48 protein-coding genes and 2 pseudogenes (2 of these 50 cut by a window edge) are annotated in these 57671 nt (G+C 71.0%); 16 read left to right on the top strand and 34 right to left on the bottom strand.

What is annotated here, in order from left to right:
• Both ADK66_RS03920 and ADK66_RS03915 read right to left on the bottom strand, forming a co-directional pair.
• Positions 1-1147 carry the 5' portion of an aldehyde dehydrogenase gene (locus tag ADK66_RS03920; protein ID WP_053652494.1) on the bottom strand. Its footprint begins 209 nt before the window's first position, so only the first 1147 of its 1356 coding nucleotides appear in the window; the start codon lies at positions 1145-1147; its stop codon lies off the left edge, out of view.
• A 114-nt stretch (positions 1148-1261) separates the two neighbouring features.
• A complete protein-coding gene (locus ADK66_RS03915; protein WP_053652493.1) occupies positions 1262-2626 on the bottom strand; it encodes a glutamine synthetase family protein in 1365 nt (454 codons plus the stop codon).
• A 149-nt stretch (positions 2627-2775) separates the two neighbouring features.
• Here ADK66_RS03915 and ADK66_RS03910 point away from each other — a divergent pair, with 149 nt between their 5' ends.
• On the top strand, positions 2776-3399 hold the full coding sequence (locus ADK66_RS03910) for a hypothetical protein (protein ID WP_053652492.1): 624 nt from the start codon (positions 2776-2778) through the stop codon (positions 3397-3399).
• A gap of 5 nt (positions 3400-3404) precedes the next feature.
• Here ADK66_RS03910 and ADK66_RS03905 read toward each other — a convergent pair whose 3' ends face one another.
• The 5 genes from ADK66_RS03905 to pcaF form a co-directional block, all read right to left on the bottom strand.
• Positions 3405-4976 (bottom strand): amino acid permease, encoded by a 1572-nt coding sequence (locus tag ADK66_RS03905; RefSeq protein ID WP_053652491.1) that lies wholly within the window; start codon positions 4974-4976, stop codon positions 3405-3407.
• Between the two features lie 95 nt (positions 4977-5071).
• On the bottom strand, positions 5072-5572 hold the full coding sequence (locus ADK66_RS03900) for a DUF456 domain-containing protein (RefSeq protein ID WP_053652490.1): 501 nt from the start codon (positions 5570-5572) through the stop codon (positions 5072-5074).
• Positions 5569-7743: a bifunctional diguanylate cyclase/phosphodiesterase gene (locus ADK66_RS03895; protein WP_053652489.1), complete on the bottom strand. Its 2175-nt coding sequence runs from the start codon at positions 7741-7743 to the stop codon at positions 5569-5571. Before ADK66_RS03895 ends, ADK66_RS03900 begins: the two co-directional genes overlap by 4 nt.
• A gap of 4 nt (positions 7744-7747) precedes the next feature.
• On the bottom strand, positions 7748-8560 hold the full coding sequence (locus ADK66_RS03890; RefSeq protein WP_053652488.1) for an SAM-dependent methyltransferase: 813 nt from the start codon (positions 8558-8560) through the stop codon (positions 7748-7750).
• A 151-nt stretch (positions 8561-8711) separates the two neighbouring features.
• Complete coding sequence (gene pcaF, locus ADK66_RS03885; protein ID WP_053652487.1) at positions 8712-9917, bottom strand: 3-oxoadipyl-CoA thiolase; 1206 nt, start codon at positions 9915-9917, stop codon at positions 8712-8714.
• Positions 9918-10023: 106 nt separating this feature from the next.
• Here pcaF and ADK66_RS03880 point away from each other — a divergent pair, with 106 nt between their 5' ends.
• The 4 genes from ADK66_RS03880 to ADK66_RS03865 all read left to right on the top strand — a co-directional run bounded on the left by ADK66_RS03880 (position 10024) and on the right by ADK66_RS03865 (position 14295).
• The gene (locus ADK66_RS03880) at positions 10024-10989 is read left to right on the top strand and encodes a glutathione S-transferase family protein (protein ID WP_053652486.1); all 966 of its coding nucleotides are present in this window, start codon (positions 10024-10026) and stop codon (positions 10987-10989) included.
• Positions 10982-11665, top strand: a complete 684-nt coding sequence (locus ADK66_RS03875) for a DUF998 domain-containing protein (RefSeq protein WP_053652485.1) — start codon at positions 10982-10984, stop codon at positions 11663-11665. The genes ADK66_RS03880 and ADK66_RS03875 overlap by 8 nt, the downstream gene beginning before the upstream one ends.
• Before the next feature lie 197 nt (positions 11666-11862).
• Positions 11863-13161 (top strand): dicarboxylate/amino acid:cation symporter, encoded by a 1299-nt coding sequence (locus tag ADK66_RS03870; RefSeq protein ID WP_197281406.1) that lies wholly within the window; start codon positions 11863-11865, stop codon positions 13159-13161.
• A 66-nt stretch (positions 13162-13227) separates the two neighbouring features.
• The gene (locus tag ADK66_RS03865) at positions 13228-14295 is read left to right on the top strand and encodes an NADH:flavin oxidoreductase/NADH oxidase (RefSeq protein ID WP_053652483.1); all 1068 of its coding nucleotides are present in this window, start codon (positions 13228-13230) and stop codon (positions 14293-14295) included.
• A gap of 45 nt (positions 14296-14340) precedes the next feature.
• Here ADK66_RS03865 and ADK66_RS03860 read toward each other — a convergent pair whose 3' ends face one another.
• From ADK66_RS03860 to ADK66_RS03850, 3 genes are all read right to left on the bottom strand, one after another.
• On the bottom strand, positions 14341-17964 hold the full coding sequence (locus ADK66_RS03860; protein ID WP_053652482.1) for an ABC transporter ATP-binding protein: 3624 nt from the start codon (positions 17962-17964) through the stop codon (positions 14341-14343).
• Between the two features lie 149 nt (positions 17965-18113).
• Positions 18114-18716 carry a hypothetical protein gene (locus ADK66_RS03855; protein WP_157552191.1) on the bottom strand — a complete coding sequence of 201 codons (603 nt, stop codon included), beginning with the start codon at positions 18714-18716 and terminating at the stop codon, positions 18114-18116.
• Positions 18717-18831: 115 nt separating this feature from the next.
• The gene (locus ADK66_RS03850; protein ID WP_053652480.1) at positions 18832-19671 is read right to left on the bottom strand and encodes a DUF4081 domain-containing GNAT family N-acetyltransferase; all 840 of its coding nucleotides are present in this window, start codon (positions 19669-19671) and stop codon (positions 18832-18834) included.
• A 141-nt stretch (positions 19672-19812) separates the two neighbouring features.
• Between ADK66_RS03850 and ADK66_RS03845 the strand changes: the two genes are divergently transcribed.
• Positions 19813-20394, top strand: coding sequence for a PadR family transcriptional regulator (locus ADK66_RS03845; protein WP_053652479.1), 582 nt, complete (start codon positions 19813-19815; stop codon positions 20392-20394).
• A gap of 106 nt (positions 20395-20500) precedes the next feature.
• Here ADK66_RS03845 and ispG read toward each other — a convergent pair whose 3' ends face one another.
• The 6 genes from ispG to ADK66_RS03815 all read right to left on the bottom strand — a co-directional run bounded on the left by ispG (position 20501) and on the right by ADK66_RS03815 (position 29960).
• Positions 20501-21673, bottom strand: a complete 1173-nt coding sequence (ispG, locus tag ADK66_RS03840; RefSeq protein WP_053652478.1) for a flavodoxin-dependent (E)-4-hydroxy-3-methylbut-2-enyl-diphosphate synthase — start codon at positions 21671-21673, stop codon at positions 20501-20503.
• A gap of 9 nt (positions 21674-21682) precedes the next feature.
• Entirely contained in the window at positions 21683-22933 is a 1251-nt protein-coding gene (locus ADK66_RS03835) for an RIP metalloprotease (RefSeq protein WP_053652477.1), read from the bottom strand.
• Positions 22933-24144, bottom strand: a complete 1212-nt coding sequence (dxr, locus tag ADK66_RS03830) for a 1-deoxy-D-xylulose-5-phosphate reductoisomerase (RefSeq protein ID WP_053652476.1) — start codon at positions 24142-24144, stop codon at positions 22933-22935. The genes ADK66_RS03835 and dxr overlap by 1 nt, the downstream gene beginning before the upstream one ends.
• 153 nt (positions 24145-24297) lie before the next feature.
• The gene (locus ADK66_RS03825; protein ID WP_053652475.1) at positions 24298-24981 is read right to left on the bottom strand and encodes a Uma2 family endonuclease; all 684 of its coding nucleotides are present in this window, start codon (positions 24979-24981) and stop codon (positions 24298-24300) included.
• Between the two features lie 263 nt (positions 24982-25244).
• Positions 25245-28928 (bottom strand): CARDB domain-containing protein, encoded by a 3684-nt coding sequence (locus tag ADK66_RS03820; protein ID WP_053652474.1) that lies wholly within the window; start codon positions 28926-28928, stop codon positions 25245-25247.
• A 480-nt stretch (positions 28929-29408) separates the two neighbouring features.
• Positions 29409-29960, bottom strand: coding sequence for a GNAT family N-acetyltransferase (locus tag ADK66_RS03815; protein WP_053652473.1), 552 nt, complete (start codon positions 29958-29960; stop codon positions 29409-29411).
• 51 nt (positions 29961-30011) lie between these two features.
• Here ADK66_RS03815 and ADK66_RS03810 point away from each other — a divergent pair, with 51 nt between their 5' ends.
• On the top strand, positions 30012-30842 hold the full coding sequence (locus ADK66_RS03810) for a YhjD/YihY/BrkB family envelope integrity protein (protein WP_053652472.1): 831 nt from the start codon (positions 30012-30014) through the stop codon (positions 30840-30842).
• Between the two features lie 85 nt (positions 30843-30927).
• Positions 30928-32523 (top strand): NAD(P)/FAD-dependent oxidoreductase, encoded by a 1596-nt coding sequence (locus tag ADK66_RS03805; protein ID WP_053652471.1) that lies wholly within the window; start codon positions 30928-30930, stop codon positions 32521-32523.
• Between the two features lie 127 nt (positions 32524-32650).
• Here the strand turns inward: ADK66_RS03805 and ADK66_RS03800 are convergent, their stop codons facing one another.
• Positions 32651-34231 (bottom strand): Rieske 2Fe-2S domain-containing protein, encoded by a 1581-nt coding sequence (locus ADK66_RS03800; RefSeq protein ID WP_053652470.1) that lies wholly within the window; start codon positions 34229-34231, stop codon positions 32651-32653.
• A gap of 198 nt (positions 34232-34429) precedes the next feature.
• Here ADK66_RS03800 and ADK66_RS30480 point away from each other — a divergent pair, with 198 nt between their 5' ends.
• Positions 34430-34651: a DUF2631 domain-containing protein gene (locus tag ADK66_RS30480; protein WP_082377176.1), complete on the top strand. Its 222-nt coding sequence runs from the start codon at positions 34430-34432 to the stop codon at positions 34649-34651.
• Positions 34652-34739: 88 nt separating this feature from the next.
• Here ADK66_RS30480 and ADK66_RS03795 read toward each other — a convergent pair whose 3' ends face one another.
• The 8 genes and pseudogenes from ADK66_RS03795 to ADK66_RS03760 all read right to left on the bottom strand — a co-directional run bounded on the left by ADK66_RS03795 (position 34740) and on the right by ADK66_RS03760 (position 44035).
• Positions 34740-35918 (bottom strand): DivIVA domain-containing protein, encoded by a 1179-nt coding sequence (locus ADK66_RS03795; protein WP_053652469.1) that lies wholly within the window; start codon positions 35916-35918, stop codon positions 34740-34742.
• A gap of 31 nt (positions 35919-35949) precedes the next feature.
• On the bottom strand, positions 35950-37107 hold the full coding sequence (gene rlmN / locus ADK66_RS03790; protein ID WP_053652468.1) for a 23S rRNA (adenine(2503)-C(2))-methyltransferase RlmN: 1158 nt from the start codon (positions 37105-37107) through the stop codon (positions 35950-35952).
• 104 nt (positions 37108-37211) lie between these two features.
• Positions 37212-38566: pseudogene (locus tag ADK66_RS03785) on the bottom strand (phosphatidate cytidylyltransferase).
• Between the two features lie 405 nt (positions 38567-38971).
• Positions 38972-39529 carry a ribosome recycling factor gene (gene frr / locus ADK66_RS03780; RefSeq protein WP_053652467.1) on the bottom strand — a complete coding sequence of 186 codons (558 nt, stop codon included), beginning with the start codon at positions 39527-39529 and terminating at the stop codon, positions 38972-38974.
• A gap of 85 nt (positions 39530-39614) precedes the next feature.
• On the bottom strand, positions 39615-40382 hold the full coding sequence (gene pyrH / locus ADK66_RS03775; RefSeq protein ID WP_053652466.1) for a UMP kinase: 768 nt from the start codon (positions 40380-40382) through the stop codon (positions 39615-39617).
• A gap of 162 nt (positions 40383-40544) precedes the next feature.
• Entirely contained in the window at positions 40545-41372 is an 828-nt protein-coding gene (tsf, locus tag ADK66_RS03770) for a translation elongation factor Ts (protein ID WP_053652465.1), read from the bottom strand.
• Positions 41373-41506: 134 nt separating this feature from the next.
• Positions 41507-42412, bottom strand: a complete 906-nt coding sequence (gene rpsB, locus ADK66_RS03765) for a 30S ribosomal protein S2 (protein WP_053652464.1) — start codon at positions 42410-42412, stop codon at positions 41507-41509.
• 390 nt (positions 42413-42802) lie between these two features.
• Complete coding sequence (locus tag ADK66_RS03760) at positions 42803-44035, bottom strand: hypothetical protein (protein WP_209273337.1); 1233 nt, start codon at positions 44033-44035, stop codon at positions 42803-42805.
• A gap of 210 nt (positions 44036-44245) precedes the next feature.
• Between ADK66_RS03760 and ADK66_RS03755 the strand changes: the two genes are divergently transcribed.
• From ADK66_RS03755 to ADK66_RS03730, 6 genes are all read left to right on the top strand, one after another.
• Positions 44246-44605, top strand: a complete 360-nt coding sequence (locus ADK66_RS03755) for a YraN family protein (protein WP_053652462.1) — start codon at positions 44246-44248, stop codon at positions 44603-44605.
• 37 nt (positions 44606-44642) lie between these two features.
• On the top strand, positions 44643-46163 hold the full coding sequence (locus ADK66_RS03750) for a YifB family Mg chelatase-like AAA ATPase (RefSeq protein WP_053652461.1): 1521 nt from the start codon (positions 44643-44645) through the stop codon (positions 46161-46163).
• Complete coding sequence (locus tag ADK66_RS03745) at positions 46160-47386, top strand: DNA-processing protein DprA (RefSeq protein ID WP_053652460.1); 1227 nt, start codon at positions 46160-46162, stop codon at positions 47384-47386. The genes ADK66_RS03750 and ADK66_RS03745 overlap by 4 nt, the downstream gene beginning before the upstream one ends.
• Before the next feature lie 38 nt (positions 47387-47424).
• Entirely contained in the window at positions 47425-48159 is a 735-nt protein-coding gene (locus tag ADK66_RS03740; protein ID WP_053652459.1) for a VOC family protein, read from the top strand.
• Positions 48160-48347: 188 nt separating this feature from the next.
• Complete coding sequence (locus tag ADK66_RS03735) at positions 48348-49337, top strand: tyrosine recombinase XerC (protein WP_053652537.1); 990 nt, start codon at positions 48348-48350, stop codon at positions 49335-49337.
• A 44-nt stretch (positions 49338-49381) separates the two neighbouring features.
• A complete protein-coding gene (locus ADK66_RS03730; protein ID WP_053652458.1) occupies positions 49382-50563 on the top strand; it encodes an aminotransferase class V-fold PLP-dependent enzyme in 1182 nt (393 codons plus the stop codon).
• A 69-nt stretch (positions 50564-50632) separates the two neighbouring features.
• Here the strand turns inward: ADK66_RS03730 and ADK66_RS30475 are convergent.
• A pseudogene (locus ADK66_RS30475) lies at positions 50633-51226 on the bottom strand (murein hydrolase activator EnvC); the annotation flags it as partial.
• Between the two features lie 246 nt (positions 51227-51472).
• On the opposite strand from ADK66_RS30475, the gene ADK66_RS03720 reads away from it, so the two are divergent.
• Positions 51473-52600, top strand: coding sequence for a sulfite oxidase (locus tag ADK66_RS03720; protein ID WP_053652456.1), 1128 nt, complete (start codon positions 51473-51475; stop codon positions 52598-52600).
• A 51-nt stretch (positions 52601-52651) separates the two neighbouring features.
• Here the strand turns inward: ADK66_RS03720 and ADK66_RS03715 are convergent, their stop codons facing one another.
• The 8 genes from ADK66_RS03715 to rimM all read right to left on the bottom strand — a co-directional run.
• Entirely contained in the window at positions 52652-52975 is a 324-nt protein-coding gene (locus ADK66_RS03715) for a DUF2469 domain-containing protein (RefSeq protein ID WP_007075222.1), read from the bottom strand.
• On the bottom strand, positions 52972-53784 hold the full coding sequence (locus ADK66_RS03710) for a ribonuclease HII (RefSeq protein WP_053652455.1): 813 nt from the start codon (positions 53782-53784) through the stop codon (positions 52972-52974). Before ADK66_RS03710 ends, ADK66_RS03715 begins: the two co-directional genes overlap by 4 nt.
• Positions 53778-54266 (bottom strand): NUDIX hydrolase, encoded by a 489-nt coding sequence (locus ADK66_RS03705; RefSeq protein WP_053652536.1) that lies wholly within the window; start codon positions 54264-54266, stop codon positions 53778-53780. Before ADK66_RS03705 ends, ADK66_RS03710 begins: the two co-directional genes overlap by 7 nt.
• A gap of 48 nt (positions 54267-54314) precedes the next feature.
• Entirely contained in the window at positions 54315-54950 is a 636-nt protein-coding gene (lepB, locus tag ADK66_RS03700; protein WP_053652454.1) for a signal peptidase I, read from the bottom strand.
• Positions 54951-54960: 10 nt separating this feature from the next.
• Positions 54961-55830, bottom strand: coding sequence for a signal peptidase I (gene lepB, locus ADK66_RS03695; protein WP_053652453.1), 870 nt, complete (start codon positions 55828-55830; stop codon positions 54961-54963).
• A gap of 180 nt (positions 55831-56010) precedes the next feature.
• Complete coding sequence (rplS, locus tag ADK66_RS03690) at positions 56011-56367, bottom strand: 50S ribosomal protein L19 (RefSeq protein WP_053652452.1); 357 nt, start codon at positions 56365-56367, stop codon at positions 56011-56013.
• A gap of 143 nt (positions 56368-56510) precedes the next feature.
• Positions 56511-57284 (bottom strand): tRNA (guanosine(37)-N1)-methyltransferase TrmD, encoded by a 774-nt coding sequence (gene trmD, locus ADK66_RS03685; protein ID WP_053652451.1) that lies wholly within the window; start codon positions 57282-57284, stop codon positions 56511-56513.
• 13 nt (positions 57285-57297) lie between these two features.
• Positions 57298-57671 carry the 3' portion of a ribosome maturation factor RimM gene (gene rimM / locus ADK66_RS03680; protein ID WP_053652450.1) on the bottom strand. The gene runs 202 nt beyond the window's last position, so 374 of the gene's 576 nt are visible here — the last part of the coding sequence; the start codon falls outside the window, past its right edge; the stop codon is at positions 57298-57300.

Genomic DNA, 57671 nt, shown 5'->3' with positions numbered 1-57671 from the left:
CGGAGAGCCCGTACTCGGTGTCGTTGGCGAGCCGGACGGCGTCGGCCTCGTCGTCGAACGGGAGGACCGAGACCACCGGCCCGAAGATCTCCTCCCGCCAGTGCCGGTCGGCGGGTGAATTGGCCAGCAGCACTGTCGGTGCGTGCCAGAAGCCGGGGCCGTCCGGGCAGGACCCGGTGAACGCTACTGTCGCCCCGGTCACGTAGCCGGCCACCCGGTCCCGCTGCGCGGCGGAGATCAGGGGACCCATCTCGGCGGTCTCCAGAGCGGGGTCCTCGACCCGCACGGCGCGTACCGCCGGTTCGAGCAGTTCCAGGAAGCGGTCGTACACCGGGCGTTGGACCAGGATCCGCGACCGTGCGCAGCAGTCCTGGCCGGCGTTGTCGAAGACCGCGCCCGGTGCGGTCGCGGCGGCGCGTTCCAGGTCGGCGTCGGCGAAGACGATGTTGGCGCTCTTGCCGCCCAGCTCCAGCGTGAGTCGCTTCACCTGGGCGGCGCAGCCGGCCATGATCCGGGTGCCGACCTCGGTGGAGCCGGTGAAGCAGATCTTGCGGACGGCCGGGTGGGTGACGAACCGCTCCCCCACCACCGAGCCCTCGCCGGGGACGACGGTGAACACGTCGTCGGGCAGGCCGGCCTCGCGGGCCAGTTCGGCCAGCCGCAGCGCGGTGAGCGGGGTCAGCTCGGCGGGCTTGAGCACCACAGTGTTGCCGGCGGCGAGCGCCGGAACGAACCCCCAGGCGGCGATCGGCATCGGGAAGTTCCACGGCACGATCACACCGACGACGCCGAGGGGTTCGTGGAAGGTGACGTCCCACCCTCCCGGCGCCGGGATCTGCCGCCCGGTCAACCGCTCCGGCGCGCCGGCGTAGTAGTCCAGTACGTCGCGGACGTTTCCGGCCTCCCAGCGGGCGTTGCCGATGGTGTGCCCGGAGTTGCGGACCTCCAGCGCGGCCAACTCGTCAAGGTGCGCGTCGACGACGGAGGCGAACCGCCGCAGCAACCGAGCCCGGTCCCCCGCCCCCACCGTCCGCCAAGTCTCGAACGCGGCAGCGGCCCGAGAAATCGCGGAATCAACCTCCCCAAGCGAGGCCCCCGGCACCTCCCGAAACCCCACCCCGGAAGCCGGATCAACAACCGTAGTCACGCCCGCACCACCCCTCGCCGTCGATCATGGAGTTGTGGTGCCCCGCGAAAGCCGCATTCCACCCCACTCCGGCCACCACAACTCCATGATCGACGCGGGCGTGGCGGCGGGGGGCTACAGGCGTTCGAAGCCACGGGTTAGCTCCCAGTCCGTTACCGCTGCGTCGTACGCCGCGATCTCCACTCTTGCCTGGTTGGCGTAGTGGGCCACCACCTCTTCGCCGAACGCCTCGCGGGCCACCTCGGAGTTCTCCCAGAGGGTCAGCGCGTCGCGGAGGGTGCCGGGGACCCGCTCGGCCTCCGGGTCGTCGTAGGCGTTGCCAGTGCACTCCTCGCCCAGCTCCAGCTCACGCTCGATGCCGTGCAGGGCACCGGCGACCAGGCCGGCGATCGCCAGGTACGGGTTGACGTCGGCGCCGGGCACCCGGTTCTCCACACGCATCCCCTGCCCGTGCCCCACCACCCGCAACGCGCAGGTGCGGTTGTCCACTCCCCAGCGCAGGGCCGTGGGGGCGAAAGAATCCGGCTGGTACCGCTTGTAGGAGTTGATGTTCGGGGCGAAGAGCAGGCTGAACTCCCGCATCGTGGCGAGCAGCCCGGCGAGCACCCGCTGACCGGTCTGCGACAGGTGGGCAGGCCCGTCGCCGAGCATCGCCGACGAGCCGCCGGAGTCCCGCAGGGAGAAGTGGATGTGGCAGGAGTTGCCCTCCCGCTCGTTCGGCTTGGCCATGAAGGTGATCGACATGCCCTCCTGGGCGGCGATCTCCTTGGCCCCGTTCTTGTAGATCACGTGGTGGTCGGCGCACGCCACGGCCTCGTCGTACCGGAAGGCGATCTCGTGCTGGCCGAGGTTGCACTCGCCCTTGGCGCTCTCCGGGGTCAGCCCGGCGCCGGCCATCTCGGTGCGGATGCGGCGCAGCAGCGGCTCGACCCGGGCGGTGCCGAGCAGCGAGTAGTCCACGTTGTACTGGTTCGCCGGGGTGAGGTCGCGGTAGCCGCGCCGCCACGCCTCCTCGTAGGAGTCGCGGAACAGCACGAACTCCAGCTCGGTGCCGGCGTACGCGGTCAGGCCGTGCTCGGCCAGCCGGGCCAGTTGCCGGCGCAGGATCTGCCGGGGTGAGGCGACCACGTCGCCGGAGCCGTCCAGCCAGGCCAGGTCGGCGAGTAGCAGTGCGGAGCCGGGCTGCCAGGGCGTCCGGCGCAGGGTGTCGAAGTCCGGCACCATCGCGAAGTCGCCGTAGCCGCGCTCCCAGCTCGACATCGCGTACCCGTCGACGGTGTTCATGTCGACGTCGACGGCGAGCAGATAGTTGCAGCCCTCGCTGCCGCCCTCCACCACCTGGTCGAGGAAGTAGGGCGCGTGGAACCGCTTGCCCTGCAACCGGCCCTGCATGTCGACAAGTGCCAGCACCACCGTGTCGATCTCGCCCTCGGCGACGGCGACCCGCAGTTGTTCCAGCGTGAGCGGAGCTTTCCTCATTCGCGGGCCTCCATCACCAAGGTCTACTGGCAAACCGGACCACCGTCAATGCCCCCGGCCGGCACCCCGGCAAACGCGATAGTCGCTTCGCTCGGGAGGGCCCGATTCGCGGGCAACGAAAGGATCTTGGTCGTACTAGCCTGCACGCCATGGCCTTGAGTCCGGATCAGTTTCACGACCATGCGCTGGCCGTTGCCGACGACGAGCGGCGGCTTCCCCTGGCGCGTATGACGGGGTGGGACATCAGCCCGTTCGAAGAGGAAACTCTGCGGGTTGCGCCGCTGCGCCCGCCGGTCCTGCCAGAGCCCGCCCGGCACGGTGAGGATCCGGCGGACTGCCAGCCGTGCCGGGAGCGCAACGAGGGCATCTGGTTCAACGACCACTGGCGGCTGGCCCAGGTCGCGGGCGTCGGCGTGCCGCTGGTGCTGATGCTGTGGCCGCGCGATCATCTCGACCTCACCGATCTCCCCGACGAACTCGCCGCCGAGCTGGGCCTGCTGACCACCCGCATCGCCCGCCACGTGCAGGCCCTGCCGTACATTTCCCGCGCGCACGTCTACCGCTTCGGCGACGGCGCGGCCCACCTGCACGTCTGGTTCTTCGCCCGACCCGAGGGGCAGGGTCAGCTCTTCGGGTCCTGGCTGCCCGTCTGGGACGACCTGCTGCCGGAGTACCCCGCCGACGTCGCCGCGGCGGACGCCGCGCTCGTGGCGGACGCCCTTGTCGCATCGCACGGGGGCCAGCGTTCGGCGCCCGCCGCACCGGCTGCCTGAACCTGTCACGAGCCGACGGGCCCGCTATCGGAGTCCTGGTCGACGGTACGCACCGGACCGGTGAACCATTTCCGGGCCGAGGCGTACCACCAGACGGCGACGAGCAGCAGCACCCCGCCCACGGCCAGCGGCGCGTAGTTCACAGCCGACCAGGCGAAGTCGTCGTTGCCGGGAACACCGGCGGGCACGATCGGCAGCACGAAGTAGACAGCGATGACAGCGATCTCGATGACAGCGATCCAGCCGAGCACCTTGTACTTCCGCCCCAGCGTCCACGGCCCGGGGGTGAACCTGTCCCCCATCCGCAGGCGCAGCGCGATCGGGATGAGGAAGGACAGGTAGAGCCCGAGCACCGCCACGGACACCACAGCGTAGAAGGCGATCGGGATGCCGGCGGGGCTCTCGTAGAGCGCAGGGAGGGTGAGCACCAGGCCGGCCAGTGTGGCGCCGATGATCGCGTTGGCCGGGGTGCCGTTTCGGTCCACCTTGGACCACAGTCGCCAGCCGGGTACGGCCCGGTCGCGGCTGAACGCGTACGTCATACGGCTCATCGATGTCACGCAACTCATGCCGCAGAAGAACTGCCCGATCGTGGAGATGATGATGACGACCTTGAAGAACACCGGGGTCAGTGCGGATTCGAAGATGGCGCCGGAGAAGCCGCCGGCCGCGTTCACCGCCTCGACGTCGGTGGCCGCGAAGAGGAACGCCAGCAGCAGGATCCAGCCACCGATGGCCGAATAGAAGATCGACTTCCAGAGCCCTCGCGCGGCGGCCTGCGAGGCGCCACGGGTCTCCTCCGAGACGTGCGCGCAGGCGTCGAAGCCGGTGATCGTGTATTGCGTGAGCAGGAAACCCAGCGGCAGCACGTAGAACCAGAACGTCAGCCCGCCGGTGTCCCCGTCACCGAACCCGGAGTTGTTGAACCGCTCGGTGAACACGAACTGGAAGCTCTGGTGGTTGTCCGGGACGAAGACCAGGATGGCCACCACGGCGGCCGCGCCGGCCACGTGCCACCAGACCGAGACATTCTGGAGTACGTCGATGATCCGGTGCCCGAAGACGTTGATCAGCCCGTGCAGCGCCAGAATGATCACGAAGAGGATGAACGCCTGGCGCAGCGTGCCGGCCCAGCCGTCGAAGAGCGCCGACAGGGTGAGGTTGAGAAACGTCGCGCAGCCGTAGTCGACCGAGGCGGTGACCGCGACCAGCCCGATGAGGTTCAGCCAGCCGGTGAACCAGCCGTGCACCGGACGACCCATTGTGGCCGCCCACCAGTAGATGCCGCCGGCCGTCGGGTACGCCGACACCAACTCGGCCATGCAGAAGCCGATGATCAGGATGAACAGGGAGATCAGCGGCCAGCCCCAGGAGATGGCGACCGGCCCGCCGTTGTTCCACGCCTGGCCGAACGTGGTGAAGCAGCCGGCCAGGATCGAGATGATGGAGAACGAGATGGCGAAGTTGGAGAAGCCGCTCCACTTGCGGCGCAACTCCTGTTTGTAGCCGAGTTCGGCGAGCCGGCGGGCATCCTCGTCCATCGGTTGCTCGGCGGTCGGCACGGGCGTCGTGGCCACTGCACACCTCCCTGAGGTGGTTCCGCGTGCGAGTGGGCAAAGTGTCATCCCGCCGATCAACTGTGGTCAATACGATGCCGGCGTTTCCCCCAGGGTCAGGTCAGCAGGAGGCCGGCCAGCCAGAGCGCGGCGACGACAGTGCAGGCGGCGAACTCGACGAGCATCGACAGGCCGGCGGCCTTTACCGCCTGCTTCGTGGACGGCCAGGCCAGCCTCGAGTCACCGAGACGCAGCCGCTCGGCGGCCCACACCCCGCCGACGAACCCGAGCACCAGGCCCACGATCGGCACCACGAAGAACCCGATGATCCCGAGCACCCCGCCGGCGAGCAGCGTCATAGTGGGCACACCGGTGCGTTTGAGGTTCCGCCCCGGCCAGGCGTACTTGACGACGGTGCCGGTGACGGCGACGAGCGTCGCGGCGGCGAACACCGCCCAGCCACCCGGGCCGGCTCCCCCGAAGATCGCCCAGACCAGCACGCCGCCCCAGCACAGCGGGAGCGCCGGCAGGCCGGGCACCACAACACCCGCCAACCCGGCCAGGATGGCCAACCCGGCGAGCACCGTGACCGCCGCGGAGGCGTCCGTCACGCTCACCGCCTCACCTCCCGGGCGCGCAGCCGCGCGGTGATCGAGTCGGCCGGTGCTGGTGCGCCGAAGTATCGCCCCTGACCGGTGTCGCAGCGCAGCGCCCGCAGCCGCTCGGCCTGCACCGCGGTCTCCACCGCCTCGGCGGTCACCCACAACTCAAGGGCGTGCGCGAGCCGGACGAGCGCGTCGACGATCCGTTCGTCCCGGTGGTCGGCGGCGACGTCCGTCCCGTCGGCGCGGATGCCCTCGACGAACGGGCCGGCCAGTTTCAGACAGTGGATCGGCAGCCGCCGCAGGTACGCAAGGTTGGAGTAGCCGGTGCCGAAATCGTCGACGGCCAGCCGGACGCCGAGCGCCGCGAGCTGGTGCAGGCTGCGCAGCGGCTCCCCGGCGCTGCCCATCACCGCGCTCTCGGTCAGCTCCAACTGGAGCAGCCCGGCCGGCAGCCCGCTGGTGGCAAGCGCGTCCGCCACCGTCGAGACGATCGCCGGGTCGTCGGCCTGCCGGGCTGCCAGGTTGACGCTCACCACAAGCTGAGCCTCGGGGAATTCCCGCCGCCACCGTTCGGCGTCGTGGCAGGCCTGCCGCAGCACCCACTCGCCGAGCGAGACGATCAGGCCGGTCTCCTCGGCGAGGCCGATGAACCGGTCCGGGCCGATCAGGCCCAGCTCCGGGTGCTCCCAACGGACAAGCGCCTCCACCGCGAGCATGGTGCCCTCCAGCAGCGCCACGATCGGCTGGTAGTGCACCACGAACTCGCCCCTGTCGAGTGCCGCCGGCAGCCCGGCGACAAGTGCCGACCGGGCGATGTCGCGGGCGCTGCGCTCGGGGTCGTACACCGCCCAGCGGCCCCGGCCGGCGGCCTTGGCCCAGTAGAGCGTGGTGTCGGCGGCCTTCATCAGCTCCGAGGCGGTGGTCTCCGCGGCCGGGCACTCGACGATGCCCACGCTGGCGGAGACCGCCAACTGCTGGTCGCCGACGTGCACCGGGGCGGCGACGGCGACAAGCGCCGCCTCCGCCACGGCCACCGCGTCGGCGTCGCCGTTGCCGTCCCCGCCGTCGACAAGGATGACGAACTCGTCGCCGCCCATCCGGGCCACCAGGTGACCGCGGTCGGCCACGCACTCGGCCAGCCGCCGGCCGATCACCACCAACAGCCGGTCACCGAGGTCGTGGCCGAGGCTGTCGTTGATCGCCTTGAAGCCGTCCAGGTCGAGGAAACACACACCGACCCGCTGCCGGGGCGGCGCGGTGTCGAGCACCCGACCCAGCGTCTCGAAGAACAACGTCCGGTTGGGCAGGCCGGTCAGCGGGTCGTGCAACGCCTGGAAACGCAGCCGCTGCTGGAGCTCGTACCGCTCGGTGATGTCCTCGACCATGGCGACGGTGAAGCGGGGCCGACCGTCGTCGTAGCGGATCAACGAGACGGCCAGGTCCGTCCAGACGACGCTGCCGTCCTTGCGGTAGTAGCGCTTCTCGACCCGCGCCGAGTCGCGCTTGCCCTCGATCAGCTCCTTGTAGATCTCCCACATGCCGGCGGCGTCGTCGGCGTAGGCCAGCGACGCCACGTTGGTCTGGCACAACTCCTCGATGGAGTAGCCGAGCATGTCGGCGAACGCCTGGTTGACGTCGAGGATCTGACCGTCGACCCCGGCGATGCCGATGCCGATGACCGCGCCGGTGAAGACCGCACGGAACCGCGCCTCGCTGTCGCGCAGCGCCTGCTCGACCTCGTCGCGTGCCTGCCAGGCCGACCGGGCGATCCGCTCCTGCTGGGTGAACGTGCGGTCACGCAACGCGCGGGCGAACCCGGCGGCCAGACCGCCCTGCACCGCGGCGATCCGCCGGGTCAGGTCGGCCGGTCGGTCGTCGGCTGCCAACACCCGACGGGGAAAGTCGTCACCGAGTGCGGTGAGCGACCACTCCAGCGCCCGGGGCTCGGTCAGGTGGGCCTCCACCAGCGCCCGCCCGACCTCCTCGGCGGGACGGACCGAGAACGGCTCGGCCTGCACGGCCTGGGCCAGCCGCACTGTGTGTACGAGCAGCAGCCGCTCGGTCTCGGACGCGCTGAGCGGCACGAAACCGAGGCGGCGTACCGCGCGGGCCCAGTCGGCGGCGTACCTCTGGGCGTCGGCCCGGCCGACGTCGACCCCGGTGGGGTCCGGGACGGCGGCCACGAGATCAGCCGACGGACTGGTCGTACCGGGCCACGCCCCCGAAGGCACCGAACCGCTCCGGGTGCTCGTCCACGTCGGACGGCGAGTCGGGGCGCCAGAGCGGCATGTGCACCACGCCTGGTTCGAGCACGGTCCAGTCGCCGAAGAACCCGGTGACCTGGGCGCGGGAGCGCAGGGTGATCTCGGTGTCGGTCCGGGAGGAGAGACGCTGGGCGTCAAGCATCTCCTGCGGCTGGTCCTCGAACGTCGAGTGCGAGATGACAAGGAAGCTGCCGGGCGCGGCGGCGGCCCGCAGCGTGGCCAGGATGTCGTCGGGGCTGTCGGCGTCCGGGATGAAGTGCACCACCCCGGCCAGCAGGATGCCCATCGGTCGACTGAAGTCGATGAGCCCGAGCCGCCGGGTCTCCTCGAGGATGCGCTCCGGCTCCCGCAGGTCGGCGTGGATCACCCCGGTCAGGTCGTTGCCGGCGAGCAGTTCCCGGCTGTGCGCGACGGCCACCGGGTCGATGTCGACGTACACCACCCGGGCCTTCGGGTTCGCGGCCTGGGCCACCTCGTGCACGTTGCCCACGGTGGGAATTCCGGAGCCGATGTCGAGGAACTGGTCGATACCGGCGTCGAGCAGCGCCCGGACGGCCCGGCGCAGGAACTCCCGGCCGGAGCGCATGGTGGCGGCGAGATTCGGGGTCATGCTGGCGATCTGCTCGGCCAACTGCCTGTCGATCTCGAAGTTGTGTGCCCCGCCCAGGAAATAGTCGTACACCCGGGCCGCGCTCGGCCTGGTCAGGTCAATCTCGGTCGGCAGTCCGTCCGGCATCAGCGTGCTCCCCAGTTCAGCGCCGCGGGCGAGGCGGCTCCGGCGTCGGCTGCCCCTGCGACCACCGGCCGACCCCGCGTTTTGTGTGGTGTGGACCACTCTAGGCTGCCGACTCCCGCGTTCGGGAGATCCCTTCACGCTCTTTCCGCGCTCAGGCTGCCGACTCCAGCAACAGCGAGATACCTTGACCGACGCCGATGCACATGGTGGCCAGCGCCCGCCGGCCGCCGCGACGGCGCAACTCCAGGGCGGCGGTCAACGCCAGCCGGGCACCGCTGGCGCCCAGCGGGTGCCCGAGCGCGATGGCCCCGCCGTTCGGGTTGACGTGCTCGGCGTCCACCGGCAGGCCCAACTCCCGCAGCACCGCCACGGACTGCGCGGCGAACGCCTCGTTCAGCTCGACCACATCCACGGCGCTCAACTCGACGCCGACCCGGTCGAGCAGTTTGCGGGTGGCCGGCACCGGGCCGATCCCCATGATCCGGGGCGGCACGCCCGCCGCCGCCGCTCCGCCGATGCGGGCCAACGGGGTCAGGCCGTAGCGGGCCACCGCCGCCTCGCTTGCCACAAGCAGCGCGACAGCGCCGTCGTTGACGCCCGAAGAGTTGCCGGCGGTCACAGTGCCGCCGTCGCGGAACGGGGTGGGCAGCGCCGCGAGCTTCTCCAGCGACGTCTCCCGCGGGTGCTCGTCGACCTCGACCAGCCGGGTCTCCCGGCGACCCGCCGGCACGGTGACCGGCACGATCTCCTCGGCGAACCGGCCGTCGGCCTGCGCCCTGGCCGCGCGCTGCTGCGAGCGGTACGCGAAGGCGTCCTGCTCGGCCCGGCCGACGCCGTACTCGGCGGCCACGTTCTCCGCCGTCTCCGGCATCGAGTCGACCCCCCAGCCGTCGCGCATCAGTGGGTTGACAAACCGCCAGCCCAGTGTGGTGTCGTGCACCTCGGCAGAGCGGGAATACGCCGACGTGGCCTTGGGCATCACGAACGGTGCCCGGCTCATGCTCTCGACCCCACCGGCGACCACCAGCTCCGCGTCGCCGGCGACGATGGACCGGGCGGCGGTGGCGAGAGCGTCAAGCCCCGAGCCGCAGAGCCTGTTGACGGTGCTGCCCGGCACCTCCTCGGGCAGACCGGCAAGCAGCGCCGCCATCCTTGCCACGTTGCGGTTGTCCTCGCCGGCCTGGTTGGCGCAGCCCAGCACGACATCGTCGACGCGGGCCCAGTCCACCGACGGGTGGCGGGCGACAAGCTCACGGATCACGTGCGCGGCCAGGTCGTCGGGGCGGACGCCGGCCAGCGCGCCGGCGTACCGGCCGATCGGGGTACGGACACCGGCCACCAGGTATGCCACTGTCATCGCGAGTCCTTCGGGGGTGCAGACGGCGGGGGTGGGGCACACCCACCGGGTCGCGGGGGCTGCCGGCCGCCAGGATATCCGCGCTCGCAGCGGATAGGTTTGCGGCATGGCCCGGCCCCAGTTCAGCGCAGAGACCAGCGGCGGCGGCGCGTTCGTCCGCCAGCCCAACCGGTTCACCGGTCGGGTCACCCCGGAGTCGACTTCCCCGCCCGGCGGCGGTCCCGACGACCAGGACCGCTGGCCGCTGGAGGCCGGCCGTTATCGACTCATCTGGTGCCGCGCCTGTCCGTGGGCGCACCGGGCGAGGATCGTGCGCGGGCTGCTCGGGCTGGACGACGCGATCTCGCTGGGCACCGTCGACCCGATCCGTGACGAGCGGGGTTGGGCGTTCGCCCTCGACCCGGACGGCTTCGACCCGGTCCTCGGCGTGGGGTTCCTCTCCGAGGCGTACCTGGCGACCGACCCCGAGTACACCGGCAGGGTGACAGTGCCGGCGCTTGTCGACACGCTCACGGGCCGGGTGGTGACGAACGACTATCCGCAGCTCACCCTCGACTTCTCCACACAGTGGCGGTCGCTGCACCGTGCGGGGGCGCCGGACCTCTACCGGGAGGCACTGCGCCCCGAGATGGACGCGCTGATGGCCGAGATCCACACCGACGTCAACAACGGCGTCTACCGGTGCGGGTTCGCCACCTCCCAGGAGGCGTACGACGAGGCGTTCCGGGCGCTCTTCGCCAGGTTGGACGCGCTGTCGCAGCGGCTCACCGACAGGCGTTACCTGATGGGCGACGCGATCACCGAGGCCGACGTACGGCTGTTCACCACGCTGGTCCGCTTCGACACCGCGTACCACGGGCATTTCAAGTGCAACCGCAACAAGCTGACCGAGATGCCGGTGCTCTGGGCGTACGCCAGGGACCTGTTCCAGACCCCTGGCTTCGGCGAGACTGTGGACTTCGACCACATCAAGCGGCACTACTACGGCACCCACGGGGAGATCAACCCGAGCGGCATCGTGCCGTTGGGGCCTGACGAGTCCGGTTGGACCACCCCGCACGGCCGTGGCTGACCGGGCGCCCACCGGCGTCGAAGCCGCGCCCGCCCGCTCGGACGTCGCCCGACGGCTCGCCGCGTCGGCCGCCGCCGGAGGCGCGCTGGCCGGTGCGGTAGCGGTGACGGTCGCGGTGGTCGCGGGTCCAGGTCCGGGCCTCGGGGGGTACGTGAGCGAGGCGGGCATCGCCGGCAGCGCGTACGCCTCGACGTACCGGATCGGGATCCTGGCGTTGGCCGGCGCGTTGCTGCTGCTCGCCGTGGCGTTGCCGCCCGGGGTGCGGGTGGCGGCCCCGGCGCTGCTCGCCACCAGCGCGGTGTTCACCGCCGTGTCCGGAGCGGTGACCTGCTCGGAGGGCTGCCCGTTGCCACCGTTCGAGCGGGCCACGGTGGCCGACCTTGTGCACGGTGGCGCGAGCATCGTGGCGACCGGGGCGGTGGTCCTCACGATGGCGGTGCTTGCCGTGTCCCAGCAGGCGGGGCCGGCGGTGCGCAGGTTGGCGGCTCGCACGGCGGCGCTCGCCTTCCCGCTGTGCGCGGCGGTCGCGCTGGCCATGCTGGTCGTCGGCCGGGGAACGCTGGTGGGCGTGTTGGAGCGGCTGGTCCTCGCACTCGCGGTGCTGTGGGCGATGGTCACAGCCACCGTGCTGGCAGTGGGCAGATTTATTCCGCCGTCCGGGTCCTCACGCCTGTAGGGAGCGTCACGGTCAGCGCTCCTTGCGGCGGCTCGCCATCGGCGTAGTGTCGGCCATCGATGACCAATGTCTGGGGCCTCACCGTCCGCCTGTACGTCGATCTCCGACTACAGGCCAGCGGCATCTGTCCGGCGTAGCCGCTTCCCGCGCCTACCTCGACCAGACCCGACAATTGGATCATTCTCATGTCTTTTGGCCTGCGCAAGATTCCCTTCTCCGTGCAGATACTTCTTGGCCTGGCACTCGGCGTCGCATTCGGTTTCGTTGCCCGCAGCAACGACCTGAGCTGGCTCACGAGCACCCTGCACACCGTCGGCAGCCTCTTCATCCAGCTGCTCAAGCTGGCCGTACCGCCGCTTGTCTTCACCGCGATCGTGGTCAGCGTCGTCAGCCTGCGCGGCGTGGCGAACGCCGCCCGGCTCGCCGTGAAGACCCTCATGTGGTTCGGCATCACCGCGCTGATCGCGGTGAGCATCGGCATCGGCATCGGCCTGCTCGTCAACCCGGGCAGGGGCGTCACCCTCGACGTCGGTGCGGCGGCCCCGCCGAAGAACACCGGCTCCTGGACCGACTTCCTCACCGGCATCGTGCCCACCAACCCGGTCGGCGCGTTCGTCGAGGGCAACGTCCTCCAGATCGTCTTCCTCGCCCTCGTGGTCGGCGCCGCGGCGCTGCTTGTCGGTGACGCCGCCGAGCCGTTCGTGGCACTGAACCGCTCCCTGCTGGAGATCGTCCAGAAGGCGCTCTGGTGGGTCATCCGGCTCGCCCCGATCGGCACCCTCGGCCTGATCGGAAACGCCGTCGCCTCGTACGGCTGGGACCTGCTGGCCCCCCTCGCGAAGTTCACCACAGCCGTCTACGTCGGCTGCGCCCTCGTGCTGTTCGTGGTCTACCCGCTGGTGCTGATCCTCGCCGGCCGTCTCAACCCGCTGCGCTTCTTCGCCGGCGCCTGGCCGGCGATCGAGCTGGCGTTCGTGTCCCGCTCCTCGGTCGGCACCATGCCGGTGACCCAACGCTCCGTCGAGCGCCTCGGCGTCCCCCGCGAGTACGCCTCGTTCGCGGTGCCGTTCGGCGCCACCACGAAGATGGACGGCTGCGCCGCCATCTACCCGGCACTCGCCGCGATCTTCGTGGCCCAGGTGTTCGGCGTGCACCTCGGCGTCACCGACTACCTGCTCATCGCCTTCGTCTCGGTCGTCGGCTCGGCAGCCACCGCAGGCCTGACCGGGGCGATCGTGATGCTCACCCTCACCCTGAGCACGCTGGGTCTGCCGCTGGCCGGCGCCGGCCTGCTGCTGGCCATCGACCCGATCCTGGACATGATCCGGACCGCCACCAACGTTGCCGGGCAGGCACTCGTGCCGACAGTCGTGGCCGCCCGCGAGGGCACCCTCGACAGGGCCGCGTACGACGCCGCCGGCAGGCGGGACCTGACCGACCCGGAGCCGGTCGCGGAGACCCGCCCCGATCTGAGCCCCGCCCCCGCCCCCGCCTGACCGACACCGACACGGCGACAGGCCCTCACCCCGAGGGCTTGTCGCCGTGTCGGAGAGGATGACTTCATGAGTTCCCTGTTCACTCCACTGGCCCTGCGCGCGGTCACTCTGCCCAACCGGATCGCCATGGCCCCGATGTGCCAGTACTCCGCCGGCCCCGACGGGCTGCCCACCGACTGGCACCTCATCCACCTCGGCACCCGCGCGGTCGGCGGGGTCGGGCTGGTGCTGAGCGAGGCGACAGCAGTGCTGCCCGAGGGCCGGATCAGCCCGCAGGACACCGGGCTGTGGTCCGGCGCACACGTCGACGCGTGGCGTCCGGTGACAGCGTTCGTAGCCGCCCACGGCGCGGTGCCGGCCGTCCAGCTCGCGCACGCCGGGTTCAAGGCCTCCACGTACCGGCCGTGGGCGCCGGAGCGCGGCGGCGTACCGGACGCCGAGGGAGGCTGGACACCCGTCGGCCCCGGGCCGGAGCCGTTCGCCGCCGACTACCGGACGCCGACAGCACTCGACGAGGCAGGCATCGCCGGGGTCGTCGAGGCGTTCGCCACAGCCGCCGAGCGGGCCCTCGCGGCCGGATTCGCCGCCGTGGAGATCCACGCCGCGCACGGCTACCTGCTGCACGAGTTCCTGTCGCCGCTGAGCAACCACCGCACCGACGCCTACGGCGGTGACCGGGCCGCCCGGATGCGGCTCACCCTTGAGGTGGCCCGCGCGGTACGCGCAGCGGTCGGCGAGAGCGTGCCGGTGCTCACCCGCATCTCCGCCACCGACTGGGTCGACGGCGGCTGGACGATCGAGGACAGCGTGGTGCTCGCCGGCGAGTTGGCCGGTGTCGGCGTGGACCTCGTCGACGCGTCCTCCGGCGGCGTGAGCGTGGACCAGCGCATCCCGGTCGGCCCCGGCTACCAGGTGCCGCTGGCCGCCCAGATCCGCCGCGAGGCCGGCGTACCGACAGGCGCTGTGGGACTCATCGTGGAACCGGAGCACGCCGAGCAGATCATCGCCAGCGGCGAGGCGGACCTGGTGCTGCTCGGCCGGGAACTGCTGCGCGACCCGTACTGGTCCCGCCGGGCCGCCGCGAAGCTCGGCGTCGCGTACGCCGGACCGGCGCAGTACGCCCGCGCCTCCTGATCTCCGCCGGTCGGGTGGTTGCCGTGTTCGGCAGCCACCCGACCGTCAGCCGGCCAGGTGCGACCAGTCGCCCTCCAGGTCCCGCCAGGTGCCCTGGGCCGCCACAGTGCCGGCGTGCAGGACCACCACGTGGTCGGCGCGGACCAGCGCGGCCCGCTTCGCTGTCGACCCCACCACTGTCACCCCGTGTGCCCGCAGCGCCTGCCACAGCGCCAGCTCCGTCGTGACGTCAAGCGCCGACGACACGTCGTCGGCCACCAACAATTCGGTACGCGGTGCCAGCGCCCGAGCCAACGCCAACCGCTGCAACTGCCCGCCGGAGAGCCGGGTGCCCTTGTGCCCGATGAGCAGCCCCAGCCCTCCACCAGCTGCGGCCAGGTCGTGGTCGAGCTGTGCGGTGGTGACAGCCCCGGCGGCGTCCACCTGGTGCCCGAGCGCGATGTTGTCGGCAACCGTGCCGGACAGCACCCGGGGCAGCTGACCGACGTAGCCGACCTGGTTGGGGCGCAGGAACAGCTCCGGCTCGGTGACCGGGTCGCCGTTCCAGGTCAGCTCACCGGTGTGGTGCACGATCCCGGCCAACGCCCGCAACAGCGACGACTTGCCCGAGCCGACAGGCCCCACGACCAGCACCAACTGCCCACGCTGCACGGTCAGGTCCACGTTCCGGACTGCGACCGTACCGTCGGAGTGCACCACCCCGAAGCCGCGCAGCTCCAGCCGGCGCAGCGGATGCCGGGGCGGCATGGTCGGCGCGGGCGCGGTCCCGGCGGCCAGGTCGACAGCCGGGACTCCCGCGGAGTACACGTTCGTCCCGGTCATCGCCACCGTCCGCCGGGTCCAGACCCGCGCCGAGGGCATCTGGGAGATCAGCGACGCCGTCGTCCAGGCGAACCAGCGGGCCGCACCCAGTGTGGAGACGACCACCAGCACCGCCCCGGCGGAGAGCCCGCCGCTCAGATAGAGCGCCCACGCGCCGATCGGCAACAGCCCACTCGCCACCGACGGCGTGGAACGCGACCACACCTGCACCGAGATCTCCCGCCGCTGCCTGTCGCTGCGCAGCACGTCCAGGTCCGCCAGGTGACGCAGCACAGCGGCGGTAGCACCGGCGAGCTTCACCGTCCGCGCCGCGGAGAGCGCGGAGACCAGCGCTGTGGCGAAGGAGGCCCGCGCCGCCACGGTCGCCCGGGCCGCGCGTTCCAGCTTCGGGCCGAACAGCGTCGCGGCAAGCCCGGAGACCACCATCGTGCCGAGGAAGAACAACGCGGGTACGACGCTGCCGGTGACAGCCGTCATGGCGACCACCAGCACCAGCGCGACGGCCTGGTCCAGCACGTTGTCGGCGAGCTGCACCACCCGCTCGGTGTCGCCACCCTGTGCCACCACCTCGGCCGGGGTGTGTGAGCTGACCCGACGCGCCCCGGTCTGGCCGTGGACCAGACGCAGGCCGATCCGCAGCATCTGCCGCACCCACCACCCGGGGAACCAGACGTGGGTGTAGTACGGCACCGGCAGGGTCACCAGCAGCCCGGCCATGATCCCCAACGCCGGCAGGTACGGGCTGCCGGTGCCGTCGACCACGTCGGCCCAGAGCCAGGGCAGCAAGGGGCCGTCCAAACCCAGCAGGGTGACCACGAGGAACAGCCCGACAGCGGCCAGCCCGTACCGGGGATCGTTCGTGCAGAGTCGGGCGATCTCCCGCAGCGTCCGCGCCGGAGGCATGGGCGGCAAGGGCGGCGGATCGGCGCGAGGCCGCCCGTCCTGCCCAGCCGAGTCGCACGGCTGGCCCGAGTCACGCGGCTGGCCCGAGTCACGCGGCTGGCCCGACGCGATCGGCTGGCCCGACCCGATCGGCGCGGGCGTCTCGATCCGCTCGACGGGCCGGGCCGGTGCGAGCGCCGGCCCGGCCGGCCAGGCATCGGCAGGGTTGGGGCCGACCAGCAGGTCGGTGCCGGCGCCGCTGCGGCCGGCCGGCGCCACCGCCGCGTACGCGGCGGCGTGACTGGTCGCCAACAGCTCGGCGAAGTGCGTCGACGTCTCCAGCGGGCCGGCCTCGACCACGGCGCCGTCGGCAAGCACCACCACCTCGTCGCAGCGGCGCACCGACGAGAGGCGGTGCGCGATGACGATGCCGATCCGGTCGCGCAGCAGCCGTTCGGTGGCCCGCTGCACCCGTGCCTCGGTTACCGGGTCCAGCCGTGCGGTGGCCTCGTCGAGGACCACCACGTGCGGCTCCCGGACCAGGATCCGGGCGAACGCCACCAACTGCTCCTGACCGGCGGAGAGCACGTGGCCACCCTCCCCAAGCCGGGTCGCCAGCCCGTCCGGCAACTCGGCGATCCAGCCGGCAAGACCCAGCTCATGCAGCGCCCGAGCGGCGGCATCGAGCAGCTCCCTGTCGAAGAGCGCGACGTTCTCGACGAGCGTGCCGGCCAGGATCTCGGTGCGCTGCGGTACGAGCGCCACCCAGCGACGCAACTGCTCCACGTCGATGTCGCACAGGTCGGTGCCGCCGAGGAAGACTGTTCCCGGCGGCACGTCGACGGCCCTGGTGAGCACCTTCGCCAGCGTCGACTTACCCGAGCCGGTACGGCCGATCAGCGCGTACGAGCGGCCACGCGCGAAGGTGAGGCTGAGCCCGCGCAGCGCGGCGCCCCGGCCCTTCTTCTCGCCGCTCACCTCGTACCGGAACGTCAGGTCACGGATGCGCAGGTCACCCTCGGTTGGGCTGGCTCCGCCGACGGGCTCCTGCCTGGCCTTCTGGAGCAACTGCACCCGCGCCCACGCGCCGAGGGCCTCCTGGATCTCCGGCACCATCCGACTGACGTGCTCCGCAGTGGCGCCGAAGGCCAGGGCGAGCAGCCAGATGGCGGTGAGCCGGGCGGCGTCGACCCGGCCGGTGGCCAACGCCCACGCCCCACCGAGCACCACCACACCGATGCCGGCACGGATCGTCGCGGTGGCGGCCGTGGCCACCCGGGCGGACAGCACCCACACCACCCGGCCACGGGACAGCACGGCAGCGGCCCGCCGGGCGTACAGCCGGAGCACGTACGGCCGGGCCAGACTCGTCCGTACGTCGTCCTGGCCGTGCACCGCCTCCTCCATCACCGCTGCCAGATCCGACCAGGCCTCCTCCTCGGCCATCCGGGCCGGGCCGATCCGCGCCGTGGGCCGGCGCAGCCCGACCGCGAGCACCACAGTGAGCAGCAGCATCGCGAGCCCGGCCGGCCACCACACGAACACCGCGACCACCATGGACAACAGACCGACGCAGAGCCCCTGGGCGAGTCGCGTCCCCTGGTTACGGACCGCCGACGCCACCTGGTAGACGTCCCCGTCGATGCGGTCGAGCAACTCGCCCACGGGAGTGGTCTCCAGGGTGGGCAGGTCCTGCCCGAGGGCGACCCGGCAGAGCCGGCGGCGTACGTCAGCGGACCAGTCGGCGGTCAGACCGGCCATCAGCAGGCTCACCGCGAGGTCGCTGAGCACCACGGCAACGAGCGCCGCGGCCAGCACCGTGAAGAAGCCGGCCGAGCGATGCACAAGCACCGCGCCCGCGAGCGCCGACGCACCGGCCTGGCCGGCGGCGCCGAGCACGATCAGGACCGCCACCATCGTCATACGGCGTGAAGAGGTGCCCCACAGATCACGGAGCAGACGCATCGGAGTTCCTCCGGCTGTGGGTGGCTGAGCACTCAGCGTGCCGGCCCCAACGCCGTCGAATCAACCGATTTACCCACCTAGGGGAAGCTTCGCCAGCATGATCGACTCGTGTTCCATGCGTTACGCATTCGGATGGCGGCGCCGTCGCCTCACTCCCGGTACACAATCCTCCGCAACCTGTCGACCGCGGCTGACACGCCGTCGGGCTGCCGCAAGGAACGCAGGAATACCCGCTGCCGCCAGGCCAGTGACGCGAGCAAGATGACCACCACAGCCCACAGCAACGCAGAGATGCTGCGGAGCTGCAAGACTGCCGCGTCGTTGCGTGCCTGGGCCTCGGCCGCCGTGTAGTGCACCGTGCCGTCGAAGGTGGCACCGTCGACGAAGATCCGGTAGGACGCGTTGTCGTAGGAGCCCGCGTCCTTCAGTATCGGCCAGGGGTCTTCGCGCATCTCGAATCGGACCGACGTGCCCGGCGCCACCCCATTGGTCGACGGAGGCTCAATCGAGAACTCGACCTGGTCCGGGTAGTCGCGGAGCTTCACCAGGTTGAGCACGGCGGGGCTGCTTCTCTTGACTGTTCCCGACCCCGTTAAGACGGTCCGGTACGACTCGACAGTGCCCGTCACCACGAACAGCTCTGCTGGCAGGTCCGGCTTGTCGGTGCGCGTTGCCTGGTTCCAGAGGAAGGCCGCCATACCGGCGATCGCGAGGAGGACCACGTAACGCGCTTTGAGGCGGAAGTGCGACATGCCGGCGAGAGTAGACACTCCCATCCACCGGTGCCGTTGCCCCGATCAGCCGGCGACATGAAACCCACGACGCACCGAAGCCGTACCGCACCCAGAACGACCGATCCCGCGGCGGTCAGAAGAGGACCGTGGCGAGCGTACCGATGGGTTGGAAGCCGCAGCGCTCGTAGACCCGGCGGGCCGGTAGGTTGAAGTCGTTGACGTACAGGCTGACGGTCGGGGCGACCCGCAGCAGCGCGTCGCGGACGACGGCGGCCATGGCGGCGGCGGCGATACCGCGGCCCCGCCACTCCGGTGCCACCCAGACGCCCTGGACCTGGGCGGTCCGCTTGGTCACGACCGCCAGTTCGGCCTTGAACACGACAGTCCCGTCGACGAATTTGGCGTACGCGCGGCCGGAGCGCACCAGGTCGTTGACCCTGCGGCGGTAGCTGCGGCCGGCATCGTCGGCGAGCGGGGAGACTCCGACCTCTTCGGTGTACATGGCCACAGCCGCTGGGAAGAGTTTGTCGACCTCGCCGGAGCGGACCTGGCGTACTTCGGGGTCGGCGGGGATGGTCGGCAGCGTCTCGGTGGCCAGCAGCGGCTGGTTGGGGCGGACGTCGCGGGCGGGGCCCCACGTGCCGGACAGGCGGTCCCAGAGACCGAGGACGGCGTCGGCGCGACCGACGATGGAGGAGCAGAGCCGTTCCTCACCGGCGAGCAGGTCGGCGAAGGCCGCCACGGCGGCGTCGTTGGCGAGCACGGGTGTGAGGTTGCCGCCGAGCCAGCAGAGTGATTCGAGGTTGCGTCGCGCGCCGTACCCCAGGATTCTGCCCTCGGCCCGCCACCAGGACAGCCCGCGCGCGGATATCCGCTCGGCGACCTGCGCGCCCGCGAACGGGTCGCGGTCGAGCAGGCGTTCGACCGCGCGGCGTTCCGATTCTCCCAGTTGCCGTACCGGCACCGTCAGCACGACTACCAGCCTGCCAGATCAACCCCTCACCTCGCCGGCCGAGTGGCGAGGCTGGGGCCTGCCGGCCACTGCCTCTTGTCGTCGATACGTTGCCGATATATCGTAGATGCATCAGCGATAGTTACGACGAGAGGTAATCCGATGAGATTCCATCGAGACCACCACCCGATGCACGAGTCCCGGATGCGCGGCTTCGGTTTCCCGCCGGTGCCGCCCGGGCCGCACGGCCACGGACACGGCGGGCCCTGGGGTGGACGCGGTCGCGGGCGGGGCAGGGGCCGCCGGCCCAACGTCCGGGGCGCGGTGCTGGCGCTGCTCACCGAGCGGCCGATGCACGGCTACGAGATGATCCAGGAGATCGACTCGCGCACCGGCGGCGCGTGGCGACCGAGCCCCGGCTCGATCTACCCGACGCTCCAACTCCTTGAGGACGAGGGCGTGATCGTCGCCAGCACCGAGGAGTCCGGCGGCGGGCGGAAGCGTTTCACTGTCACCGAGGCCGGCCAGGCCGAGGCGACCGCCGCCGCGCAGACCCCGCCGTGGGCGGACGTCGCCGAGGGCACGGTGAGCAGCTGGCACGACATCCGCGACTCCGGCGCGCAGGCGATGAACGCGCTGCGTCAGGTGATGATGAACGGCACCGACGACCAGCGTGAGCGGGCCGCCCAGGTGCTCGACGAGACGCGGCGCAAGCTGTACGCCATCCTCGCCGAATCCGAGTGACGCGCAAGCGCACCAGGGCACACCAACCGCCCCGCACCGGCGGGGCCGGAATGCAGAAACAGCGGCCGCTCCCGTGGGGGAACGGCCGCTGTTTCCAAACGGAAAATCAGTGCACGGTGACGGTCGGGCCGGTGACCAGCCCGCGCAACTCCTCGGGAAGCTCGGCGCCCATCTCGTCGGCGATGCGCAGCGCCTCCTCGATCAGCGTCTCCACGATCTGCGCCTCGGGCACCGTCTTGACGACCTGCCCCTTGACGAAGATCTGGCCCTTGCCGTTGCCGGAGGCGACACCGAGGTCGGCCTCGCGGGCCTCGCCGGGGCCGTTGACGACGCAGCCCATGACGGCGACCCGCAGCGGCACGGGCAGCCCTTCCAGGCCGGCGGTGACCTCCTCGGCAAGCTTGTAGACGTCCACCTGGGCGCGTCCGCAGGACGGGCAGGAGACGATCTCCAGGCCCCGCTCGCGCAGCCCCAGCGACTCCAGGATCTGGTTGCCGACCTTGATCTCCTCGACCGGCGGGGCGGACAGCGAGACCCGGATGGTGTCGCCGATGCCCTCGGCCAGCAGCGCGCCGAAGGCGACAGCCGACTTGATGGTGCCCTGGAACGCCGGGCCGGCCTCGGTGACACCCAGGTGCAGCGGGTAGTCGCACTGCTCGGCCAGTTGGCGGTACGCGCGGATCATCACGACCGGGTCGTTGTGCTTGACCGAGATCTTGATGTCGCGGAAGCCGTGCTCCTCGAACAGCGAGCACTCCCACAGCGCCGACTCGACGAGCGCCTCGGCGGTGGCCTTGCCGTACTTGGCCAGCAGCCGCTTGTCCAGTGAGCCGGCGTTGACGCCGATCCGGATCGGCACCCCCGCCGCGCCAGCGGCACGGGCGATCTCCTTGACCTTGTCGTCGAACTGGCGGATGTTGCCCGGGTTGACCCGGACGGCCGCGCAGCCGGCGTCGATGGCGGCGAAGACGTACTTGGGCTGGAAGTGGATGTCGGCGATCACCGGGATCTGCGACTTCTTGGCGATCGCGGGCAACGCCTCGACGTCGTCCTGCGAGGGCACCGCCACCCGGACGATCTGGCAGCCGGACGCCGTCAGCTCGGCGATCTGCTGGAGGGTCGCGTTGACGTCGGAGGTGAGGGTGGTGGTCATCGACTGCACGGACACCGGCGCGCCGCCGCCGACGGGGACCGAACCGACCATGATCTGACGGCTGGCCCGGCGCGGAGCGAGCGGCGGGGGCGGTACGGCGGGCATACCGAGACTGATTGCTGTCACTTCAGGCACTCACCTTGAGAAGAGCGTGATCGGGTTGACGACATCCGCGGCGATGGTCAGCAGCGTGAACGCGCCACCGATGAGGATCACCACGTACGTGAAGGGCATCAGTTTCAGGTAGTCGACCCGACCGGGGTCGGCCCGGCCGATCCGAGCGTAGACCCAGGATCGGGCCCGTTCGAACCAGGCGATGGCGATGTGGCCGCCGTCCACAGGTAGCAGCGGCAGCAGATTGAACACACCGATGAAGAAGTTCAGCGACACGAAGAGCATGAAGAAGACCAGCCAGGCGTTGTTCTCCACGGCCTCGCCACCGAGCCGGCTGGCGCCGACCACGCTGATCGGGGTGTCGATGTCCCGCTCGCCGCCGGTGAGGGCGGTCCACAGGGCGGGGACCTTCTGCGGAAGGCGTTGCAGCGCCTGGGCGGTGCCGACGGCCAGGTCGCCGGTGAAGTTGGCCGTGGCCCCGAACGCGCCGACCGGCCCGTACGTCACGCGGGTGGGGGTGCTGGGGACGAGGCCGACGCCGAGCGCGGCCACCGGCGCGACGGCACCGGTCGGGTTGTCCAGCGGCGGGCGCTCGGTCTTGGCGAGCACAGTGCTGGTGTTGCCCTGCTGCCCGTCGCGCACGTACTGGATCTGCGCCGTGTCACCCGGCTTGAGGCTGCGCAGGGTGGTGAGCATGTCCCCGTAGTTGTTGATCGGGGTGCCGTTGATCGAGGTGATCCGGTCGCCGTCGCGCAGTTGCGCCTTGGCTGCCGGGCTTGCGGCGTCGGCGGGGGTGCACGCCCGCACCGCGTTCTCCGGCACCACACAGTCGCTGAGCTGGATGACGGCCGGCTCCTGGCGGGCCTGCGCGTCGGTGGTCGGGAAGTCCGGGTTGGGCAGGCCGGCGGAGACGGCGAGGATCCAGATGGTGATCAGGGCCAACGCGAAGTGCGTGATCGAACCGGCGGCCATGACGATGGTCCGCTTCCAGACCGGGTAGCGCCACATCACCCGCGACTCGTCGCCCGGCTCGACGTCGTCGTCCTGGGGCGTCATTCCGACGATCTTGCAGAAGCCTCCGAGTGGGATGCCCTTGAGGCCGTACTCGGTCTCACCCCGCTTGAACGACCAGATGGTGGGGCCGAAGCCGACGAAGTACTTGGTGACCTTCATCCCGAATGCCTTGGCGGTGAGCAGGTGCCCCGCCTCGTGCAGACTCACCGAGATGAGGATGGCCAGGGCGAAGAGAACCACCCCGAGCAGGTACGACATCAAGCTCCTTCCACCGAACCCGCGATGATCTCCTGCGCGTGCGCGCGTGCCCACGACTCGGCGGCGAGCACGTCCTCGACGGTACCTGGTTCGGCGAAGTCAGGAGCGTCCTCCAACACGCGTTCGAGGGTGTCGACGATGCCGAGGAAGGGCAGTCGGCCGGCCACGAAAGCCGCCACGCACTCCTCGTTCGCCGCGTTGTAGATCGCCGGACGGCAGCGCCCGGCCTCCCCCGCGGCCTTGGCCAGCGCGACGGCCGGGAACGCCGCGTCGTCCAGCGGCGCGAACTCCCAGGTGTGCGCGGCCGTCCAGTCGACAGCGGCGGCGGCCTCGGGCACCCGGTCCGGCCAGCCGATGCCCAGTGCGATGGGCAGCCGCATGTCCGGTGGGCTGGCCTGGGCGATCGTCGAGCCGTCGACGAACTCGACCATCGAGTGGATCACCGACTGGGGGTGCACCATCACTGTGATGTCGGCGTACGGCACGTCGAACAGCTCGTGCGCCTCGATCACCTCAAGCGCCTTGTTGACCATCGTGGCGGAGTTGATCGTGACGACCGGGCCCATGTTCCAGGTCGGGTGCGCGAGGGCCTGCTCGGGTGTGACCTGCGTCAACTCGTCGCGGCCACGACCCCGGAACGGGCCGCCGCTGGCCGTGACGATCAACCGGCGTACCTCACCGCGCGACCCGGACCGCAGGCACTGGGCCAGCGCCGAATGCTCCGAGTCGACAGGGACGATCTGCCCCGGCCGCGTCACCGCGGCCTTGACCAGCGGGCCGCCGGCCACGAGCGACTCCTTGTTGGCAAGCGCGAGAGTACGGCCACAGCGCAGCGCGGCCAGCGTAGGAGCGAGGCCCAGCGAGCCGACAACACCGTTGAGCACGACGTCGCACGGCCACTGCGCCAACTCGGTCATCGCATCCGGGCCGGCCACGATCTTGGGAAGCTTGAAGTCGCCGGTGGCCCAACCGCGCCGGCTCGCCTCGGCGTAGAACGCGAGCTGGAGGTCCTGCGCGGAGGACGCCTTCGCCACCCCTACCGCATCGACACCCAACTCCAGAGCCTGTGCGGCGAGCAGTTCGACGTTGCCGCCGCCCGCACCCACAGCGACCACCCGGAACCGGTCCGGATTGCGCCGAACGATGTCGATGGCCTGCGTGCCGATCGAACCGGTTGACCCGAGAAGGACAAGGTCGCGGGGGGAAGTCACGGGACCATTCTTCCCCACCCCCGCTGCACGCCCGCTGGGAGCCTCAACCCCTGCCCGCCCGACGTCCCCACCTCGTCATGATCGGCTCGCCTGCACGGAAAACCGCGGTATCCCCGCCCGTCGGACACCCCGACTTCCATGAACCCGTGTCGATCAAGCCGTGCCGTCGGCCGACTCGGTGGTCGTCGCGTCCGGCGGTGCCTCCTCGCCGAGCAGGTCGGCCGGGTCGATGGAGAACTCGAACGGTTCCCGCATGACGAATCGCGTCCCGGCAGCGGCGGCGGCGACCGGCCGGTACTCCCCCTCGGTCAACTCGTACAGCGCCAGGGTCGGAACCCGATTGCGCAGGTCGACACGGAGGAAGAAAGGCACACCGGCTGCGGCGTACTCGCGCGGCCGGTCGATGATGTCCTTACGCCGGTTTCCGGGAGAGACGATCTCGCCCAACAGCACGGCATGCCTGATATCCATCGTCGTTCGGCCGCCGCCTGGCACATCCAGGATGACGATGTCGGGGATGAAGAGATCCTCACCCGAGACGACGTTCGTCTCCAGATAGAGCCACAGCTTGGCGCGGCGGGCTGCCTGCTTGAGGTGATACGCCAGATCCAGTTCCGCGTCCTGATGGTCGTATCCGGCATGTGGTGTCACGATCACGCTTCCGCTCAGGACCTCAACCTTGGGGCCGTTGGTCTCCGGCAACAGGTCGAGGGCGAGCTGCGCGGTCCACGGCTCGTCGTGCCACCGCAACACGTCGAACGACGGCTCGGCGTGCTCCGGCGCTGGCGCCGACTGCGGCTCGGGCGCCGGCTCCGGCGCGAACGCTGCCTGGGCCATCCGAGCTCACCCCCCTCAGCGGACCATCCTCCTCGGCTCAGCCTAGCGACCGCAGCCCGCGAAACAGGCCATCGCACACCTTGTCCGTCCGAAGCAGTCGAGGCGGCGCGGTGGATCTCCGCGAGAACGGCCGGCGCCCGCGAGACGAGCCCGACGCCCACGGCCGGCGCTGCGGCACCGACCCCGCGACGATCAACTCGGGTTCACGGAAATCGGGGTATCCGCAGCGTGCGGACACCCCGATTTCCATGAAGGCGTGTGGATCAGGGATTGATGACGAACTGCGAGCCCGGCTGGACGACGATGTTGCCGTCGGCCGAGTTCGTGATTGTCACGTTCGTCAGGTTGGCGTTGCCGCGCGCGCCGCTCATCGCGAGGATGCCGGCGCCGTTGTTGGACCTGTCGATCCGTACGTTGATGATGGCGACGTTCGGCATGTTGCCGCCGCCGTTCTTGAACTGGATGCCGTCGTACGTCGAATCGACGATGTCGGTGTCGCGGATCGTGACCCCGACGATGTCCCTGGTGGAGGGGAAGAGGGTGATGGCGCCGAACTCCTGGTCCTCGTTCCAGAAGGCGCCGCCGGTGCGGTAGAGCCCGTTGTTGGCGATGAGCGTCGTGCCGGAGAAGGGCAGCGGGTCGTGGTCGGTCGCCAGCATGATGCCCGGGTAGTTCGCGGTGTCGTAGATCAGGTTGTTCTCGATCGAGTTGTCGTAGCCGCCGTAGATGGCGATGCCGTTGGCCCGCCAGGGCAGCTGGATGGTGTTGTTGACGAAGTGGTTGTCGTGGGCGATGTCGACGGCACGGTCCTTGACGTACGGGTTGGCCCAGACGGCGAGGGCGTCGTCGCCGGTGGTCCGGAAGGACGAGTTGAACACCCGGGAGTTGCGCGTGCCGTTGCTGAAGTTGATGCCGTCGGCGTAGGTGTTGCGGATCCGCATTCCGGTGAACTGCAACCCGTCGGCCGGCCCCCAGAGTTCGGGGATGTTGTCGTAGTCGCGGCCCACCCAGACACCCACGTTGGCGTGCTCGATCCAGACGTTGCTGATCCGGGTGCCGGTGCCGAAGCGCCCGTTCAGTCCGACGCCACCCTCGGCGTTGCCCTCACCGCCCCGGATACGGCCGGAGCCGAAGATGGCGATGTCGGAGATCTGGGTGTTCTTGTCGATGTCGAAGCCGAAGTTGCCCTCGTGCGGGTGGTTGATCCCGCCCGCGTTCTGTGGCTCGGTGAGCGTGTAGAGCTGCGAGTGCCACATGCCGGCGCCCCGGATGGTGACGTTGCTGATGCCGACCTGGTTGTGCGTACCCCGGTTCAGCGGGTCGTCGGTAAGGATCTTCTGCTCCTGCCGCCACTGCCCGGCGGGGATCCAGACGCAGTTGATGACCCCGTTCTGGTCGTCGGTCACCGCACGCTGGATGGCTGCGGTGTCGTCGAGCCCGTCGTTGGGTACGGCGCCGTACGAGGTGATCGAGGTGCACTCGGCGGGCTGGCTCGCCGCCGGCGCCACCTGCTCCAGGTCGATCATGTCGATGACGTAGAACGAGGCGGTGTCCCCCGAGTCGCGCTGCAACTTGAACCGCGTGCCGGCCGGGTACGACTGCGCCAGCAGCGCGTTGGACTCGTCGAACAACCGTCGGGCGTCGGCCTGCGGGGTGTTCGTCAACGACTCCGGCTGATCGGTGTTGCCGTAGAGCCAGCTGTGCCGCGACGACAGGGTGAGCTTGCGGGAGAAGACGTCGTTGACGTAGAGGCTGATCGTCGCCTCGATGCCGCCGCCACCGGGCGCGTCCGGGATCGAGTTGCGCACCACTATGGAGTTGGCCTGGTTGGTGGAGGTGAACTCGACGAACTGGCCGGTGCTGGTGAGGCGTACCGACTTGCGGCCCGAGGACTCGGTGGCGAAGTTGGTGTGGCCGAAGGTGCGCAGCGGGTCGGTCTCCAGCAGCGTGCCCTGGTAGCGGGCGGCCTCCGCCTCGTAGGAGACGTACGGGACGGCGGCCCCGCGCCCGACCACTATCGACTGGCTGAGGGCGTTGTTCGTCTCGTTGGTCTCGGCGACCACGTTCGTGGCGTCGGCGGTGGCGGTGATGGTGGCGCCGCCGCTGGTGGCCGTCCAACTGCCGGTGACGGCCACGGCGACGGTCGCGCCGGCCGCGATCGAGGCGGTGGTGGTGTTGAGCGTGGTGCCGCCCACCACCAGCCGGGTGACGGTTGTCGCGCCGGTCGCGGTGGTGCCGCGGTTGCGGACCCCCACGGTGAAGGTGACGGACGCCCCGACGGCCGGGTTCGGCGGATTGGAGGCGATGGTGAGCACCTGGAGGTCCGGGCCGGGGGCCTGCGCGACAACGAGCGGCGACGCCGCTGTGAAGCTGTTGTTGCCGTTGTTCTGCTCGACGATCGTGTTCGCGGGGTCGACCACCGCGGCGACGGCGTAGCTGCCCACCGACCGGGTTCCGGCGTTGAACGTCACTGTGGTCGAGGCGCCCGCGCCCAGTGCGCCCACCGTGGCGCTGCCGACGACCCCGCCGGCCAGGCTGAAGTTCACACTGGTCGCCCCGGCGGCGGCGGATCCGATGTTCCGCACTACCGCCGAGAGCGTGACCGGGCTGACCTCGCTCGGCGACGTGGGTGACCAGGTCACCGAGCTGACGACCAGGTCCGGGTTCGGCGCCGGGGTGCCGCACACCTCCAGTTCGGCCACCTGGCCGGACGGGGCGCCGGTGTTGCCGGTGAACCGCAACTGCACGTCCGCGGTGGTCGCGCTGACCGGGATGGCCACCGTGTTGGACCCCTGGACGAACTGGTAACTCGCCGCCGACACCAGATTGGTGTACGCCGACGAGGCCTGGTCCCGGCCGAGGACCTGGATGGTCTGGGTACGGGTGCCCCACGCCGGGTCCGGATTGAGCTTGACTGTGACACGGGAGATGGAGTGGTTCGCGCCCAGCGCCACTGTCAGGTTCTGCGGATAGCTGGCCGCGCCCTCCCAGTAGGTGGTGAGTTGTCCGTCGTTCGCCTTCTCGGGGGTGAAGGTGAATGTGGAGCCGCTCGCCGTCATGCTCTTGCCCTGGGCCACGTTTGTGCAGGCGGGGGGCTGGGTGCCGGTCCGGGTGACGGTGTTGCTGTTGCCGGACAGGTTGCCGGCGCCGTCGCGGGCGCGGACGTGGTAGGACACCGTCGCCGTCGACGGTTGGGTGTCCTGGTAGGTGAGGACGGTGCCCAGCGTCGCGATCAGGCTGCCGTCGCGGTAGACGTTGTAGCCGGCGAGCCCACTGCCACCGGAGTCGGTCGAGGCACCCCAGGTGAGGGTGACAGTGCTGCCTGACGTGCTCTGCGACAGCGTGCCCGGGACGCTCGGCGCTGTGGTGTCACCGCTGGTGCCGCCGCCGTACACCTCAAGCTCGGAGATCTGCCCGGCCGGCCAGCCGCTGTTGGCGGTGATGGTGATCCGTACGAAGCGGGCGGCGGCCGGGTTGACGTTGATCGTGACCGTGTTGCCGCTCTCCGGATTGAATGTGTACGTCTGCGACCCGACGAGGTCACTGAACGACGATCCGTTGGCGCTGCCCTGCACGCTCAACGTCTGCGTCCGGGTCGCCCAACCGGAGGTCGGCAGCTTCAGGACGACCTGGTTGACGGTCTGCGACGAGCCGAGGTCGACCTGCACCCACTGGGGGAAGGAGTTGTTGACGCTCTCCCAGTAACTGCCCGGGTTGCCGTCGACGACCCTCGACGAGTCGTAGACGTCGGCGTGGCCGCTCTCCTGGGTGGGGCGGCCCTGGGCGAGGTTCGTGGCCGCCGGGGCGAAGCCGGCGCTCGGCGCGGCTGTCGTGTCGGCCGGCCGGGCGGCGCCTGCCGGATTCGCGGCCACCGTCGACCCGGCCGTCGCGATCATCGTGGCCGCGACTGTCGCCGCCACCATCCTGAACAGATTCGTTCGTCTCATCACTGTCCTGTCGTTGGGGGACGGTGCCGCGCGGCTTGACACGGCGTGGGCGTGATTCGGCGCGTGGTCGACCAGACGCAGGGGCGCGCCAGCCGCAGGAGGTGGTGGCTGGCAAGAGGGGAGTAACCCCGCCCTCGCCCCGGTCGATCATGGAGTTGTGGTGCCCGTTATGGAAACGGGCGCGGCTTTTGCCACCCACCACAACTCCATGATCGGCCGGGGCGGGGTGGGGGAAGGGCGGGGAAGGGCAGGGCGGGGCCCGGGTGAGGGAACCGGAACTTGCGGCCTCATGCAAAGAATCAAGCACACTTTGTCGAGATTTTGCATGAGGTTGAGCAGATGTTACTGACGTGCTACGGGAGCGTCAATGCTTCGACTGCCGTGACTATCGACAGCCGCCCATCGCTCGCTGCCCGGACGACAGGAAGGCCCCCTGTCGACAAACGTCGACAGGGGGCCCTTCGCCAAGCGGGTGGCTGATCAGCCGGTCGGGGCGCTCAGCACGAACGTCTCCAGCTCCTCGCCGCCGTACCAGTCGGTGCGCCGGCCCACATGCGTCATGCCGAGCCGGCGGCAGACCGCCATCGAGGGCTCGTTGCCCGGCGACACGACCGCGTAGATCTCCCGCGTGCCGGTGGCGAACTCCCGCGCCAGGACCGCGCGGGCCGCCTCGGTGGCGTACCCGTGGCCCCACGAATCCGGGTGCAGGTGCCAGCCCATCTCGATGTCGTCGGTACGCACCGCCTCGTCCCGCCCCGGCAGTGGCTTGAGCAGTATCGTGCCCGCCACCACGCCGGTGTCGCGTACCTCGATCGCCCAGGTGCCGTACCGGCCGCCGTCGTGCGCGTGCCGGTCCTGCCAGAACTTCAGCCGTTCGGCGGCCTGCGCCGGGTCGGTCATCGGCAGCCCTGGAGACACCTCCAACCAGCGGGTGATCTCGGGACGGGAGTAGATGTCGTAGATGCGGGCAAGGTCGGCCGGATCGGCGGTCCAGTCGCGCAGGATCAGGCGTTCGGTGGTGGCAACCGTCATGGCCGGCGATCTTAATGAGTGACGCACTCCCCGCCAGGGAAAGAGATTGCGATGGGCAGCGCATGGCAGCGGACAAAGCGGATCACCAGTGCCGCGTTCCGTCCCGTACGTGGACGGGACCTGTCGCTGCACGCCGCCGCCATCACCTTCTACGGGGCGATCGCCGTGGTGCCTGTGGCGTTGCTTGCCATCTGGCTCACCTCGCTGGTCGCCGGGGCCGATCGGGTACGCCGGCTCACCTCGTACGCCGTGGAGGCCCTGCCCACAGCGATCGGTGCGCCCCGGGCGGTGGAGGCGCTCGTCGACGCCGGGGTGGAGTTGACCCCGCTGCTGGCGTTGGCGTCGCTGCTGCCCGCGTCGCTGTACGGCGAGGGCCTGCGGCGGGCGTTCGTGTCGGTGGCGGCACCCCGCACCGACGAGCACCTGGTCGGCTGGCGGGGCCGACTGCTGCTGCTTCCGCTGCTCGCGCCGGCCCCCGCGCTGCTGCTGTCGATCCTGCTGGCGCTGCCACTCACCACCCGCCTGGTCCGGCAGGGCGGCTGGGCCGGCGCGCTGGGCGTGGTGCTGTCGTTCCTTGCGGTCTGGCTGGTGCTGACACCGGTGCTGATGTGGGTGTTCCGGGTGGTCGGGCCGGCCTCACCGGACTGGCTCTCCACGCTCGGTGTCGGCTCGTTCACGGCGGCCAACCTGTCGGGCTTCATGCACGGCTTCGTGCTCTTCGCCTCGCTCCCCCTGGACCTGGGCGTGCCATTCGGCGGCTTCGACGAGATCGGTGCCGGCGTCGCCGTTCTCCTCTGGCTCTACCTGTTCCACGTGATCGTGCTGGCTGGCTACTCCGCCACCCTGGCTCTCTCGCACTGGCGGGCCGAGCGCGCGGGGTGATCACGCCACGGGCTGGGCGGGTGGCCGTCGCGGCCTGCGCGGAAGGGCTCACCGAACGGATGGCTGGCGACTAGGCTGGCGCGGCATGAGCAGCGAACTTCCCGCACGCGCCGACGTCGTGATCGTCGGCGCCGGGCACAACGGCCTGGCCTCCGCCATCCTGTTGGCCCGCGCCGGCCTGGACGTCCTCGTGCTGGAGGCGGCCGACGTGATCGGCGGTGCGGCCCGCACCGAGAACCCGTTCCCGAAGGTGCCGGGCCTACGCCACTCCACAGGCTCGTACCTGCTCGGCCTGATGCCACCGGAACTGCTCGCCACCCTCGACGTGCGCATCCCTGTCATGCGCCGCGACCCGCACTACTTCCTGCCCACACCGGGCGGCCTCGGCTCGCCGTACCTGCTGGCCGGCAGTGACACCTCCGCCAACCGGGCGCAGCTCGTCCAGTTCTTCTCCCGTGCCGACGTTGCCGCCGACGATGCCATGCAGGACGAGTTGGCCGCGCTGCGCGCGGACCTCGCCCCGGCATGGTTGGCCGAGCCGCTGAGCGCCGAGGAGACCGCCGAGCGGCACGTCCGCCCGGCACTGCGGCAGGTCTTCGTCGACATGGTCCGGGGCTCGGTCGCGGACTACCTGGCCCGGTTCGAGTTCCGCTCCGAACTGCTGGTCAGCATGTACGCCGTCACCGACGGCCTCTCCGGCCTCAACGCCGGCCCGGACGACCCCGGCACCGGCCACAACTTCCTCGTGCACAACATGTGCAGGCTCCCCAGCTCCGGCGGCACCTGGATGATCGTCGAAGGTGGAATGGGCACCGTCTCCGCGACGTTCGCCGGGGCCGCGCGCGCCGCCGGGGCGACGATCCTGACGGGTACGCCGGTGAGCGCCGTGACAGTGGACGGCGGCGCGGTGAGCGGCGTCGTACTGGCCGACGGCCGGCAGGTCACCGCCAAAGTGGTGCTCGGCGCGTGTGACCCGTACCGGCTGATGGACCTGGTGCCCGACGGCGCGCTGCCGGCGGCGCTCGGCGAACGGATGGCGGCGGTCCGCCGCCCCGGCACCACGTTGAAGCTCAACCTGGCGCTGACCGGACTGCCGCGGTTCGCCTGCCTACCGGCGGACGCGCCGAGCCCGTTCGGCTCGACCATCCACCTGCTGCCCGGCTCGGCGTCACTGGTCGGTGGGGACACCACCTCACCGATGGCCGCGCTGCGCGCCATGTGGGCGGACGTGCAGGCCGGACGGCTGCCGGCGGAGCCCACGATCGAGTGGTACCTGCACACGACAGTCGACCCGTCGCTCTCCGACGCCGCCGGGCACCACTCGTCGGCGCTGTTCGTGCAGTCGGTGCCCTACGAGCTGGCCGGCACGACGTGGGACGCGGAACTTCCCGGCTACACCGACCGGCTCATCGAGATCGTCGAGCGGTACGCCCCCGGCACCGGGGACCTGATCGCCGACGCGGTGCCGCTGGCCCCACCCGGCATCGAGGCGCACTTCGGCATCACCGGCGGACATATCCACCACGTCGACAACACCGTCTCGTTCACCGACCGGATGCCCTACGCCACAGGCATCGACGGCCTGTACGCCGGCAGCGCCGGCTGCCACCCGGCGGGCAGCGTGATCGGAGCAGCAGGCCACAACGCAGCCCGCCGAATCCTGAAAGACCTAAACCGCTAACCCCGCGCGCCACCTCGGTCGATCATGGAGTTGTGGTGCCCGTTATGGGAACGGGAGCGGCTTTTGTCATCCACCACAACCCCATGATCGACGGGGATCAGCGGGGATCGACGGGGATCAGCGGGGATCAGGTCAGGGCTTCGCCTGCTGGGGCTGGGGTTTCTGCGTCTACTCGGTGGGCTCTCACCTTGTGGCCGACGCTTGTCAGGCAGCGGCCGGAGGGCAGGTCGAAGCGCCAGCCGTGCAACTGGCAGGTGAGCTGGTCGCCCTCGACGATGCCGAACCGGGTCAGGTCGGCCTTCAGGTGCGGGCAGCGGCGTTGCACCACCCAGTCGCCCAATGTGATGTCCTCGGCGTCGGTGCTGCGCTCGTGCTCGTCGTACCAGCCCTCCGCGTACTGCAGCCGCTCCTCGGAGAGGCACTTGAAGAACGCGTACACGAACTCGTTGTACTGGCCGATCCGGGCCGCCGAGAACCGGCAGGACAGGAACAGCGAGTTGACCCAGTCGACCTCGTCGATGAAGAGCAGGTGCTCGATGAGCGCCCGGTCGGTACGGAAGCGGTAGCGGACCTTCTCGTCGGCGTACGGCCGGACCTCCTGGCCCGGGAAGTCCACCACGATCGACTCGACGCTCTCCCCGTCGTAGCCGACCAGGTCGAAGCGCACCGGACCACCCACACCCTTGGCCAGGTAGATCGACTCTTCGAGCAGCGGCTCGATCCGGCTCTTCATCTGGCCGAGCACATCCACCTCGGGGTGCCGCCAGGACGCCTTCTCCGCCTCGATGATCGGCCGCTTGCGCTCCCGCATCTCCTCCAGGTGGGCGACCTTGTTCGCGAAGAACTCCTCGATCGGCACCGGGTGGGTGGTGGTCGCGCCGTCGGTGGTGACCTCCGCGACGCTGCCCGGCAGCAGCACGATCCCGTTGGTGCCGCCGACCTTCGCGTACTCCGAGAGGAAGACCGACTGGTCGGGGAAGATGTTGCCCTCGTCGCCGTGGATGTCGTTGAACTGCCACAGCGCGTCGTCGAGGAAGCACGGCGGCCCGGCGATCGGGAAGACGTGGTCGGCCTTCAGGTCGTCGATGTAGCGCCAGGTCCGGTCGAACTGCCGGTCCCGCTTCTGCTTGCCGAACGCGGTCTTCGCCGCCTGCGGCAACTCGTAGACCATCGGGTACCAGATCGCACCGGAGAACTGGAGCATGTGCGCGTGCACGTGCCCCAGCTCGGCGAACACGCTCAGGTCGGTGGGCCGGGCGTCGTTCTGGTTGAGCAGCCGCACCCCGTCGTACTCGACCCAGAGCGACGAGTCGCCGATCGGGCCGTCGGTGGGGCTCGTCAACGCCTGAATCATGATCTTCAGGCCGCCGGGCAGCTCCACCACCTGCTCGTTCGGCGCCTTCAGGAACTTGGTGAAGCCCAGCGCCCGGAACTCGTCCTCCATCTCCGAGGTGGGGAACTCGGGGAGCAGGACAGTGGCGTCCTTGGAGATGAAGTCACGCAGGTGCTTCGCGTCGAAGTGATCCCGGTGCAGGTGGGAGACGTACAGGTAGTCGACCTGCCCCAGCGTCTCCCAGTCGAGCAGGGAGTTGTCCGGGAAGGGAAACCAGGAGGCGAAGTAGGCCGGATTGACCCATGGGTCGCACAGGATGCTGCCCGCGGCCGTGTCGATCCGCATGCTGGCATGCCCAGTTCCGGTCACTCGCACCGCACAGTCCCCCTCAAACAGACAATCAGGTGTACGACAAACGCTACCGGAGCGAGTCTGGCCTCCGCCCCGCGACGCCCGTAGTGCCATGAGGCCCGACTGGGCCGGGCCTGACGACCAGGAAACCCCCACCGCGTCGCCCCGGGCAGGAGGCGTGCCAGACTAACCAAAGATCCGATCGCGAGGGAAGGACCGACAGTGGCAGGAAGCGAGCCGGTAACGTCGCCAGACCAGCACAAGCCCGGGCACCGGAAGTCCGGGCGAATCGGCGCGGTGGTGACCGCGCTGGCGCTGCTGGCGATGATCTGCGGCAACCACGAGGGCAGGGTCGAAGACATCTGGCTGGTCGGCCTGGCCGCGCTGCTGCTGATCATCGTGATCGGCGACGCCGTGCTGCGGCGCAACGGCCTGCGCTCCTGACCCGACCCGCCGCCGGACGACCGGCTGACGACGCCGAGGGCCCGCCCCCACCCGGGGGACGGGCCCTCGTCCGTACGTGTCGTCGGCGTCAGCGGCCGAAGAGGATGTCCTGGACGTCCTTGAGCGCGGCGTCGACCTCGGCCTCGAAGTAGCCGCCGGGCACCAGGCCGAACCGGAGCGTGTCCAGATCCTTCGGGTTCACCGGCATCGGGTTGCGGCCCTGCATTCCGCCGAGCAGGGTCTCGAAGAACCGGTCCACCTGATCCGGGTCGTACCCGCTGCCGAACCGGCGCACCTGGAAGCTGCGGCGGATCTGGTCGACCCGGTACAGGTCGCTGCCGGGCGGGCCGGCCATCGGCGGGCCGCCCATCGGCGGACCGGCGACGGCGGGCGGGCCGGCCATCGGCGGGCCGCCGATGCCCTGCTGCGGCATCGGGGGCGGGCCGGCCGGGCCACGACGCATGTCGCGCAGGTCCCGCTCGGGCATCCGGATCTCAGCGGTCATGTCGGCGCGGCCGCGCCGACCTGCCTCGAAGCCGTCGAAGCGGGGCTCCTCCGGCGGGTAGCCGCCCGGGCCACGCGGGTCGTCCGGAGGGCCGTAGCCGCCTGGCATCCGCTGGTCGTCCGGAGGGCCGTAGCCACCGGGCGTCCGCTGGTCATCGGGAGGGCCGTAACCGCCCGGCATCCGCTGATCGTCGGGGCCGTAGCCACCAGGGCCGGCGGGCAGGCCACGAGGCGGGACGCCGTGCCCACCCATCGGGCCACCCGGGCCCATCTGACCGGGGCCACCCGGGCCGCGCGGTGCGTCGTACCCGCCTCGGGGATTGTCGTAACCGCCGGCGAACGCGCCTGTGGGCTCGTCGTAGCGGCCGTAGCGATCGGCGGGCGGCCCGGCCTGCACCGGCGGCATCGGTCGGGGAGGCAGGGGCTGCATGCCGCGGTCGTCGCGCATCGGCGGACCCATCCGGTCCGGTGGGCCCATCCGGTCGGGCATCCGGGGGTCGGCACCGCGCCCGGCGCTGCTGCGCTCCTCCAGCTCGGCCAACTGCCGCTCGACCCGGTCCAGGTGCAGGTCGACCTGCCACTCGTCGTAGCCGTTGAACCGGACCCGGAAGACGACGTCGTGGACCTCCTGGGAGGCCACCGGCGCGCCGACCTGACGGCCGTCGAGCGTCGCCTCGACCCGGTCGAGGAAGGCGTCAACCTCGTCGACCTTGTATCCCCGGCGGAGCGCCTTGCGCCGGAAACGCTGACCCTGACTCGCCACTATGTCTCCTGGTCTCGTTCGCCACGCCCGGTCACGCCGGTGCCTCTCCGGCGCGGTCGGTGAAGGTGTCGGTGTCCTCGGCGGCGGCGAGTTGGCCACACGCACCGTCGATCTCACGACCCCGGGTGTCCCGCACGGTGGTGGACACCCCGGCGTCGCGCAACCGGCGGACGAACTCCCGCTCGACCGGCTTCGAGCTCGCGTCCCAGCGGCTGCCCGGCGTCGGATTGAGCGGAATCAGGTTCACGTGCGCCAACTTGCCGGCCAGCAGCCGCCCGAGCAGGTCAGCTCGCCACGGCTGGTCGTTCACGTCCTTGATCATTGCGTACTCGATCGACACGCGGCGGCCCGTCCGGGCGGCGTAGTCCCACGCTGCGTCCAGCACCTCGGCTACCTTCCAGCGCTGGTTTACCGGCACGAGTTCGTCGCGCAGATCATCATCGGGCGCGTGCAACGACAACGCAAGGGTCACGGAGAGGTCTTCGCTGGCCAGTCGGCGGATGGCCGGAACCAGGCCGACCGTGGAAACGGTGATGTGCCGCTGGGACAGGCCCAGCCCTTCGGGAGCGGGGCTGACCAGGCGACGGATGGCCGCGATCACCCGGTTGTAGTTGGCCAGGGGCTCGCCCATGCCCATGAAGACGACATGCGAGAGCCGCGACGGTGAGCCGACGACAGCGCCGGAGGCCGCCACGCCCGCCAGGTAGACGGCCTGGTCGACGATCTCGGCAGTGGACAGGTTGCGGGTGAGCCCCGCCTGCCCGGTGGCGCAGAACGGGCAGGCCATGCCGCAACCCGCCTGGCTGGAGATGCAGACCGTCACCCGGTCCGGGTAGCCCATCAGCACGCTCTCCACCAACGCGCCGTCGTGCAGTCGCCAGAGCGCCTTGCGGGTCGCGCCGTCGTCACAGGCCAGCTCGCGGACCGGGTTGAGCAGCGTGGGGAGCAGTTGGCCGGCGAGCCGTTCCCGGGTGGCGGCCGGCAGGTCGGTCATCTCCTGCGGGTCGCGGACCAGTCGCCCGAAGTAGTGATTGGAGACCTGCCGGGCGCGGAACGCGGGTTCACCCAGCTCCGTGACCAGCGCCTGGCGGCCGGCCAGGTCCAGGTCAGCGAGGTGCTGGGGCGGCATGGAGGCCCGGCGTGCGGCGGAGGCATCCGAGAGGGCGGGGATCAGCGGCAGGCTTGTCATGGCTGGTCCAGTGTGTCACGCCTTCGGCCGTGCGCACCCGGCCGGAGGTCCCGAACCCGCCCCCGCGGACGCGTCGAGAAGGTCGGACCGCCGAGATACATGCCTCACCCCACCACCGGCACGAAGATCACCAGCAACAGGTACGCCGTCGGCAGCGCGAACAGGATCGAGTCCAGCCTGTCCATCAGGCCGCCGTGACCGGGCAGCAGGTTGCTCATGTCCTTGACGCCGAGATCCCGCTTGATCATCGACTCGGCGAGGTCACCGAGGACCGCCGCGACGGAGACAGCCACCCCGAACAGGGCGCCCCACCAGGGCGCCACATCGAGCAGCACCCACAGCAGCACGGCGCTGCCCAGCGCTGCCGCGGCGACCGAGCCGGCGAACCCCTCCCAGGACTTCTTCGGGCTGATCGACGGCGCCATCGGACGGCGGCCGAACGAGACGCCGGCCGCGTACCCACCGGTGTCGGACAGGACCACCGCGACCAACGTGACAAGGATGCGCAGCGGCCCGTCGTCGGGGGCCGCCGCGAGCAGCGCCGCGAACCCGCCGAGGAACGGCACGTAGACCGCGATCAGGGTGGACGCTGTGAGATCCCGCTGGAAGCCCGCCGGACCGTCACCCAACCGCCAGATCATCGTGCCCAGCACGGTCACCAGCAGACCCAGGCTCAGCGCGTCCGGGCCGGCGAACCACGCCAGGCCGATGGTCAGCACGCCACCGGCGATCAGCGGCACCAGCGGCGGATGTGCCCCACTGCGCCGGACCGCCCGGGCCATCTCCCAGATGCCGACAGCGACAGCGGCGGCGACCACAACGAGGAAGGCCAGGGGGTAGAAGACCAGCGGCACCACGATCAGCGCGCCGAGGCTGAGCCCGACACCGATGGCCGCCGGCAGGTTCCGGCCGGCCCGCCCCGTACCCACCTGATGGGTGGCCGGTCGGTCGACGCTGGCCCGCCGCCGGCCCTTCTGCCGCCGACCGGCGGTCGGCGTCGGCTCGGTCACCGGGTCCGGCCCGAGGTCGGCCCCGATCGGCGCGAGCTGGACTGTGGAAAGCCGGCGTCATCGTCGTGGCGAACCGGCCCGTCGCCGTTCTCGTGACGGACCGGCCCGTCGCCGTTCTCGTAACGGGCCGGCCGGTCGCCGTTCTCGTGACGGAGCGGGCCGTCGGCCGCCAACGGAAGGCCGTCGTACCGGTCGGTCTCGTTCTGCTCGTCCTCGCGCCGGTCCCAGTCGTCGGGGCGGGCGGGCCGATCACGCTCGGCGTACGGATCTGCCGGGTGCGGCTGGACGTCCGGACGGGTACGCGGCTCGGCGTACACCTCGGGGCCTGCTGCCGGACGGCTGTTCCACTGGCCTGCCTCAAGTTCAGGCTCGGGCCAGGGCAGGGCAACCCGGCGCTCCGGCCGGTCCCAGCCGGGAGGCTCACCTGTGTAGGGGTCGGGGCGGGACATCACGCACCGCGATGCGGCACGAGAACCACCACATGACGCAAGACCACAAGCATCCCCTACAAGCGCGATGTTCCTCCGACTTGACCGCCCCGACGGTCGGTCGATTCCCGGTGTTCACCGCCTGGTGGCCGGGAATCCTGACGAGCCTACTGCACACGTGGCCGGGGCGAGGCGGACGAGGGCCCCAGCCCGTTGCCCGCTCCCGACGAGCGCCGTGACGCCGACGTCGGCTCGGGTGCCTCGCTGTCGGTGACCGCGTCGACGTCGGCCCTCGATCCACCGATGCCTATCCGGCCGGCAGGTGAGGATGGCCCCCACCAGCCGCCGGTACGGCACGAGGCCCGGCCCCGGATCGGGTCGGGCCTCACGTCGGCTGCGCACCCGGCGGCGGCCGGGGGGTGGTCCTCAGACCTCCAGCAGCTCGGTCTCCTTGTGCTTGACCAGGTCGTCGACGCTGGCCACGTAGCGCTGGGTCAGGTCGTCCAGCTCCTTCTCGGCGCGGCGACCGTCGTCCTCGCCTGCCTCGCCGTCCTTGACGATCCGGTCCAGCTCCTCCTTGCCACGGCGGCGGACGTTGCGGATGGCCACCTTGGCCTCCTCGCCCTTGTGCCGGGCCACCTTGATCATGTCGCGGCGGCGCTCCTCGGTCATCTGCGGGAGCAGGATGCGCAGCTGGTTGCCCTCGTTGTTCGGGTTGACCCCGAGGTCCGAGTCGCGGATCGCCTTCTCCATCGCGTTGATCTGCGAGTTGTCGTACGGCTTGATGATCGCCATACGCGGCTCGGGGATCGCGACGGACGCCATCTGGGTCAGCGGCGTCGGCGTGCCGTAGTAGTCAATGATGATCTTGGAGAACATGGCGGGGTTGGCGCGGCCGGTACGGATCGCGCCGAACTCCTCCTTGGCGTGCTCAACCGCACGCTCCATCTTCTCCTCGGCCTCGAGGAGGGTGTCGTCGATCACCGGTCTCCTCGCCTCCTTCTGTGCTCGTCGTGGGCTCTGCGGAAAGTCGTCAGGCCACCGTTGCCGGTGCCCGGGCTGGGCGGGGTCAGGCGGTGATCAGGGTGCCGATCTTCTCGCCACCCACCGCGCGGATGATTGTGTCGTCACCCTGCGCACCGAAGACCAGCATCGGCAGGCCGTTCTCCATGCAGAGGCTGAACGCCGCCGCGTCGGCCACCCGCAGGTTGCGTTGCAGCACCTCGGAGAAGGTGATCGAGTCGAACTTACTGGCGGTGGGGTCGACCCGCGGGTCGGCGGAGTAGACGCCGTCCACGCCGTTCTTGCTCATCAGCACCACGTCGGCCCGGATCTCCAGCGCCCGCTGGGCGGCCACCGTGTCGGTCGAGAAGTACGGCATGCCCGCGCCCGCGCCGAAGATGACCACACGGCCCTTCTCCAGGTGCCGGATCGCCCGCAGCGGGATGTACGGCTCGGCGACCTGGGCCATCGTGATCGCGGTCTGCACCCGGGTCTCGATGCCCTCCTTCTCCAGGAAGTCCTGAAGGGCGAGGCAGTTCATCACGGTGCCGAGCATGCCCATGTAGTCGGCGCGCGCCCTGTCCATCCCACGCTTCTGCAACTCCGCGCCACGGAAGAAGTTGCCGCCGCCGACCACCACGGAGACCTGCACGCCGCGGCGGACAACTGTGGCGATCTGCCGGGCGATCGCCTGGACGACGTCCGGGTCGACGCCGATCGCGCCGCCGCCGAACACCTCACCGGACAGCTTCAGCACCACCCGGCGTGCCCGACCGGGCGGCGGCGCCGTCGGATCGTCCACCGCCAGCGTCCGGTCACTCACAACCTGCGTCATCCGCCCCGCCTTCCCCCACGCGCACGCCCCGTGCGTCGCGTTACCGCGAACCTGCCGCTGCCGACCCTATGTGACGAGGAGGCCGCGGTGGCTGTCACATGCACCGGCGGCCTCCTCGTCGACGTCTCCTGCCCACGGGCACCCACGGCGCCCGATGGCGGCTCAGGCCTGGCCGACCTCGAACCGCACGAACTTGGTGACCTCGATGCCGGCCTCGGCCAGCATCTGCTTCACCGACTTCTTGTTGTCGGCAACCGACGCCTGCTCGATCAGGACGTAGTCCTTGAAGAACGAGTTCACCCGGCCCTCGACGATCTTCGGCAGGGCCGCCTCGGGCTTGTTCTCCTCGCGGGCGGTCTGCTCGGCGATGCGCCGCTCGGCCTCGACGAGGTCGGCCGGAACCTCGTCGCGGGTGAGGTACTTCGGCCGCATCGCGGCGATCTGCATCGCGACGCCACGGGCGTCGGCGTCGCCAGCCTCGTCGGTCTTGCCGGTGTACGCCACCAGCACGCCGACGGCCGGCGGCAGGTCCTGGGCCTTGCGGTGCAGGTAGACAGCCGTGGTGCCCTCGACCCGGGCGAACCGGTTGAGAACCAGCTTCTCGCCGATCTTGGCGGACTGCTCCTGGATCAGGTCCGCGACGACCTTGCCGTCGAGCTCGGTGGCGAGCAGCTCCTCGGCGGTGTTCACGCCGGCGCGCTCGCCGTGCTCGACGAGCTGCTGGGCCAGCGCGATGAACGACTCGGTCTTGGCGACGAAGTCGGTCTCGCAGTTGAGCTCCAGAAGCGCCTTGCCGGAGTGGGCGACCAGGCCGTTGGCGGCCGTACGGCCGGCCCGCTTGCCGACGTCCTTGGCGCCCTTGACGCGCAGGATCTCGATGGCCTTGTCGAAGTCGCCCTCGGCCTCGGTCAGCGCCTTCTTGCTGTCCATCATGCCGGCGCCGGTGAGGTCGCGGAGCTTCTTGACGTCCGCGGCGGTGATTTGGGACATGGCTCTCTCTTCGATGTTGAGACGGCGTGTGGATGGTCAGAGGTGCCGGTTACCCGGATCCGGGCGGTTCGTGCCCGGCGTACCGTCGCTGCCCCGCGCCTGGAAAAACGGACGGCGGGGCAGCGACGGTGCGATCACTCCGCGGTCGCGGCCGCCGGCTGCTCGGTGGCGGCCTGCGCCGGCTGCTCAGCCGGGGCGGCGGGCTGCTCGGCGGCGGCAACGGCCGGCTGCTCGGCCGGGGCGGCCGACTCGTCGGCCTTCTTCGGCTCGAGAAGCTCGCGCTCCCACTCGGTCAGCGGCTCGTCGCTCGCGACACCCTCGGGCTTCTCGTCGGTGCCCCGACGACGGCCGGAACGCGCGATCAGACCGTCCGCGACGGCGGCGGCGACGACCTTGGTCAGCAGCTCGGCCGAGCGGATCGCGTCGTCGTTACCCGGGATCGGGAAGTCGACCTCGTCCGGGTCGCAGTTGGTGTCCAGCACCGCGATCACCGGGATGCCCAGCTTGCGGGCCTCGTCGACGGCGATGTGCTCCTTCTTGGTGTCGACGATCCAGACCGCGGCCGGCAGCTTCTGCATGTCCCGCAGACCACCGAGGGTGCGGGTCAGCTTGATCTTCTCGCGGGAGAGCTGCAGGGTCTCCTTCTTGGTGTAACCGGCGGCGGTGCCGCTGAGGTCACCCAGGCCCTCCAGCTCCTTCATCCGCTGAAGCCGCTTGTACACGGTCTGGAAGTTGGTCAGCATGCCACCGAGCCAGCGGTGGTTGACGTACGGCTGACCGACCCGCGTCGCCTGCTCGGCGATGGCCTCCTGGGCCTGCTTCTTGGTGCCGACGAAGAGGATGCTGCCACCCTCGGCGACGGTCCCACGCACGAACTCGTACGCCTTCTCGATGTACTCGAGGGTCTGGCGCAGGTCGATGATGTAGATGCCGTTGCGCTCGGTCATGATGAAGCGCTTCATCTTCGGGTTCCAGCGCCGGGTCTGGTGCCCGAAGTGGACACCGCTCTCCAGCAGCTGACGCATGGTCACGACGGCCATGGTTGGGGTACTCCTCAAGGTCCCTGGTTGTCACGCCCGGCCGGTGGCCGGGCGTCCTGGCGCCTGGTCGCCGACCCATGGTGGACCCGACCAAGATCGGGACCAGGGAGGCCGTCGCTCCGCGTCGATTCGTGGAGAGGGCGCGCGAGGTCGACCGCGCAAGGCGGTCGCCAGTCGACCAGTGTACGCCCCTCCCCCGCCCCACAACCCCGGGGTGTACGCGCGGCCCCTTACGCCCCCTTGACCGCGCTACTTCATGGAAACAGTGGCCTCCTCGTCGCCGGAGGCCACTGTTTCCTGGTTGTTGGGGATCACCGGTCGCCCGGCTCCTCGTTGTCGGGGGATCGGCCGGTCGCCCGAGGTCGTCGACCGCGCGGCGGGCCGGGCGGATCAGCCCGCGGCGAGGGCGGCGGCCACGAAGAGCACCAGGCCGACGGTCAGGTAGGCAGTCGGCGGACGCAACCAGCCCCTGCCGCTGTCGGACAGCGCCAGACCTCCGGTTCGCAGCCCGTACAGCCCGTTTGCGAAGATCGGCAGCCCGGCGACCAGGGCGATACCGACCACCACGTTTCCGGCGTCCACCGGATCGCCGGTGACGCCCGCCAGCAGCACCCGCACCGCGGGAACCTCGAAGATCAACACCAACAGGGCGAAGAGTACGGCCAGCGCCGGGCGGCGGGTCCGATACACGCCATCGGTGGCCGGCGGATACGCGGACGGCTCGGCTGCGGGCAGGTCCGGGCGAGGGCCGATCCCCGGCATCGGCCCGGTCGGCATCTCCAGCGGGTTCGGCTGCTCACCGCCCCGGTTCGGTTCGACGATCGGGTACCCGCCGAACGGGGCGGGACGGGCATGATCGGCGAGCGCGGCGACCGGCGGATCACCTGCGGACGTCACCTGCGCGCCCTCGTCGGGGCCTGCCGCCAGCGGGGAGCCCATCCCGGGCGACTCCCGGGCGGCCCGGCGTCCGGGCAACTCGCCGGAGATCTCCGAAGGATCCCGGGCGGCCCGGCGTCCGGGCAGTTCCCCGGAGATCTCCGAAGGATCCCGGGCGGCCCGACGCCCGGGCAGCTCCCCGGAGACCTCCGACGGGTCCCGGTCCGCTCGCCATGACCGGCTGGCCCGGTAATCGTCCGGATCCGGCAGGGCCCCACCAAGCGGATCGACCGCTGCGGTACGCCCGGAATCGGCCTCGATCGCGCCGAACCGCCCGGGTTGGGCGTCGACGGCACCGAAGCGTCCGGAGTCCGGCTCGGGCGAGGCAAACCGGGCGTTTTCCACGGCCCCGAAACGGCCCGAGTCCGGCTCGGTCGAGGCGAACCGCGCGACATTCACCGCGCCGAAACGGCCGGAGTCCGGCTCGGTCGTGCCGAACCGCGCCGCATCCACCGCGCCGAAACGGCCGGAGTCCGGCTCGCCGGTCCGGTCCGGCACGGCCGCGAATCGACCGGACTCGCTCTCGCCGAGGCTGTCCTTCTCGGTGCCCCGCTGCTCGGGAACGTTGTCGTCCCGGTACCGCGGATCGCCCGTGCCACGCCATTCCGACTCGCCGTAGGCGCGACCTCGCTCGTCGGAATACCAGCGCGGCTCCTGGTCTTCGGGAAAACTCCGTCGTCCGTCCACGTCCGGCACCGTATTCGACCGGCTGCGCCGGCGCCATTCCAGGCCCGCGCGTTGAGTGGTCGCCCACCTCACCTGGGCACCTGTGCCGCGTCGAGGTTTACCTAGCACACCGCGGGCATGATCGTTCGGCTGTCCACAGGACACCAGTTGTCCACAGGCGCGGGCATTCGGGGTCGCGGCGGTCGTGTCCGGGCGGGCACCGTGCCGCCCATGACTAAGCGGAACCAGGCGGTCGGCGCGTACGGCGAGCGGTGCGCCGCCCGGCACCTGACCGAGGCGGGGTTGCGGCCCATCGCCCGGAACTGGCGCTGCCCCGACGGGGAGATCGACATCATCGCCTGGGACGGGCCGGTCCTCGCCTTCTGCGAGGTGAAGACCCGCCGGGGCGACGCCTTCGGCACCCCGGCGGAGGCGGTCGTGCCGGCCAAGGCCCGCAGGCTGCGCGGGCTCGCCGCGCGCTGGCTGGCCGAGACCGGTACGACCGCCGACGAGGTGCGGTTCGACGTTCTCTCGGTGCGGTTGCCCGACGCCGGTGCGGCCCAGGTCGACCACCTCAAAGGTGCGTTCTGATGCGCGCCGTCCGAGGGCGGGCCGGCGGTGACGTGCCGTGAGCTACGCGAAGGTGCTGTGCGTAGGGCTGGTCGGAGTCACCGGCCACCTCGTCGAGGTCGAGGCCGACCTGGCTGCCGGACTGCCGGCGGTGGTGATCTCCGGGCTACCGGACACCGCCCTGCACGAGGCCCGGGACCGGGTCCGCGCCGCTGTGGTCAACTCCGGCCAGCGCTGGCCCAACCGGCGGATCACTCTGAACCTGCTGCCGGCCACGCTGCCGAAGTTCGGCTCGGCGTTCGACCTGGCCATCGCCGCCGCGCTGCTGGGCGGTTCGGGTGAGCTGCCGCTGCTGCCCCTGGAGGGGGTGGTGGTCCTCGGGGAGCTGGGGCTGGACGGGACCGTCCGACCGGTACGTGGGGTCCTGCCGATGGTCGCCGCCGCGGCCAAGGCCGGCGTCGGCCGGGTGATCGTTCCCGTCGGCAACGCCGCCGAGGCGGCGGTCATCCCCGGCGTACGGGTACGGGCCGTGGACACCCTGCATCGGCTGGTCGCCTTCGTGCGCGACGGCAGCCCGCTGATCGACCCTCCGGCGGCCACCTCGACGCCGACCACCGGCGGCCCGGATCTCGCCGACGTCGCCGGGCAGCAGATGGGTCGGCGCGCGCTTGAGGTCGCCGCCGCAGGCGGGCACCACGTGGCGCTGCTCGGTCCACCGGGAGCCGGCAAGACGATGCTCGCCGAACGGCTGCCGTCGATCCTGCCCGAGTTGGAGGACGACGAGGCGTTGGAGGTGACGGCGCTGCACTCGGTCGCCGGGCTGCTGCCACCGGGTGGCCGGTTGCTGCGCCGCCCACCGTTCCAGGCCCCGCACCACACCGCCACGGTCCCGTCGCTTGTCGGCGGTGGTTCCGGTTTGGCCCGTCCCGGCGCGGTGTCGCTCGCCCACCGGGGGGTGCTGTTTCTGGATGAAGCTCCCGAATTCAGCAAGGGCGCCCTGGAAGCGTTGCGGCAGCCGCTGGAGAACGGCCGCGTGCAGTTGAGCCGCAGCGGAGGCGGCACCGTCTACCCGGCCCGGACACAGCTGGTGCTCGCGGCCAATCCGTGCCCGTGCGCGAAACCGGCAGGCGACGCGTACTGCGAGTGCTCGCCGCTGGCCCGCCGCCGCTACCTGGGTCGGCTCTCCGGGCCGCTGCTCGACCGCATCGACGTCCAGGTGCGGCTCATGCCGTTGCGGGCCGCGGAGCTGATGGCGGCCGAGGGCGACGCCGAGTCCTCGATGACGGTCGCCGCGCGGGTGGCGGCGGCCCGGCAGGCGGCGGCCAAACGCTGGGCCGGCCTCGGCCGGCGGCTCAACGCCGAGGTGGAAGGCCCGCATCTGCGCCGGCCGCCGTGGCGGCTGCCGGCGCAGGCCACCGCCGAGCTGCGCAAACGACTCGACTCCGGGTCGCTGTCGGCGCGTGGCTTCGACCGGGTGATCCGTTTGGCCTGGACCATCGCGGATCTGGACGGCCGGGACCGGCCGGACCGCGATGACGTACGGGAGGCGATCCAACTACGGACGGGGGAGCAAGCGTGAGCGGCACCGACGAGGAGCGCAGGCTGGCCCGGGTGGCACTGACCTGGCTCGCCGAACCAGGCACCCGAGCCGTGTACCAACTGGTCGACCGTCTGGGCCCGGTGGCGACCCTGGACCTGCTGCTCGACGGCGGCAGTCCCGACGGCCAACTGAACGGCACTGTGGCGGCCCGGTCGGCGGCCGGTGACGCGCGGGCGGTGGCAGCCGAAGCCCTCGACCGGGCGGACCGGCTCGGCGCCCGGCTGGTCACCCCTGACGACGACGAGTGGCCTACCCGGGTGGCGGGCCTGGCCAAGCTGCGCCTACCGGACGCCAGCCGCCGGGTGGACGTCGAGACCGCCCCACCACTCTGCTTCTGGGTACGCGGTGGCTGGCCGCTCGGCGAAGCGCTGGACCGCTCGGTGGCAGTGGTCGGGGCACGGGCCGCCACCGGTTACGGGCAGCACGTCGCCACCGAGTTGGGGTACGGGCTGGCCGAGCGGGACTGGACTGTCGTCTCCGGTGGGGCGTTCGGCATCGACGCGGCCGCCCACCGTGGCGCCCTCAACGCCGGCGGGGTGACAGTGGCGGTGCTGGCCTGCGGGGTGGACCGGCCGTACCCGGTCGGCAACACCGCTCTCTTCGACCGGATCGCCGACACCGGGCTGCTGGTCAGCGAGTGGCCGCCCGGCGCCGAGCCGCTGCGGCCCCGGTTCCTGATCCGCAACAGGGTCATCGCCGCAGGCACGGTCGGCACCGTTGTGGTGGAGGCGTCGGCGCGCAGCGGCGCGACGCAGACCGCCCGCCGGGCCATCTACACCGGCCGCGTGACGATGGTGGTCCCCGGGCCGGTGACCTCGGCGATGTCCGTCGGCGTGCACGAACTGCTCCGCGAGCAGCCGAAGGTGCGGCTGGTCACCGGCGTGGCACACGTCCTGGAGGAGGTGGGCCGGATCGGCGCGGACCTCGCCCCGCTCGCCAGAGGCCCGCAGCGGCCCGCCGACACCCTCGATGACGACGCGCGGTCGTTGCTGGAGGCGCTGCCCCGCCGAGGCGTACGGGGTGTGGACGCGCTCGCGGCCCGCGCCGGTGTGGACCTGCGCACCGCGTTGCGCAAACTGTCGCTGTTGGAGGAGTTGGCCCTCGTGGCGCGCCGCGAGGACGGCTACGCCCTCGCCCCACCCGCCAGCCCGAAGCGAGGGACGCCGGCAACAACGGAGACGGAGACCCCCGGGTCGTTATAGGTCCCCTGTCCACGGCCAGAACACCTACCATCGCCGGCATGGCAACGCGGCTCGTACAGATCAACATGAAGGCTCGGGACCACTCCGCGCTCGGCGCATTCTGGGCGGCGGCGCTCGGCTGGGAAATGTCCAGCGAGGGACCCGGCGTGACAAACCTCGAACCGGAGGGCTTCGTCTATCCCGACCCAGTGGCCGTCTGCATCGACCTCGTCGCCTACCCGGACGTGAAGACGGTGAAGAACCGCGTGCACGTCGACCTCGCCACCGGTTCGGCAGCCCATCACGCGGAGTTGGTCACACGCCTGATGGACCTCGGCGCGACACCCGCCGACGTCGGCCAGGGTGACGTCCCCTGGACGGTCCTGGCCGATCCGGAGGGCAACGAGTTCTGCGTGCTGGACTGGCGCGACGCGATCCGGGACACCGGACCGATCGCCACTGTCGTTGTCGACTGCGCGGATCCGCGGGCGATGGCACGCTTCTGGGGCGAGGCCACGGACTGGACCGTGCACAAGGTGACCGACCACAACGCCGTACTGCGGTCGGCAAAGGGCGTCGGCCCCTATCTGCAGTTCCTCCGCACACCTGAGGTGAAGACCGGGTGGAACCGCGTCCACCTCGACGTCCGGCCGTACCCGGGTGACGACGTGGAGACCGAGGCGGCCAGACTGCGCACTCTGGGCGCCACAGCCATCGGCCTGGGCCCGGACGTCCCGTGGACGGTCCTCGCCGATCCGGAAGGCAACGAGTTCTGCCTCCTCTCCCCAGCCTGACCGCAACCCTCGTCAGCCACGCACGACTGCCACCACGGCCCGGCTCGACCGTAGGCTGGTCCCGTGCGCGCAGTCAGTGAGGACGCCCGGCCCGATCGACAGGCCCGCGTGACCGCGCGATCGGCACGGCCGTGGCAGTCGACTCGGTCAGCGCCGGCGGCTCGGCCGGCTCGGTCGGTGCGACAGCGATGAGCCGTACCGACCGGGGCAGCCGGGCCATGCACCAGGCGCTACCACCGCCGCTGCGCGACGCCGTTGACGACTTCGCCGAGCACCTGTCCCGGGTGCGTAACCGTTCGGCGCACACCGTCCGCGCGTACGTCACGGATGTCGTCTCGCTGCTCGACCACGCCGTACGGATGGGCTGCGTGGAGCTGGCCGAGCTGGACCTGTCCGTGCTGCGCAGCTGGTTGGCGCGGCAGCGAACCACCGGTGCGGCCCGCACCTCGTTGGCGCGGCGGGCCGCTTCGGCGCGGGCGTTCAGCGCGTGGGCTCACCGGGCTGGGCTGCTCCCCTCCGACGTGGGTGCCGCGCTGGCCAGCCCTCGCGCGCACCGGGAGCTGCCCACCGTCCTGCGCGCCGACCAGGCCGCCGCCCTGGTCGAGGCACCTGCCCGACCGGCACCGCCGGCAGCCGAGCCGTCATCGGACTCGGCAGAAACCGCAGCGGTCGAGGCGGTGCCGCTGCGCGACCGGGTGCTGCTGGAACTGCTCTACGCCACAGGCGTGCGGATCAGCGAGGCCTGCGGCCTGGATGTCGGGGACGTCGACCACGGTCGTCGGGTGATCCGGGTGTTCGGCAAGGGCGGGCGGGAGCGCTCGGTGCCGTACGGGGTGCCGGCACAGCGTGCCCTGGACGACTGGCTGCGCCGAGGCCGGCCGGCACTGGTCGGCGGCCACTCGGGTGACGCGCTACTGCTCGGCGCGCGAGGTGGACGGCTCAACCCGACCACCGCGCGGCAGGTCGTCGGCGCGTACGCCGAAGCCGCAGGCCTCCCCAGGACCAGCCCGCACGGCCTGCGTCACTCCGCAGCCACCCACCTGCTGGAAGGCGGTGCGGACCTGCGTGCCGTCCAGGAGCTGCTCGGCCACTCGTCGCTTGCCAGCACCCAGATCTACACGCACGTCTCGGTCGAGCGGCTGCGTGCGGCGTACCGGCAGGCGCACCCCCGCGCCTGATCAACGGGCGGAGGACGAGAAGCCTCGGCGGTTACGATCATCAAGTGAGCGTCCCGCAGCCCCCCGAGCCGATCCCGGGCGCCCGCCTGCTCTTCTCCCTGGACCCGGCGGTCAGCCACCTCAACCACGGCTCGTTCGGCGCCGTACCGATCGCCGTGCAGCGAGCCCAGCAGCGGCTGCGCGACGAGATGGAGTCCAACCCTCTGCGGTTCTTCACCCAGGGGCTCGTCGACCGGATCGCGCACACCCGCCGTCACCTCGCCGGGTTCCTGGGTGCCGACCCGGACGGCAGCGCCCTGGTGGGCAACACGACCACAGGCGTCGCCGTGGTGCTCCAGTCGGTGGGCCTGCAACCCGGTGACGAGGTGGTCAGCACCGATCACGGGTACGGGGCGGTGAGCCTGGCCATCGAGCGCGAGTGCCGGCGCACCGGGGCGGTCAGCCGGGTCCTGCCGATCCCGCTGGACGCCACCGACGAGCAGATCGTGCAGACCATCCGCGCCGGCCTGCGCCCCGGGCGTACCCGGCTGCTCGTCATCGACCAGCTCACCTCGGCCACGGCCAAGCTCTTCCCGACCGCCGCCATCGTCGGAGTGGCCCGCGAACACGGCGTGCCGGTTCTGGTGGACGCCGCGCACGCCCCGGGCATGCTGGCGGCCACTGTGGCAAGCATCGGCGCCGACTTCTGGGCCGGCAACATGCACAAGTGGGCGTACGCCCCACGCGGGACCGCCGTACTGACTGTGGCACCGCAGTGGCGGGACCGGATCGAGCCGCTCGTGGTCTCCTGGGAGCAGGACTCCGGCTTTCCGGCCCGGGTCGAGTGGCAGGCGACTCTCGACTACACCTCCTGGTTGGCTGCCCCGGCTGGCCTGTTCACGATGCGCAGTCTCGGTGTGGACCGGGTGCGGGCGCACAATGCCGCGCTCGCCGCGTACGGCCAGCGGGTGGTCGGGGACGCGCTGGGAGTGCGCCCCGCCGACCTGCCCACGCCCGGCGGGCCGGGGGTGTCCCTGCGCCTCATTCCGCTGCCTGCCGGCACGGCAACCACCATCGACGCGGCGCGGGCGTTGCAGACGCGGATCAGCGAACGCCTCGCCACCGAGGTTGCGGTGATGAGCTGGAGCAACCGGGGGTGGCTGCGGCTGACCGGTCAGGTCTACAACATGGCCGACGAGTACGAGCGGCTGGCCGTGCGCCTGCCGGCCCTGCTCGCCCAACGCTGAAACGGCCGGCGCCGACCCCACCAAAGCTGACCCCGCCCGCACCGGCCCGCTGACCTCGCCGGCACTGGAGCCGCCGACCGGGAGCAGGCGCACCGGGCCCAGGCCGAGCAGCGCCAAGGGGTCGAGGTACTCCTCGCCGCGCCGCAGCCCCCAGTGCAAGCAGGCTTCGGCCGGGCAGCCCGGATGGCCGGGCAGGAGCTCGCCCAGCGGCGTACCGGCGGTGACCGGCTGGCCGGGGTGTACCGCCGGTTGGACCGGCTCGTGGGTGGTCCGCAAACCGCCGGCGTGGCCCACGGTGACCACCGGTCGGCCGGCCACCACGCCGGCGAAGAGCACGGTGCCCGGCCCGGCGCTGCGGATCACCGCGCCGGCCTGGGCGGCAAGGTCCACGCCCCGGTGCCCGGCCAGCCACGGCCGGGGCGGCGGGTCGAACCGGCGCACCAGGCGGGGCGGCCCGTCGACCGGCCAGCGGAACCGCGACGGCCCGGCGTCGACGGACGCCAGCCCCGCCACCGGGACGGCAGGTGCCGACGGGCTGTCCGGTACCGCCGCGAAGACCAACGCCAGGCCGCTGAGCTGGACGGCCAGTGCGAGCGGAAGTGCGGCGCAGAGCAGCACGGTACGGCGGATCGAGCCGAGGCGCGCGGCGGATGGCGGTCGCATGACGGCAGCCTGCGGCCGAGGCCGAGTGGTCCGCCACCCCGTAAGACGAAGCTGTGGACAACCAGCCGCGTTGTGGACGACCACCCGAAGCAGCAGATGATCTGCTATGCCCAACCGGCGTACCGGTGGTGGGCGACACGGCGCTGACTCCGCCCGGTCGCGCTGCCCGGCCATGTTCGCAACGTCGAGGAGGCCTAGGCTGGACCGGTGCGGCGGGGCGCCGCCGTACGGGACCGGGGAGGCCGTATGACCACTGTCGATGACCGGACGCCGGCGGTGGCCGACGTGAGTGACCCGTCCCGACTCGCCGAGCCGGACGAGGCGATCAGTGCCGAGGAGTTGCAGCTCGCCACGCGCAACCACGGCATCCCGCTGGAGGCGCTGCGCTACGACGTCACGCCGGCCGGGCTGCACTACCTGCTGATCCACTACGACATCCCGGACGTGGACACGACCGATCACGTGCTGACCGTCGGTGGCGCGGTGGACCGGCCGTTGGCCGTCACCCTGGCGGAGCTGCGCGAGCGGCCCCGGGTCACGCACCAGGTCACCTTGGAGTGCGCCGGAAACGGTCGGGCGCTGCTGCATCCCCGGCCGGTGAGCCAGCCCTGGCTGGTCGAGGCGGTCGGCAACGCCGAGTGGACCGGGACCCCGCTGGCGCCGCTGCTGCGCGAGGCGGGTCTCGGGCCGGACGCTGTGGACGTGGTCTTCACCGGCGCGGATCACGGTGTCGAGCGCGGGGTGGAGCAGGACTATCAGCGAGGGCTGCCGGTCACCGACGCGCTGCGCGAGGAGGTGCTGCTGGCGTACGAGATGAACGGCGCTCCCCTGCTGCCGCAGCACGGCGCGCCGCTGCGGCTCATCGTGCCGGGCTGGTACGGCATGGCGCACGTGAAGTGGCTGCGGTCGATCGAGGTCCGGACGGAGCCGTTCGAGGGCTACCAGAACGCAGTGGCCTACCGGGTGCGCCGCGACACCGACGACCCGGGCGTGCCTGTCACCCGGATCGAGCCTCGTGCGCTGGTACGGCCGCCCGGTTTCCCCGACTTCATGTCGCGCCGGAGGGTGGTGCGGCCGGGACCGTGCACGCTGGACGGTCGGGCCTGGTCGGGGCACGCGCCTGTGGTCTCGGTGGAGGTGACGGTCGACGGCGGGGCGAGTTGGGTGCCGGCCGAGCTGGATCGGGCAGCGGGCGGGGACTTCGCCTGGCGGCGGTGGCGGCACGAGTGGACGGCGACGCCGGGCCGGTACGTGCTCAGCGCGCGGGCGACCGACGCGTCGGGGCGTACCCAGCCGGTCGAGCAGCCGTGGAACCGTGGCGGTTTCGCCAACAACCTGGTGCAGCGCGTCGAGGTCGTGGTGCCTGCCGAGTGACCGGCTACGGCTGCGCCACGGGTGGGGGCCCGTGGTGCGGCCGAGTGGGGGTCAGCCCCCGAAGCCGGAGTCGGCAGGCAGTGAGATGTCGGGCTTCTCCAGCTCTTCGACGTTGACGTCCTTGAACGTCATCACCCGGACGTTCTTGACGAAGCGGGCAGGACGGTACATGTCCCACACCCAGGCGTCGTGCATCTCGACCTCGAAGTAGACCTCGCCGTCGGAGTTGCGCACGTGCAGGTCGACCTGATTCGCCAGGTAGAACCGGCGCTCCGTCTCCACCACGTAGGAGAACTGACGGACAATGTCGCGGTACTCCCGGTAGAGCTGCAGCTCCATCTCGGTCTCGTACTTTTCGAGATCTTCCGCGCTCATCGCACTCCGCCTTCCATGGCCACATCTTCCCCCACCGGCGCCGGAGGCCGAGGCTGCTCGCCCAACGCCACGCCGACGGTACCCCCTGACGCCCAGGAGCGCCCCATCGGCTCGTCCGCGGCCGGGCCGACGGGCCGCCGAGCGCGCGGCGGCCGGCCGTCGCGCCCGGAGACAGCGGCGACATTGACGTACGAGAACCTGTGCTCACGGCACGGCCCATGCTCCCGCAGCGCCGCGCTGTGCTCCGGGGTGATGTAGCCCTTGTGCTCGGCGAACCCGTACGCCGGGAACACCTCGTCCAACTCCACCATGATCCGGTCTCGGGTGACTTTCGCGAGCACGCTTGCCGCCGCCACGCACGCCGCCACCCGGTCGCCCTTCCACACTGCCAGCCCCGGCACGCCCAGGCCGTCCACGCCGAAGCCGTCGGTCAGGACGTACTCGGGTCGGGTGGTGAGCGAGGCCAGCGCCCGTCGCATCGCCGCCAGGTTGCACACGTGCAGCCCCCTGGCGTCGACCTCCTCGGCGGGGATGATCACCACGGCGTACGCCAGCGCCCGGTCGACGACCTCGGCGTACACCCGCTCCCGGCTGGCGGGGGTGAGCAGCTTCGAATCGGCAAGGCCTTCGATCTCGCCGCGCCGCCCCTCGGGCAGCACCGCCGCGGCGGCGACAAGCGGGCCGGCGCACGCTCCCCGTCCGGCCTCGTCGGCGCCGGCCACCTGCCGGAAGCCGCGGCGTTGCAGGGCCCGCTCCAGGGCGTACAGGCCTGCCTCACGGCGCACGACGGTACGCGGCGGGGTCAGCACGACGCCTCGCCCCGGCCGGCTCCGGCAGTCGGTTGCAGCAGGCGGCTCAGCAGAGCCGGCAACCCGGCCGGGTAGTACCGCTCGCCGCTGGCCGCCAACTCGGCCGGCGGCCACCAGCGGTGATCGGCGATGCTGCGCCGCTCGACGTCGTCGAAGCCCGCGGTGTCCACCTGCCACGACGGCACCCGGTGCAGGAAGAAGTCCTGATGTTGGCGGTACCAGGTGCCGTCGAACGGGAACTCGATGTCGTCGGACCAGACCGGCTCACCCAGGTCAGCCGGGGTGAGCCGCAGGCCGGTCTCCTCGGCCAACTCCCGGGCCGCGCCGGCCGCCGGCGACTCCTCCGGAGCCAGCCCGCCACCGGGGGTGAACCAGTAGTCGTGCCCCTGGCGGGCCGGGTCGAAGCCGTGGAAGAGCAGCACCCGGCCGGCCGCGTCGACGAGCAGCACGCGGGCCGCGCGTCGAAGGGTGTAGGCGGTCACCGCACCAGCCTGCCAGACGGGCGACCGATCGCCCACGCCCGGTGTCGGTTACGGCTTGGGGATGCCGTCGTACTGATCCGGCACCGTCAACCAGGTGGCCCTGTTGACCGGCCAGAACACCGTGAACGCCCGCCCGACCACGTCGTCCTCGGGGATGGTGGCCTCCATGATGTCCTGCCCGGACTGCTGCCAGTGCTCCAGCGAGTCACCCGAGGCCGACCGGTGGTCGCCCATCACCCACAGCCGCCCCTCCGGCACCGTGATGTCGAACTCCTGGTCGGCCGGCTTGTCGCGGACCCCGTCCATCGAGAAGATGTACGGCTCGTCGAGCGGCTTGCCGTTGATCACCAGTCGTTCCTGGGGGTCGCAGCAGACAACGTGGTCGCCGCCGACGCCGACGACCCGCTTGATGAAGTCCTCACCGTCGGGGTTGCCGCTCCACGCCGTGGGGGCCTTGAACACGACGACCTCGCCGCGGTGCGGTGAGCGGAAGTCGTAGACCAGCTTGTTGACCAGCACCCGGTCATCGATCTTGAGAGTGTTCTCCATGGACGGGGAGGGGATGAAGAAGGTCTGCAGCACGAAGGCGCGGACCAGCACCGCGACCAGGATCGCCACACCCAGCAGGATCGGCAGCTCCTTCCAGAAGGAGCTGCGCGGCTTGTCGGTCTGCTCGTCAATCACGCCAAGGAGCCTACGTTGCCGGACTGGACGGCACCGTCCGGAACGCGCGGGAACGCCCCAGCGCGGCCGCCAGCGGGAGAATCAGCACCACACCGCCCTGTGGCGTGGGGCGGACCGGAGGGGCCTCCGTGGAGGCGACGACCGGCCCGGACACGTCGTCGAACGTCGACGGCACCGGCAGCGCGTGCCACCGGGACGACGGCCACACCACCATGAAGGCACGGCCCACGACGTTGTCGATAGGCACCGGGCCCTGGCAGCGCGCATCCTGGGAGACCAGCCGGTGGTCACCCATCACGAAGATCTGACCCGGCGGTACGACCACCTCGTCGAAGCGCCGCGATCGGCACTCCCCCGGGTTGGGTGGGAGATCCAGCGGGGAGTCCCGCAGCACGTACGGCTCGTTCAGCGGGGTGCCGTTGACGGTCACCCGGCCCTGGCTGTCGCAGCACTTGACCCGGTCGCCGGGCAGGCCGATGACCCGCTTGATGAAATCCTTCTCGCCGGGGCGGCTCACCCCGACCAGGTCGCCGACCGTACGGGCGATTCTTCCGGTGAAGCCCGGGTCGGGCTGCTCGTCGACCTGCGGCGCCCAGCGGTCGGTGCCCCGGAACACGACGACCTCGCCGCGCACCGGGTCACGCGTGTCGTAGACGACCTTGTTGACAAGCACCCGGTCGCCGATGAGGAGGGTGTCCTCCATCGACCCGGACGGGATGAAGAACGCTTGGAGCAGGAAGGTGCGGATCAGCACCGCGAGGCAGAACGCGACCACGAGCAGCAGCGGGAGCTCCTGCCACAGCGGCATCTGGCGGCGGCTGCGGCGTGCCCGCCTGCGCCACGGATCGACGGCGCCGTCCTCGTCAAGCGTCTGCACCACGCCACTCCCCGGTCCGCAGAAACACAACCGCCCGTGGAGCCTCGACGAGGCTCCCGGGCGGTTGTGGACAGCTGCCCGCCACGAGGGCGGGGCCGCCGCCTGACTGCGCCCGTACGACCAGGGTAGTGCGGTCCGGTCGGTACGGCATACGCGCAGGTCAGGCGGCGTGGCGAGCGGAGATCAGCTGGGCTGCTTCTCGCGCTTCTCCTTGATCTTGGCCTTCTTGCCGCGCAGCTCGCGCAGGTAGTAGAGCTTGGCGCGACGCACGGCACCGCGGGTCACGACCTCGATCCGGTCGATGCCCGGGCCGTTGATCGGGTAGGTCCGCTCGACGCCGACACCGAAGCTGATCTTGCGGACCGAGAAGGTCTCGCGCAGACCGTCACCCTGGCGGCGGATCACGACGCCCTGGAAGATCTGGACACGGGACCGGTTGCCCTCGACGACCCGCGCGTGCACCTTGACGGTGTCACCGGCACGGAAGTCGGGAAGGTCGGTCCGCTTCGACTGGGCGTCAAGGGCGTCCAGGATGTTCATCGCTGCGTCCTCGTAAGGCTCACGGCGCACCGTCACTCGGTGCGCGGGTGGGTGATTCTGAACCCCGGGTGGTGGTCGGCGGGCCGATCCCGGTCGGGGCTCCTCACAGCCGTCCACGGGCGCGGACGGATGCGGCAACCCCCCTACTTTGCCACATCTCCCGGTGGCAGCTGAAATCCGGCCCGATCCAACGCCGCGATGTCCCGTTTGTCGAGCTGGTCGGCGGGCAACGCCGCGAGCAGGTCCGGACGCTGGGCGGCGGTACGCAGCAACGCCTCCTCGCGCCGCCAGCGGGCGATCCGGCCGTGGTCGCCGGAGCGGAGCACCTCCGGGACGTCGTGGCCGCGCCAACTCGCCGGCTTCGTGTAGATCGGCGCCTCCAGCAGCCCGTGCGCGTGCGACTCCTCGTCAAGCGAGCCAGCGTTGCCCAGCACCCCGGGCAGCAGCCGGGTGACCGCCTCCAGGACGACAAGCACCGCCACCTCGCCGCCGAAGAGCACGTAGTCGCCGAGGGAGACCTCGGTGACCGGCATCCGGGTCGCGGCGTGCGTCAACACCCGCTGGTCGATCCCCTCGTACCGCCCGCAGGCGAAGAGCAGATGCGACTCGGCGGCCAACTCGTACGCCATCGCCTGGGTGAACGGCACCCCTGCCGGCGAGGGCACCAGCAGCCGGGGCGGCGGGGCACCGGCGGGCGCGAGCGCGTCCAGCGCCGCACCCCACGGCTCGGGACGCATCACCATTCCCGGCCCGCCACCGTAGGGGGTGTCGTCGACGGTGCGGTGCACGTCGTGGGTCCAGGTCCGCAGGTCGTGCACGGCGATCTGGAGTACGCCGTTGGCCCGGGCACGCCCGATCAGGGACAGGTCCAGCGGGGCGAAGTATTCGGGAAAGATCGACACGACGTCGACGCGCATGCGGGGTGGCCCTTTAGAGATCGAGCAGTCCGGCTGGCGGGTCGACGATGACGCGTCCACCGGCCAGGTCGACCTCCGGCACTATCGCCCGGACGAACGGGATCAGCGCGGTTTGCCCCTCGGGGCGCCGCAGCACCAGCAGGTCCGAGGACGGCGCGTGGTCGATGCGGACCACCTCGCCCAGCCGCTCGCCGGACGGAGTGACAGCGGCCAGCCCGACGAGCTGGTGGTCGTGGAATTCCTCCGGATCCTCCGGTGGGGCCACCTCGGAGCTGTCCACCACGAGCAGTGTGCCGCGCAGCGCCTCGGCGCCCTCGCGGTCCAGGACACCGTCGAACGCGACGAGCATCCGACCCTGGTGCCAGCGCGCAGCCTCGATGGTCAGCT

The organism is Micromonospora sp. NRRL B-16802, assembly GCF_001279555.1.
Lineage (GTDB): Bacteria > Actinomycetota > Actinomycetes > Mycobacteriales > Micromonosporaceae > Micromonospora > Micromonospora profundi.
Note: the sequence above shows the minus strand (reverse complement) of the source record. Positions and strands in the feature narration are given on the sequence as shown.

What these genes read in the sequence shown, in the direction of transcription:
- ADK66_RS03915 (WP_053652493.1), bottom strand. Translation starts at nt 2,626, where the DNA reads ATGAGGAAAGCTCCGCTCACGCTGGAACAACTGCGGGTCGCCGTCGCC.
- ADK66_RS03910 (WP_053652492.1), top strand. Translation starts at nt 2,776, where the DNA reads ATGGCCTTGAGTCCGGATCAGTTTCACGACCATGCGCTGGCCGTTGCC.
- ADK66_RS03890 (WP_053652488.1), bottom strand. Translation starts at nt 8,560, where the DNA reads ATGCCGGACGGACTGCCGACCGAGATTGACCTGACCAGGCCGAGCGCG.
- pcaF (WP_053652487.1), bottom strand. Translation starts at nt 9,917, where the DNA reads ATGACAGTGGCATACCTGGTGGCCGGTGTCCGTACCCCGATCGGCCGG.
- ADK66_RS03880 (WP_053652486.1), top strand. Translation starts at nt 10,024, where the DNA reads ATGGCCCGGCCCCAGTTCAGCGCAGAGACCAGCGGCGGCGGCGCGTTC.
- ADK66_RS03865 (WP_053652483.1), top strand. Translation starts at nt 13,228, where the DNA reads ATGAGTTCCCTGTTCACTCCACTGGCCCTGCGCGCGGTCACTCTGCCC.
- ADK66_RS03860 (WP_053652482.1), bottom strand. Translation starts at nt 17,964, where the DNA reads ATGCGTCTGCTCCGTGATCTGTGGGGCACCTCTTCACGCCGTATGACG.
- ADK66_RS03855 (WP_157552191.1), bottom strand. Translation starts at nt 18,716, where the DNA reads ATGTCGCACTTCCGCCTCAAAGCGCGTTACGTGGTCCTCCTCGCGATC.
- ADK66_RS03845 (WP_053652479.1), top strand. Translation starts at nt 19,813, where the DNA reads ATGAGATTCCATCGAGACCACCACCCGATGCACGAGTCCCGGATGCGC.
- ADK66_RS03835 (WP_053652477.1), bottom strand. Translation starts at nt 22,933, where the DNA reads ATGTCGTACCTGCTCGGGGTGGTTCTCTTCGCCCTGGCCATCCTCATC.
- ADK66_RS03825 (WP_053652475.1), bottom strand. Translation starts at nt 24,981, where the DNA reads ATGGCCCAGGCAGCGTTCGCGCCGGAGCCGGCGCCCGAGCCGCAGTCG.
- ADK66_RS03820 (WP_053652474.1), bottom strand. Translation starts at nt 28,928, where the DNA reads ATGAGACGAACGAATCTGTTCAGGATGGTGGCGGCGACAGTCGCGGCC.
- ADK66_RS03815 (WP_053652473.1), bottom strand. Translation starts at nt 29,960, where the DNA reads ATGACGGTTGCCACCACCGAACGCCTGATCCTGCGCGACTGGACCGCC.
- ADK66_RS03810 (WP_053652472.1), top strand. Translation starts at nt 30,012, where the DNA reads ATGGGCAGCGCATGGCAGCGGACAAAGCGGATCACCAGTGCCGCGTTC.
- ADK66_RS03805 (WP_053652471.1), top strand. Translation starts at nt 30,928, where the DNA reads ATGAGCAGCGAACTTCCCGCACGCGCCGACGTCGTGATCGTCGGCGCC.
- rlmN (WP_053652468.1), bottom strand. Translation starts at nt 37,107, where the DNA reads ATGACAAGCCTGCCGCTGATCCCCGCCCTCTCGGATGCCTCCGCCGCA.
- pyrH (WP_053652466.1), bottom strand. Translation starts at nt 40,382, where the DNA reads ATGACGCAGGTTGTGAGTGACCGGACGCTGGCGGTGGACGATCCGACG.
- tsf (WP_053652465.1), bottom strand. Translation starts at nt 41,372, where the DNA reads ATGTCCCAAATCACCGCCGCGGACGTCAAGAAGCTCCGCGACCTCACC.
- rpsB (WP_053652464.1), bottom strand. Translation starts at nt 42,412, where the DNA reads ATGGCCGTCGTGACCATGCGTCAGCTGCTGGAGAGCGGTGTCCACTTC.
- ADK66_RS03755 (WP_053652462.1), top strand. Translation starts at nt 44,246, where the DNA reads ATGACTAAGCGGAACCAGGCGGTCGGCGCGTACGGCGAGCGGTGCGCC.
- ADK66_RS03740 (WP_053652459.1), top strand. Translation starts at nt 47,425, where the DNA reads ATGGCAACGCGGCTCGTACAGATCAACATGAAGGCTCGGGACCACTCC.
- ADK66_RS03735 (WP_053652537.1), top strand. Translation starts at nt 48,348, where the DNA reads ATGAGCCGTACCGACCGGGGCAGCCGGGCCATGCACCAGGCGCTACCA.
- ADK66_RS03720 (WP_053652456.1), top strand. Translation starts at nt 51,473, where the DNA reads ATGACCACTGTCGATGACCGGACGCCGGCGGTGGCCGACGTGAGTGAC.
- ADK66_RS03715 (WP_007075222.1), bottom strand. Translation starts at nt 52,975, where the DNA reads ATGAGCGCGGAAGATCTCGAAAAGTACGAGACCGAGATGGAGCTGCAG.
- rplS (WP_053652452.1), bottom strand. Translation starts at nt 56,367, where the DNA reads ATGAACATCCTGGACGCCCTTGACGCCCAGTCGAAGCGGACCGACCTT.
- trmD (WP_053652451.1), bottom strand. Translation starts at nt 57,284, where the DNA reads ATGCGCGTCGACGTCGTGTCGATCTTTCCCGAATACTTCGCCCCGCTG.